The sequence below is a fragment of the Streptomyces sp. LX-29 genome (assembly GCF_029541745.1).
GTDB lineage: Bacteria > Actinomycetota > Actinomycetes > Streptomycetales > Streptomycetaceae > Streptomyces.
Genome location: NZ_CP089746.1, coordinates 4,475,304 through 4,530,788 on the forward strand (window position 1 = coordinate 4,475,304; position 55,485 = coordinate 4,530,788).

General features: G+C 72.2%; 51 protein-coding genes and 1 pseudogene (2 of these 52 running past the window's edge). 30 read left to right on the plus strand and 22 right to left on the minus strand.

Features of this window, described 5'->3' with window-relative positions; translation table 11 throughout:
• On the minus strand, positions 1-929 hold the 5' portion of the coding sequence (locus LRS74_RS19280; protein ID WP_277742159.1) for a DNA-directed RNA polymerase sigma-70 factor. Its footprint begins 472 nt before the window's first position; the window shows 929 of its 1,401 coding nt (coding positions 1-929); its start codon is at positions 927-929; its stop codon lies off the left edge, out of view.
• Between the two features lie 122 nt (positions 930-1,051).
• Here LRS74_RS19280 and LRS74_RS19285 point away from each other — a divergent pair, with 122 nt between their 5' ends.
• On the plus strand, positions 1,052-3,097 hold the full coding sequence (locus tag LRS74_RS19285) for a DUF6350 family protein (RefSeq protein WP_277744831.1): 2,046 nt from the start codon (positions 1,052-1,054) through the stop codon (positions 3,095-3,097).
• Positions 3,098-3,348: 251 nt separating this feature from the next.
• Here the strand turns inward: LRS74_RS19285 and LRS74_RS19290 are convergent, their stop codons facing one another.
• Entirely contained in the window at positions 3,349-4,389 is a 1,041-nt protein-coding gene (locus tag LRS74_RS19290) for a hypothetical protein (protein WP_277742160.1), read from the minus strand.
• Positions 4,390-4,713: 324 nt separating this feature from the next.
• Between LRS74_RS19290 and purN the strand changes: the two genes are divergently transcribed.
• The 5 genes from purN (at position 4,714) to LRS74_RS19315 (ending at position 9,958) form a co-directional block, all read left to right on the plus strand.
• Positions 4,714-5,358: a phosphoribosylglycinamide formyltransferase gene (gene purN / locus LRS74_RS19295; RefSeq protein ID WP_277742161.1), complete on the plus strand. Its 645-nt coding sequence runs from the start codon at positions 4,714-4,716 to the stop codon at positions 5,356-5,358.
• Complete coding sequence (gene purH / locus LRS74_RS19300; RefSeq protein WP_277742162.1) at positions 5,355-6,953, plus strand: bifunctional phosphoribosylaminoimidazolecarboxamide formyltransferase/IMP cyclohydrolase; 1,599 nt, start codon at positions 5,355-5,357, stop codon at positions 6,951-6,953. The genes purN and purH overlap by 4 nt, the downstream gene beginning before the upstream one ends.
• 124 nt (positions 6,954-7,077) lie before the next feature.
• Complete coding sequence (locus LRS74_RS19305) at positions 7,078-7,944, plus strand: bifunctional methylenetetrahydrofolate dehydrogenase/methenyltetrahydrofolate cyclohydrolase (RefSeq protein WP_277742163.1); 867 nt, start codon at positions 7,078-7,080, stop codon at positions 7,942-7,944.
• Positions 7,945-7,962: 18 nt separating this feature from the next.
• The gene (locus tag LRS74_RS19310) at positions 7,963-8,562 is read left to right on the plus strand and encodes a DUF3017 domain-containing protein (RefSeq protein WP_277742164.1); all 600 of its coding nucleotides are present in this window, start codon (positions 7,963-7,965) and stop codon (positions 8,560-8,562) included.
• A gap of 178 nt (positions 8,563-8,740) precedes the next feature.
• The gene (locus LRS74_RS19315) at positions 8,741-9,958 is read left to right on the plus strand and encodes an NADP-dependent isocitrate dehydrogenase (protein WP_277742165.1); all 1,218 of its coding nucleotides are present in this window, start codon (positions 8,741-8,743) and stop codon (positions 9,956-9,958) included.
• Positions 9,959-10,160: 202 nt separating this feature from the next.
• Here LRS74_RS19315 and LRS74_RS19320 read toward each other — a convergent pair whose 3' ends face one another.
• On the minus strand, positions 10,161-10,598 hold the full coding sequence (locus tag LRS74_RS19320) for a peptidoglycan-binding domain-containing protein (RefSeq protein ID WP_277742167.1): 438 nt from the start codon (positions 10,596-10,598) through the stop codon (positions 10,161-10,163).
• A 299-nt stretch (positions 10,599-10,897) separates the two neighbouring features.
• On the opposite strand from LRS74_RS19320, the gene LRS74_RS19325 reads away from it, so the two are divergent.
• The 3 genes from LRS74_RS19325 to LRS74_RS19335 all read left to right on the plus strand — a co-directional run bounded on the left by LRS74_RS19325 (position 10,898) and on the right by LRS74_RS19335 (position 13,954).
• Positions 10,898-11,647 carry a peptidoglycan-binding protein gene (locus tag LRS74_RS19325; RefSeq protein ID WP_277742168.1) on the plus strand — a complete coding sequence of 250 codons (750 nt, stop codon included), beginning with the start codon at positions 10,898-10,900 and terminating at the stop codon, positions 11,645-11,647.
• Positions 11,644-12,543: an XRE family transcriptional regulator gene (locus tag LRS74_RS19330; protein ID WP_277742169.1), complete on the plus strand. Its 900-nt coding sequence runs from the start codon at positions 11,644-11,646 to the stop codon at positions 12,541-12,543. Before LRS74_RS19325 ends, LRS74_RS19330 begins: the two co-directional genes overlap by 4 nt.
• Before the next feature lie 277 nt (positions 12,544-12,820).
• Entirely contained in the window at positions 12,821-13,954 is a 1,134-nt protein-coding gene (locus tag LRS74_RS19335) for an XRE family transcriptional regulator (RefSeq protein ID WP_277742170.1), read from the plus strand.
• 90 nt (positions 13,955-14,044) lie between these two features.
• Here LRS74_RS19335 and LRS74_RS19340 read toward each other — a convergent pair whose 3' ends face one another.
• Positions 14,045-14,644 (minus strand): hypothetical protein, encoded by a 600-nt coding sequence (locus LRS74_RS19340; protein WP_277742171.1) that lies wholly within the window; start codon positions 14,642-14,644, stop codon positions 14,045-14,047.
• A 500-nt stretch (positions 14,645-15,144) separates the two neighbouring features.
• On the opposite strand from LRS74_RS19340, the gene LRS74_RS19345 reads away from it, so the two are divergent.
• Positions 15,145-16,134 (plus strand): malate dehydrogenase, encoded by a 990-nt coding sequence (locus LRS74_RS19345; protein ID WP_277742172.1) that lies wholly within the window; start codon positions 15,145-15,147, stop codon positions 16,132-16,134.
• 80 nt (positions 16,135-16,214) lie between these two features.
• Here LRS74_RS19345 and LRS74_RS19350 read toward each other — a convergent pair whose 3' ends face one another.
• The 3 genes from LRS74_RS19350 to LRS74_RS19360 form a co-directional block, all read right to left on the minus strand.
• On the minus strand, positions 16,215-16,532 hold the full coding sequence (locus LRS74_RS19350; RefSeq protein ID WP_277742173.1) for a DUF6247 family protein: 318 nt from the start codon (positions 16,530-16,532) through the stop codon (positions 16,215-16,217).
• A gap of 730 nt (positions 16,533-17,262) precedes the next feature.
• A complete protein-coding gene (locus LRS74_RS19355) occupies positions 17,263-17,454 on the minus strand; it encodes a DUF397 domain-containing protein (RefSeq protein ID WP_277742174.1) in 192 nt (63 codons plus the stop codon).
• A complete protein-coding gene (locus LRS74_RS19360; RefSeq protein WP_277742175.1) occupies positions 17,451-18,272 on the minus strand; it encodes a helix-turn-helix transcriptional regulator in 822 nt (273 codons plus the stop codon). Before LRS74_RS19360 ends, LRS74_RS19355 begins: the two co-directional genes overlap by 4 nt.
• Before the next feature lie 117 nt (positions 18,273-18,389).
• Here LRS74_RS19360 and LRS74_RS19365 point away from each other — a divergent pair, with 117 nt between their 5' ends.
• The 4 genes from LRS74_RS19365 (at position 18,390) to LRS74_RS19380 (ending at position 22,080) form a co-directional block, all read left to right on the plus strand.
• Positions 18,390-18,722 (plus strand): DUF6415 family natural product biosynthesis protein, encoded by a 333-nt coding sequence (locus tag LRS74_RS19365; RefSeq protein WP_277742176.1) that lies wholly within the window; start codon positions 18,390-18,392, stop codon positions 18,720-18,722.
• Between the two features lie 234 nt (positions 18,723-18,956).
• Positions 18,957-20,618, plus strand: coding sequence for a hypothetical protein (locus tag LRS74_RS19370; RefSeq protein WP_277742177.1), 1,662 nt, complete (start codon positions 18,957-18,959; stop codon positions 20,616-20,618).
• The gene (locus LRS74_RS19375) at positions 20,599-21,177 is read left to right on the plus strand and encodes a hypothetical protein (protein ID WP_277742178.1); all 579 of its coding nucleotides are present in this window, start codon (positions 20,599-20,601) and stop codon (positions 21,175-21,177) included. Before LRS74_RS19370 ends, LRS74_RS19375 begins: the two co-directional genes overlap by 20 nt.
• A 45-nt stretch (positions 21,178-21,222) precedes the next feature.
• Positions 21,223-22,080, plus strand: a complete 858-nt coding sequence (locus LRS74_RS19380; protein WP_277742179.1) for a hypothetical protein — start codon at positions 21,223-21,225, stop codon at positions 22,078-22,080.
• 84 nt (positions 22,081-22,164) lie between these two features.
• Here LRS74_RS19380 and LRS74_RS19385 read toward each other — a convergent pair whose 3' ends face one another.
• From LRS74_RS19385 to LRS74_RS19395, 3 genes are all read right to left on the minus strand, one after another.
• Positions 22,165-22,923: a hypothetical protein gene (locus LRS74_RS19385; protein WP_277742180.1), complete on the minus strand. Its 759-nt coding sequence runs from the start codon at positions 22,921-22,923 to the stop codon at positions 22,165-22,167.
• A gap of 141 nt (positions 22,924-23,064) precedes the next feature.
• The gene (locus tag LRS74_RS19390; protein WP_277742181.1) at positions 23,065-23,832 is read right to left on the minus strand and encodes a hypothetical protein; all 768 of its coding nucleotides are present in this window, start codon (positions 23,830-23,832) and stop codon (positions 23,065-23,067) included.
• A 97-nt stretch (positions 23,833-23,929) separates the two neighbouring features.
• Positions 23,930-24,739 carry a hypothetical protein gene (locus LRS74_RS19395; RefSeq protein WP_277742182.1) on the minus strand — a complete coding sequence of 270 codons (810 nt, stop codon included), beginning with the start codon at positions 24,737-24,739 and terminating at the stop codon, positions 23,930-23,932.
• 226 nt (positions 24,740-24,965) lie between these two features.
• Between LRS74_RS19395 and LRS74_RS19400 the strand changes: the two genes are divergently transcribed.
• Genes LRS74_RS19400 through LRS74_RS19420 form a run of 5 tightly spaced genes read left to right on the plus strand, consistent with a single transcriptional unit; the run spans position 24,966 to position 32,243 of the window.
• The gene (locus LRS74_RS19400; RefSeq protein ID WP_277742183.1) at positions 24,966-26,477 is read left to right on the plus strand and encodes an aldehyde dehydrogenase family protein; all 1,512 of its coding nucleotides are present in this window, start codon (positions 24,966-24,968) and stop codon (positions 26,475-26,477) included.
• Between the two features lie 52 nt (positions 26,478-26,529).
• On the plus strand, positions 26,530-28,140 hold the full coding sequence (locus LRS74_RS19405) for a GMC oxidoreductase (protein WP_277742184.1): 1,611 nt from the start codon (positions 26,530-26,532) through the stop codon (positions 28,138-28,140).
• A complete protein-coding gene (locus LRS74_RS19410; RefSeq protein WP_277742185.1) occupies positions 28,140-29,216 on the plus strand; it encodes a glycine betaine/L-proline ABC transporter ATP-binding protein in 1,077 nt (358 codons plus the stop codon). Before LRS74_RS19405 ends, LRS74_RS19410 begins: the two co-directional genes overlap by 1 nt.
• On the plus strand, positions 29,213-31,273 hold the full coding sequence (locus LRS74_RS19415; protein WP_277742186.1) for an ABC transporter permease subunit: 2,061 nt from the start codon (positions 29,213-29,215) through the stop codon (positions 31,271-31,273). Before LRS74_RS19410 ends, LRS74_RS19415 begins: the two co-directional genes overlap by 4 nt.
• A gap of 1 nt (position 31,274) precedes the next feature.
• Entirely contained in the window at positions 31,275-32,243 is a 969-nt protein-coding gene (locus tag LRS74_RS19420) for an ABC transporter substrate-binding protein (protein ID WP_277742187.1), read from the plus strand.
• 53 nt (positions 32,244-32,296) lie between these two features.
• Here LRS74_RS19420 and LRS74_RS19425 read toward each other — a convergent pair whose 3' ends face one another.
• The 5 genes from LRS74_RS19425 to LRS74_RS19445 all read right to left on the minus strand — a co-directional run bounded on the left by LRS74_RS19425 (position 32,297) and on the right by LRS74_RS19445 (position 37,437).
• Positions 32,297-32,887 (minus strand): Uma2 family endonuclease, encoded by a 591-nt coding sequence (locus tag LRS74_RS19425; RefSeq protein WP_144385374.1) that lies wholly within the window; start codon positions 32,885-32,887, stop codon positions 32,297-32,299.
• 178 nt (positions 32,888-33,065) lie between these two features.
• A complete protein-coding gene (locus tag LRS74_RS19430; protein ID WP_277742188.1) occupies positions 33,066-34,076 on the minus strand; it encodes a hypothetical protein in 1,011 nt (336 codons plus the stop codon).
• A 33-nt stretch (positions 34,077-34,109) separates the two neighbouring features.
• The gene (locus tag LRS74_RS19435) at positions 34,110-36,455 is read right to left on the minus strand and encodes a hypothetical protein (RefSeq protein WP_277742189.1); all 2,346 of its coding nucleotides are present in this window, start codon (positions 36,453-36,455) and stop codon (positions 34,110-34,112) included.
• A gap of 16 nt (positions 36,456-36,471) precedes the next feature.
• The gene (locus LRS74_RS19440) at positions 36,472-36,825 is read right to left on the minus strand and encodes a hypothetical protein (RefSeq protein ID WP_277742190.1); all 354 of its coding nucleotides are present in this window, start codon (positions 36,823-36,825) and stop codon (positions 36,472-36,474) included.
• Between the two features lie 123 nt (positions 36,826-36,948).
• Positions 36,949-37,437, minus strand: a complete 489-nt coding sequence (locus tag LRS74_RS19445) for a carboxymuconolactone decarboxylase family protein (RefSeq protein WP_277742191.1) — start codon at positions 37,435-37,437, stop codon at positions 36,949-36,951.
• A 46-nt stretch (positions 37,438-37,483) separates the two neighbouring features.
• Between LRS74_RS19445 and LRS74_RS19450 the strand changes: the two genes are divergently transcribed.
• Positions 37,484-38,920 (plus strand): PLP-dependent aminotransferase family protein, encoded by a 1,437-nt coding sequence (locus tag LRS74_RS19450; RefSeq protein ID WP_277742192.1) that lies wholly within the window; start codon positions 37,484-37,486, stop codon positions 38,918-38,920.
• Here the strand turns inward: LRS74_RS19450 and LRS74_RS19455 are convergent.
• Positions 38,917-39,462 carry a hypothetical protein gene (locus tag LRS74_RS19455; RefSeq protein WP_277742193.1) on the minus strand — a complete coding sequence of 182 codons (546 nt, stop codon included), beginning with the start codon at positions 39,460-39,462 and terminating at the stop codon, positions 38,917-38,919. The two genes, LRS74_RS19450 and LRS74_RS19455, sit on opposite strands and share 4 nt — an antisense overlap.
• Before the next feature lie 174 nt (positions 39,463-39,636).
• Here LRS74_RS19455 and LRS74_RS19460 point away from each other — a divergent pair, with 174 nt between their 5' ends.
• Complete coding sequence (locus tag LRS74_RS19460; RefSeq protein WP_277742194.1) at positions 39,637-40,368, plus strand: TetR/AcrR family transcriptional regulator; 732 nt, start codon at positions 39,637-39,639, stop codon at positions 40,366-40,368.
• A 66-nt stretch (positions 40,369-40,434) separates the two neighbouring features.
• Here the strand turns inward: LRS74_RS19460 and rocD are convergent, their stop codons facing one another.
• Positions 40,435-41,643 carry an ornithine--oxo-acid transaminase gene (gene rocD / locus LRS74_RS19465; protein WP_277742195.1) on the minus strand — a complete coding sequence of 403 codons (1,209 nt, stop codon included), beginning with the start codon at positions 41,641-41,643 and terminating at the stop codon, positions 40,435-40,437.
• A 397-nt stretch (positions 41,644-42,040) separates the two neighbouring features.
• Here rocD and glyA point away from each other — a divergent pair, with 397 nt between their 5' ends.
• The 3 genes from glyA (at position 42,041) to LRS74_RS19480 (ending at position 45,333) form a co-directional block, all read left to right on the plus strand.
• On the plus strand, positions 42,041-43,318 hold the full coding sequence (gene glyA / locus LRS74_RS19470; RefSeq protein ID WP_144385380.1) for a serine hydroxymethyltransferase: 1,278 nt from the start codon (positions 42,041-42,043) through the stop codon (positions 43,316-43,318).
• Between the two features lie 205 nt (positions 43,319-43,523).
• Entirely contained in the window at positions 43,524-44,537 is a 1,014-nt protein-coding gene (gene trpS, locus LRS74_RS19475) for a tryptophan--tRNA ligase (protein WP_277742196.1), read from the plus strand.
• Positions 44,538-44,736: 199 nt separating this feature from the next.
• Positions 44,737-45,333 carry a 2'-5' RNA ligase family protein gene (locus LRS74_RS19480; protein ID WP_277742197.1) on the plus strand — a complete coding sequence of 199 codons (597 nt, stop codon included), beginning with the start codon at positions 44,737-44,739 and terminating at the stop codon, positions 45,331-45,333.
• Positions 45,334-45,408: 75 nt separating this feature from the next.
• Here LRS74_RS19480 and LRS74_RS19485 read toward each other — a convergent pair whose 3' ends face one another.
• Positions 45,409-46,167, minus strand: coding sequence for a decaprenylphospho-beta-D-erythro-pentofuranosid-2-ulose 2-reductase (locus tag LRS74_RS19485; RefSeq protein WP_277742198.1), 759 nt, complete (start codon positions 46,165-46,167; stop codon positions 45,409-45,411).
• A gap of 37 nt (positions 46,168-46,204) precedes the next feature.
• Entirely contained in the window at positions 46,205-47,563 is a 1,359-nt protein-coding gene (locus LRS74_RS19490; protein ID WP_277742199.1) for an FAD-binding oxidoreductase, read from the minus strand.
• 1,100 nt (positions 47,564-48,663) lie between these two features.
• On the opposite strand from LRS74_RS19490, the pseudogene LRS74_RS19495 reads away from it, so the two are divergent.
• The 5 genes and pseudogenes from LRS74_RS19495 to LRS74_RS19515 all read left to right on the plus strand — a co-directional run.
• Positions 48,664-49,239 (plus strand): annotated as a pseudogene (locus LRS74_RS19495) (phosphatase PAP2 family protein); the annotation flags it as partial.
• A gap of 139 nt (positions 49,240-49,378) precedes the next feature.
• A complete protein-coding gene (locus LRS74_RS19500) occupies positions 49,379-50,362 on the plus strand; it encodes a decaprenyl-phosphate phosphoribosyltransferase (protein WP_277742200.1) in 984 nt (327 codons plus the stop codon).
• Positions 50,363-50,514: 152 nt separating this feature from the next.
• Positions 50,515-50,976 (plus strand): GtrA family protein, encoded by a 462-nt coding sequence (locus tag LRS74_RS19505; protein ID WP_277744832.1) that lies wholly within the window; start codon positions 50,515-50,517, stop codon positions 50,974-50,976.
• Positions 50,977-51,005: 29 nt separating this feature from the next.
• On the plus strand, positions 51,006-51,866 hold the full coding sequence (locus tag LRS74_RS19510; protein ID WP_277742201.1) for a YihY/virulence factor BrkB family protein: 861 nt from the start codon (positions 51,006-51,008) through the stop codon (positions 51,864-51,866).
• A gap of 42 nt (positions 51,867-51,908) precedes the next feature.
• Positions 51,909-52,115, plus strand: a complete 207-nt coding sequence (locus LRS74_RS19515) for a hypothetical protein (protein WP_144385390.1) — start codon at positions 51,909-51,911, stop codon at positions 52,113-52,115.
• A gap of 92 nt (positions 52,116-52,207) precedes the next feature.
• Here the strand turns inward: LRS74_RS19515 and LRS74_RS19520 are convergent, their stop codons facing one another.
• The 3 genes from LRS74_RS19520 to LRS74_RS19530 form a co-directional block, all read right to left on the minus strand.
• A complete protein-coding gene (locus LRS74_RS19520) occupies positions 52,208-53,374 on the minus strand; it encodes a hypothetical protein (RefSeq protein WP_277742202.1) in 1,167 nt (388 codons plus the stop codon).
• Entirely contained in the window at positions 53,374-53,982 is a 609-nt protein-coding gene (locus LRS74_RS19525) for a hypothetical protein (protein WP_277742203.1), read from the minus strand. Before LRS74_RS19525 ends, LRS74_RS19520 begins: the two co-directional genes overlap by 1 nt.
• Before the next feature lie 86 nt (positions 53,983-54,068).
• Positions 54,069-55,340, minus strand: a complete 1,272-nt coding sequence (locus LRS74_RS19530; protein WP_277744833.1) for a D-alanyl-D-alanine carboxypeptidase — start codon at positions 55,338-55,340, stop codon at positions 54,069-54,071.
• 106 nt (positions 55,341-55,446) lie between these two features.
• Between LRS74_RS19530 and LRS74_RS19535 the strand changes: the two genes are divergently transcribed.
• Positions 55,447-55,485: the start of a hypothetical protein gene (locus LRS74_RS19535; RefSeq protein ID WP_277742204.1), read on the plus strand. 213 nt of this gene lie beyond the right edge of the window; 39 of the gene's 252 nt are visible here — the first part of the coding sequence; it begins with the start codon at positions 55,447-55,449; its stop codon lies beyond the right edge, outside the window.

Below are 55,485 nucleotides of genomic sequence, written 5' to 3' on the forward strand. Positions count from 1 at the left end.
CGGCGGTAGGAGGCGGGCAGCGTGAGCAGTGTGCCGAACAGCGGTGGTGGGCCCGCGGCGCGGCGCCACCAGCGGCGGAGGAGCCACCGCCGGCGGGTGCGCGGCCGTCGGCGCCAGGGCGCCAGCGCGTAGTCGTGCGCGGCGGCCCGTATCCATCCGCCGGGGTCGCGGTCCACGGCCACCTCCGGCCAGCGCCGCCAGGCCAGCCGGAAGGCGTGCTCCACCGCCCGCCGCGCGGTGCGCGGGCAGCCGGTGAGCAGATACGCCTGCCGCGCGAGCGGCGCGGCATGCCGGTCGTAGAGCGCGTCGAAGGCGGCCGCGGGGGTGCCGGGGTGAGTGCCGGCGGGGCTGTCGGCGGAAGCGGGGGCGGGGGCGGGGGCCGGTGCCGGAGTCGGTGCCGCGGGAGCCGCCGCCGGTACGGCGGGGAGCGGCAGGGTGTCCTCCAACTCATCGTCCGGCGAATCATCGTCCGGCGACTCATCGTCCGGGAGCGGCTCGGAGGCGGTGCCGGGATCGACCGAGTGGGCGGCGGCGCGGGCGCGCGGTCTTGGGCCCGGTGCGTCGGTCGGTGCGTCCGTCGGTGCGTCGGCCGCCCAACGGGGTGTCGGGCGTCGGCGTCGGACCGTCCCCGCCTGCGCGTCGGACTGCGTCCCGGTGGCTTCGGCCGCCGGGTGGGGCTTCGCGGGTGCCCTGGTGGCCGCCCGGGGCGTCGTTCGGGTGCCGGTCGACGCCTTGGCGCCTCGGCCGATGCCCTCGTCGGCCCTGGAGTTCGCCCTGGCGTTCGCCCTTGGGCTCGCCCTCGGGTCGGACTCCCGGTGTGCGTGCGGGCCCAGGGTGGCCGTGGCGGTGGACAGACCGGTGCCGTTGCCGGTGTCGGCGGATATGCCCGCTTGGGCTCGCCGGCGGCGGCTCGCGTGCTTTCTGCTCATGCCGATGCACCACCGCAGAAGTAGTCCAAAACGTGCATAACCATATCTTGGGCGACACGTCGGATATTCGCCCGCTGCCGGGGCGAAACGGTGGTTATTGGCAGCATGGCCATGTGACCCAAATGTCCGACCACAGCCCTCCGTTGTCTCCGCCCTCCCCGTCTGAGCACCTCGTCTCCCGCGGCTCGTCCGCCGCCGGGCAGGCGTTCCTGGGCGGGGTGATCGCCGCCGGGCTGGGCCTCGGTGTGCTCGCCGTCGCCGTACTGCTGCTGTGGATCGTGTCCCCGTACCCCGACAACGGCCCCGGCAGGGCGCTGCACGTCGCGGCCGACCTGTGGCTGCTGGCGCACGGGGCGGAGCTGGTACGCGCCGAGACGTCGTCCGGCGCGGCCGCGCCCATCGGAGTGACGCCGCTGTTGATCAGTGTGTGGCCGTGCTGGCTGCTGTACCGGGCGGCGCGGGGCGCGCTGGAGCCGCCCCGGCTGGAGCCGCCCGCCGGGGCGGCGGACGTGGACGTGGCCGGGGCGGTCGATGCCGTCGCGGCCTGGCGCGGCCTGGCGCCGCGGGCCGCGCTCGGCTGGGTGACCGGCGGCTATCTGCTGGTCGGAATGGCCGCGGTGGCGTACGCGGCGGAGGCCGGGCCGCTACGGGTGGCGCCGCTCAGCGCCGTGCTGTGGCTGCCGTTGGTGTCCGTGTCCGTCGCGGCCGTCGGGGTGTGGGCGGGGGGACGGCGGTTGCGCGTGCCGCTGCCCGCCGTGGCGTACCGGCTGGTCGAGCCGGTACGGGAGCGGCTGCCGCGCCTCCGATCGCTGCTGCGCCGGGTGCCCGGGGCCGCACGGTGGGAGGTTCGACGGCTCCGGCGCCGGCCCGGCGCGGAGTGCTGGCCGTCGCGCGCCTGCCGGGCGGCGGCCCTACGGGCGGCGGCCGGGGCGACGCTCGCGCTGCTCGGCGGCGGTGCGGTGCTGGTGGTGGTCTCGCTGATCGGTCACGCGCACGCGGTGCAGCAGACCTTCGGCGAGCTCTCCGACGCCTGGACGGGGCGCTTCGCGGTGCTGCTGCTGGCGCTGGTCCTGCTGCCGAACGCGATGGTGTGGGCTGCGGCGTACGGGCTGGGGCCCGGCTTCACGGTGGGCGCGGGCAGCGTGGTGGGCCCCCTCGGTGTGTCGGCCCGGCCGCTGCTCCCCGACTTTCCGCTGCTCGCCGCGCTCCCGGAGCCGAGCGCCCGAGGCGGCCCGCTGGTGTGGTCTCTCGCGGGCCTGCTGCCGCTCGCCGCCGGGCTGTCGGTGGCGTGCTTCGTCGGCGCCGCGGCGACCCGCCGCAGGCCCGCCTGGCACTGGCACGAGACCGCCCTCGCGGCCGCCTTGGCGGCGCTGGGCTGCGGGATCGGCACGGCGCTGCTCGCGGCGTTCGCCGGCGGCCCGCTCGGCTCCCGGGCTCTCGCCCACTTCGGCCCCAGCTGGTGGCTGACCGGCGCCGCGGCGTTCGTCTGGGCGGCGCTCATCGGCGTGCCGGGCGCGTTGGTGTTGCGGGGGTGGCGCCTGTGGCGGCTCTGGCGACTCCTCCGGCGCGGCGCCCCGGAGTCCACCCCCGGAGGGGACGCCCCCGCCGCCCCCGCGCTCATCCCCTCCGCACCGGCCGTCGCGCGGCCCGCCGCTGTCCCGACCGCATTCGTCGCCGCCCCTCCGGGACCGGAGTGCGTCGACGTGCCCGAGGCCGACGAACCCTTCGCGGAGGCGGCGACGGCGGACACCGGGCGGCCCAGGTCCGCCCTCGACGCGCTGTTCGACGCCCAGCTCGAAATCGAGGCGGACGGGGAGATCGACGCCGGGCCCGAGGTCGGCGCCGATGTCGGCACGGTCACCCATGCCGGCGCTGTCCCCGATGTCGACACCGTCACCCATGTCGATGCCGCAGCGGATGCCGCAGCCGATGCCGACGGCGCGGCCGAGAGCGCTGCCGGTGCCGGTGCCGGTGCCGGTGCCGGTGGCGGTGGCGGGGTCGAGTCCGGTGCCGGGGTCGTGGAACCCGACGGTGCGCTGGGGAAGGGCGTTCTGGGCGACGGTGCGGCGCTGGCCGGCGAGGAGGACGACACCGAGGAGGGGCTTCCGCGCCGACGCCGCTGGTGGGAGCGGCGGCGTGACATCTACGGAGACGACGACGAGTTCTAGCGTCGAAGAGGCGCCGCCGGTCGTGCCGGGCCCGCTCCAGCGGGCCGCCGCGCGCCGCGCGGTGCCGGAGCGCAGCTCGCCGGGCCGTGTTCGGACAGCGGCCGCCGCCCCAGCCGGGGTGCGGTGCCTCGCGGGCCGGCCCGGCCCAGCGCGAAACGGGCCGGGCCGGCCCGGCCCGAAACGCCGCCGCCCCCGCCAACGGCCCGGCAGGGCGGTCGGCGGGGGCGGCGGGCAGGGCCGGCGGTGGGTGGTCAGTCGTCCGTGGAGAGCAGCGGGCGGAGCTGCTCGGGGAGGATCTGTTCGCAGGCCTGACGCGACTCATGGGTCAGGGCGTCGTCCACGCACGTGTAGTAGTCGCTGTAGACGAACTGGAAGGCGTACGTCGCCGCGACGATGGCCAGGGCGATGCCGCCGGCCACCAGGCCGCTGATGGCGGCGACGGACTGCGGCTTCGCTCCGTTGGCGCGAGGGGCCGGCAGGGGCGCGCGGGTCGCGTCGGGGGCGGGCGGCGGGGCGTCGACCGCCGGTCCGGCCGCCGTCGGCGCCGGCCGGGGCTTGGCCCGGAGCGAGCTGATCGCCCAGTACAGGGCGAGCGCGCCCAGCAGCAGGGCGATCTCCGTCAGGCTGAAGAGCGCGAAGAAGAACGCCCACATGCCCGCGAGCAGCGCATAGCGCGCCCGGCGCTGGACCGGGTCGGTCGGGTCCCAGCGGAGTCCGCCGGACCCGTTGCGCTGGCCGCCGTTCTGGCCGGGGGCGCGGTTGCCACCGGGGCCGCTCCCGAAGCCGCCGTTCTGGCGGCGCGGCTGGCGGCTGCTCCACTGGCTGCCCCACACCGGGGGCTGTTGCTGCGGGGGCTGCTGCGGCTGCGGCGGCACCTCGCCGGGCTGGCCACCCGGCCGGCCCTCCGCGTCACCACCGGAGCCACCGGAGCCGTTGCCCGACCCGTCACCGGAGCCGTTGCCCGACCCGCCGCCGTGCCCGTTGCCCGACCCGCCGCCGTGGCCGGCCCCGGCACCGCCGGACCCGCTGCCCGAGCCGGCCCCCGTACCTCTCTGTCCCGCGCCGGTGTCTCCCGCACCGGCACCCGTGCCGGCACCCTCTCCGCCGTTCCCCGGCGGGTACTGCGGGAACTGCGGGGACTGCCGTGGCTGCCACGGTCGGTCCGGGCTGCCCTCCGGCGGCGGGGCGAAGGGGTTGTCGTGATCCTGGCCCCCGGGAGACGCGGGGGAGGAGGGCGGGTGCTGCTCCCGCATCAGCGGCGAGTGAGCCGCGTGGCGGCGTCGGTCCGGCATGTGGAGTGTGTCTTCCCCTTGTGTCGTCGTCCCGCACACATCGTGTCGTCGCCCCGCACGGCCGGCGCTGTGCGTGAAACCGGCGTGCGCGCGTGACGCGAGTATGCGCCATACCACCAGTGTGCGGACGGGACGGCGTTATTCCACGACGTCATCGGATTTCGCAGACCAGACGCTACCTCCCTGGTCCGCCCCCGTCCCGTGGGGGCTGCTTGGTGTGCCGGTATCGTTGCTGACGGCCGACGGCTTCGTAGGGTCCCCTGGAAATGGACCCGCTGTCGCCTTGTACGACTACACAAACCCGTAGCGAGAAAGAGTCCCGCCGTGGCCTCCCCGCCCACCCCCGCCTCTCCGGCACCGGCCCGCCTCGTCGTCCTCGTCTCCGGCTCGGGTACGAACCTGCAGGCGCTGCTGGACGCCATCGCCGCCCAGGGGGCGGCCGCCTACGGTGCCGAGGTCGTCGCCGTCGGGGCGGACCGCTCCGGCATCGCCGGGCTCGAGCGTGCCGAGCGCGCCGGAATCCCCACGTTCGTGTGCCGGGTCCAGGACCACGCCACCCGTTCCGAGTGGGATCGCGCCCTCGCCGAGGCGACCGCCGCCCACGCACCCGACCTGGTCGTCTCGGCCGGGTTCATGAAGATCGTGGGGAGGGAGTTCCTGGCCCGCTTCGGCGGCCGCACCGTGAACACCCACCCCGCGCTGCTGCCGAGCTTCCCCGGCGCCCACGGCGTGCGCGACGCGCTCGCGTACGGGGCGAAGGTGACCGGCTGCACGGTCCACTTCGTCGACGACGGTGTCGACACCGGCCCGATCATCGCCCAGGGCGTGGTCGAGATCCGGGACGAGGACGACGAATCCGCCCTGCATGAGCGGATCAAGGAAGTCGAGCGACGGCTGCTCGTCGATGTCGTGGGACGGCTTGCCCGCGACGGCTATCGCATTGAGGGACGAAAGGTACTGATCCCGTGACCGCCACCGGCACCTCCACCTCCACCACCGCCACCGACGAGGGCACCAAGCGGACCCTCCGCCGCGCCCTGGTCAGCGTCTACGACAAGACCGGACTCGAGGAGCTGGCCCGCGGGCTGCACGCGGCGGGGGTCCAGCTCGTCTCGACGGGATCCACCGCCGCCAAGATCGCCGCCGCGGGCGTCCCGGTCACCAAGGTCGAGGAGCTCACCGGCTTCCCGGAGTGTCTCGACGGCCGGGTCAAGACCCTGCACCCGCGCGTGCACGCCGGCATCCTCGCCGACCAGCGCCTGGACGCGCACCGCGCGCAGCTCGCCGAGCTGGGCGTGGAGCCCTTCGAGCTGGTGATCGTCAACCTCTACCCCTTCGAGCAGACCGTCGCCTCCGGCGCCGCGCCCGACGAGTGCGTGGAGCAGATCGACATCGGCGGCCCCTCGATGGTCCGCGCCGCCGCCAAGAACCACCCGTCGGTGGCCGTGGTGGTCAACCCCGAGCGGTATGACGAGGTGCTCCAGGCCGCCGCGTCCGGCGGCTTCGACCTGGCCCGGCGCAAGCGGCTGGCCGCCGAGGCGTTCCAGCACACCGCCGCCTACGACCTGGCGGTGGCCTCCTGGTTCGCCGCGGACTACGCCGGCGACGGCGAGACCTTCGCGAACTTCATCGGCGTGGCCTACGAGCGCAAGAACGTGCTGCGGTACGGCGAGAACCCGCACCAGCCCGCGGCGCTCTACACCGGCGGTTGCGGCGGTCTGGCCGAGGCCGAGCAGCTGCACGGCAAGGAGATGTCGTACAACAACTACGTCGACACCGACGCCGCCCGCCGCGCCGCCTACGACCACGGCGCCGAGCAGCCGTGCGTCGCGATCATCAAGCACGCCAACCCGTGTGGCATCGCGGTGGGCGCGGACGTCGCCGAGGCACACCGCAAGGCGCACGCCTGTGACTCGCTCTCCGCCTTCGGCGGCGTGATCGCCGTCAACCGGCCGGTGTCGGTGGCCATGGCCGAGCAGGTCGCCGAGATCTTCACCGAGGTCATCGTGGCCCCGGACTACGAGGACGGCGCCGTGGAGGTGCTGGCCCGTAAGAAGAACATCCGGGTGCTGCGCTGCCCCGAGGGGCCGAGCACCCCGGCGGAGTTCCGTCCGATCGACGGTGGCGGCCTGGCCCAGGTCAAGGACGCCTTCCAGGCCGAGGGCGACGACCCGGCCAACTGGACCCTGGCCACCGGTGAGCCGCTGGACGCGGCGGGCCTGGCGGAGCTCTCCTTCGCCTGGCGCGCCTGCCGCGCGGTGAAGTCCAACGCCATCCTGCTGGCGAAGGACGGCGCGACCGTCGGCGTGGGCATGGGCCAGGTCAACCGCGTCGACTCCGCGAAGCTCGCCGTGCAGCGGGCGGGAGAGGAGCGGGCCCGCGGTTCGTACGCCGCGTCCGACGCCTTCTTCCCCTTCCCCGACGGGCTGGAGGTGCTGACCGCCGCCGGGATCAAGGCCGTGGTGCAGCCGGGCGGCTCGGTCCGCGACGAGCAGGTGATCGAGGCCGCGAAGAAGGCGGGCGTGACCATGTACTTCACGGCCACCCGGCACTTCTTCCACTGAGCCGCCGAGCCACCGAGCCACCGAGCCGTCCGACACGGGCCGTCGCCACCGCCGCGCGGCCCGTGTCGGCCGCTCCCACGCCCCTGCTGGACACCGACATCCCCGCATCCGGGAGGATGGAACCATGACCGCCCAGATTCTCGACGGCAAGGCCACCGCGGCCGCGATCAAGGCCGACCTCGTCTCCCGCGTGGAGGCGCTGAAGGCAGCCGGGCTCGCGCCCGGACTCGGCACCCTGCTGGTCGGCGAAGACCCCGGCAGCAAGTGGTACGTCGCGGGCAAGCACCGCGACTGCGCCGAGGTCGGCATCGCCTCCATCCGGCGCGAGCTGCCCGACACCGCCACCCAGGAGGAGATCGAGGCGGCCGTCCGGGAGCTCAACGAGAACCCGGAGTGCACCGGTTACATCGTCCAGCTGCCGCTGCCCAAGGGCATCGACACCAACCGGGTGCTGGAGCTGATCGACCCGGCCAAGGACGCCGACGGGCTGCACCCGATGAGCCTGGGCCGCCTCGTCCTCAACGAGACCGGCCCGCTGCCGTGCACCCCGTACGGCATCATCGAGCTGCTGCGCCGCCACGGCGTGGAGATCAACGGGGCGCATGTCGTGGTCGTCGGCCGCGGCATCACCGTGGGGCGCTCCATCGGGCTGCTGCTCACCCGTCGCTCGGAGAACGCCACGGTCACGCTCTGCCACACCGGCACCCGTGACCTCTCCGCGCACCTGCGCCAGGCCGACATCATCGTGGCCGCGGCGGGGGTGGGTCACCTGATCAAGCCGGAGGACGTCAAGCCGGGCGCCGCGGTGCTCGACGTCGGTGTCAGCCGGGACGGCGAGGGCAAGATCATGGGCGATGTGGACCCGGGCGTGGCCGAGGTCGCCGGCTGGCTGTCGCCGAACCCCGGCGGCGTCGGCCCGATGACCCGCGCCCAGCTGCTCGTCAACGTGGTGGAAGCCGCGGAGCGGCAGGCGGCCGCGAAGTCCGGCTGAGGAAAGGGAGCGTGCGCCATGGGCGCTGAGGTGCGGTCGCCGGGTGCGGACGCGGACGACGGCGTGGAGCCGGGTGCGGTGACGACGGAGACGGGCAGCGGCACGAACGAGGGCCCCGGTACCGGCACGGACCCGGGCGCGAGCACGGGCGCGAGCACCGGTACGGACCCGGGCGCGGGTGCCGGCACGGGCCCGCGCACGGCCGTGGGTGAGCCCGCGGCCGCGCCGCGCCGCCTCTCCCGCCGTTTCCCGTTGATCACCCGGGACACCGCCCGCCCCGAGGGCGGCGGCCGGGCCGCGTCCGGTGCCGCCCCGGCGCCGGTGCGGCAGTGGCCGCTGCTGGCGGTGATGGGCGGCGCCGGCCTCGGCCTGCTGGTCGTGGCCCTCGACGCCTTCCGGGCCGGCACGATCATCATCGGGCTGGCGCTGCTGCTCGGCGCGGTGCTGCGCTGGCTGCTGCCGGAGGTCGGGATGCTGGCGGTGCGCTCGCGCTTCACCGACCTGGCGACCTACGGCGGTCTGGGCGCGGCCATCGTGCTGCTGTCGATGATGGCGCAGCCGGACCCCTGGCTCGAGGTGCCGTTCCTGGAGGACCTGGTGCACTTCACGGTCCGCTGACCCCGCGGCGCACGGGCCGTGTGCGACTGACGCAGGTGAGGGCGCGCGCTTTTCACACCTTGGAGCGACCCGCTTCCGTTCATCGGAGGCGGGTCGCTTCATTTTCTCTAGATGTCGAGTATCTTGATGTCGAGATAAGTGCCTGACTCAGTGACCCCGCGTGAGAGGGACGTTGCCCATGGCCAAGATCAAGGTGGTCAACCCCGTCGTCGAGCTCGACGGCGACGAGATGACCCGCATCATCTGGCAGCTCATCAAGGACAAGCTGCTCCTGCCCCACCTCGACGTCGACCTGCGCTACTTCGACCTCGGCATCCAGCACCGCGACGCCACCAGCGACAAGGTCACGGTCGACGCGGCGCGCGCCATCAAGGAGCACGGGGTCGGGATCAAGTGCGCGACGATCAACCCGGACGAGGCGCGGGTCGAGGAGTTCGGCCTGAAGAAGATGTACCGCTCGCCCAACGGCACCATCCGCAACATCCTCGGCGGCGTCATCTTCCGCGAGCCGATCCTCATGGCCAACGTGCCCCGGCTGATCCCCGGCTGGACCAAGCCGATCGTGGTCGGCCGCCACGCCTTCGGCGACCAGTACCGGGCGACCGATGTGAAGATCCCCGGCGAGGGCACGCTCACCATGACCTTCCAACCCAAGGACGGCTCCGAGCCGATGGAGTTGGATGTCTACGACTTCCCGGGTCCCGGCGTCGCGCTCTCCATGTACAACCTGGACCAGTCGATCCGGGACTTCGCTCGGGCGTCCTTCAGCTACGGCCTGAGCCGGGACTTCCCGGTCTACCTGTCCACGAAGAACACCATCCTGAAGGCGTACGACGGCCGCTTCAAGGATCTCTTCCAGGAGGTCTTCGACTCCGAGTTCAAGACCGAGTTCGACGCCCGGGGCCTCACCTACGAGCACCGCCTGATCGACGACATGGTCGCCTCGGCGCTCAAGTGGGAGGGCGGCTACGTCTGGGCCTGCAAGAACTACGACGGGGATGTGCAGTCCGACGTCGTCGCCCAGGGCTTCGGCTCGCTCGGGCTGATGACCTCGGTGCTGATGTCCCCCGACGGCCGGACGGTGGAGACCGAGGCCGCGCACGGCACGGTCACCCGCCACTACCGCCAGCACCAGCAGGGCAAGGAGACCTCGACCAACCCGCTCGCCTCGATCTACGCGTGGACGCGCGGCCTGGCGCACCGCGGCACGCTGGACGGCACCCCCGAGGTGGTCGACTTCGCGCGGAAGCTGGAGGAGGTCTGCGTCGAGACCGTCGAGGGTGGCCAGATGACCAAGGACCTGGCGCTGCTGATCGGCCCCGAGCAGCCGTGGCTGACGACGGAGCAGTTCCTGGACGCGCTCGACACCGGGCTGCAGAAGCGGCTGCTGGACTGAGTGCGGGCCGGGTGCCGGCCGGCCGTCCCCCTCCCGCCCCCAGCCCCGCGCCCGCCGCCCACCGTGGGCACCGCGCGGGCACCGGCCGGCCGTCCAGCTCCTGCCCCACCGCGCCGCGTCGCCGGCCGCCGCGGGGCACCGGACGGCGGCCGGTCCCCTCCCCCGGGAGGACCGGCCGCCGTCAGGTCGCCGTCGTGCCGGATCAGCCGCTGCGCAGGTACTTCCAGGTCTTCTTGCCGACGACGCCGTCCTTCTTGATGTTGTGGGCACCCTGGAACTTCTTCACCGCGTTCGCGGTCCTGGTGCCGAACTTGCCGTCAATCGCACCGGGGTTGTAGCCCCAGCCCTTGAGCATGCACTGGGCCTCCGTCACGTGCTTGCCCGAGTTGCCCTTGCCGATCACGGCGGACATGGTGTTGCTGTAGTTGGCGGTCCAGCCCCACGTGCCCCCCTCCAGCTTCTTCCACTGGTAGCTGCCGCCCTTGGGGCAAGCGGCCTTCGCGTCGACGTCCTGCGGTGCCACGGTGGCGTGGCTCTTCTCCGTGGACGCGGCGAAGGCACCCGTGGACGGGCCGGCGAGCGCCAGTCCGCCGAAGGCGGCGACACTGGCGGCGAGCACGAGGTGCTTGCGACGGTTCATGGTCGGGTTCCTCCCCTGTGAACTGCCGGTCGGCGTATGCCGGTTGGCGCTACCGAGATTGCAGGCCATTTCGGGACGCCGGCCAGCGCCCCGACGACCCTGGGACGCCGTGGGACGTCCCACGCGCCGACCTGCTGGGACGCCGGTCGGGGTGCGGACGCCGTGGGACGCCGGGGCGGGCGCGCGGCTGACCGAAACCCGCCGCCGCCGGCCCGCGCGGGGAACTCGTACCGCCCCCGCGCCGCTCTATTCGGCACAGAGGCAGACATCGGGGGATGTCGAACGCGAATGGGGGGATCATGTCGCGTTGGAAAGAGCTGCCGGAAAGACTGGACCCACGGGTCCGGCAACTCGTCGTGCAGTTACGGCGCCTGAAGGACCGGGGCGGGCTCAGCCTCTCCTCTCTGGCGACGCGCACGGGCTACAGCCGCTCCTCCTGGGAGCGGTACCTCAACGGAAAGGCGCTGCCGCCGCGGGACGCGGTGGAGGGGCTGGCGCGGGCCGCCGGGGCCGACCCGACCCGGCTGCTGGTGCTGCACGAGCTCGCCGAGGAGGCGTGGGGCAGGGACAGGGACGAGGCCGGCGGCACGGGCACGGACGAGGACGAAGGCCGCCGCCGGCGCCGACCCGTGGCACTCCTCGCGGCCCTCGTCGTGGTGCTCGCCACGGCGGCCGTGGCGCTGCCGGCCGTGGCGCCCTGGAGGGACGACGGCGCGCGCGGCGCCGGGGAGCCGACGCGGGGGCCGCACGGGAGCGCCTCCTTCGCGCCCACCCCCGGCAGGACGTACAGCTGCGAGATCCGCCGTGAGGACGGCCTGTTGCAGGCGGGCCACAGCACCACCCGGGACGCCATCCTCCAGATGAGCACGGCCGGGTGGGACGTGGCCGAGGCGCAGTGCCTGCTGCGCCGCCACGGCTTCGACCCCGGCGGTGTCGACGGCGTCTTCGGCGACCGCACCGAGCGGGCCGTCAAGCGCTTCCAGAAGAGGTCCGAGCTGGTCGTGGACGGCAAGGTCGGTCCGCACACCTGGAAGGCGTTGCGCGGGTGAGCCGGGGGACGCGCACGGCAGGAGGCGATCCGGCGGCCCGCGCGCCGGAGTGCGTACGGCTGGCCGAGGGGCTGCGCGAGCTGCGGTCGCGCACGGGGCTGAGCCTGGCCGCGCTCGCCGCCCGCACCGCCTACAGCAAGTCGTCCTGGGAGCGTTATCTCAACGCCAAGAAGCTGCCTCCCCGGCAGGCCGTGGAGGCGCTGTGCGCGCTGGCGGACGAGCCCGCGGGACGGATGGTGGCGCTGTGGGAGCTGGCGGAGGCGGAGTGGAGCGGGCGCGCACAGAGCGCGCCGGCGGCCGGTGGCGGGGACGGGACCCCGCCGCCGCGCGGGGACGCGCCGGACCCGCCGCCCGGCCCCTCTCCGGAGGGCCGCCGCCGCTCCCGCCGCCGGTGGGCCGCCGTCCTCGCGGCCCTGTGCGCGCTGGCGGCCGTCGTGGTCCTCGCGGTGGCGGCGCCGTTCGGCGAGGGTTCCGCCGCGGGCGCGGGCGCCCGGCACCCCGCCCACGGCACCTCTCCGCCGCCGGCCGGCTGCTCCGGCGCGGGGTGCGCCGGCAAGGACCCGGAGGCGATGGCCTGTGGCACCCAGGAGCGGGTGCGGACGCTCGGCCCGACCCGGCGGACTCCCACCGGGGCCCGGATGGAGATCAGGTACAGCGCCGAGTGCCGCGCCGCCTGGGGCCGGATCTGGAACGCCCGGCCCGGGGACGCCGTCGGCGTCTCGGCGCCCGGCCGGCCCGCGCAGTGGGCGACGGTACGGGACGACTACGACGCGGCGGGCTATCTCTACACCCTCATGGTCGGGGTCGAAGAGCGCCCGCGCGGGCTGTCGGTGTGCTTCCGGCCGAAGGGCGCCAAGGCGACGGATGGCGCGGATGATATGTGCTTCGGCCCTTGAGGCGCAGGGAGTTCGGACCTACGTTCCTCGAAAGTCTCCACCGCGCGCGACCGCTCCCTGGCCTGTGGTCGTTCTGGGATACTGCTCGCCCAAGGGGCGCAAAAGGGGTACGAGCGGGGGGCGGCAACCCCCCGATGCGCCCCGGGGTGGGGGAACTGCCGCCTCGAGCGGACGCATCTCCTGGGGTATCCGATACGGGTCGCCAGGGAGCGTCGCCCGGCGCGGGGCCGAAGGAGAAACCGCAGGGCACCGACACGGGGGGACAGGGGGAGGCACCATGCCTCGTTGGAGGGAGTTGCCGGAGGAACTCGACCCGCAGGTGCGGGAGTTCACGGGGCAGCTGCGGCGGCTCGTGGAGCGCGGCGGCATGAGCGTCGCGACGGTCGCGGACCGCACCGGGTACAGCAAGACATCGTGGGACCGCTATCTCAACGGCCGGCTGCTGCCCCCGCGCGGGGCGGTCGAGGCGCTGGCCGAGGCGACGGGGACCGACGTCGCCCATCTGACCACGCTGTGGGAGCTGGCGGAGCGGGCCTGGAGCCGCTCCGAGATGCGCCACGACGTGACCATGGAGGCCATACGGGTGGCCCAGGCGCGGGCGGCGCTGGGGGAGTTCGGCCCACCCGCGCAGGCGAGGCGGACGAGTTCGAACGGCCACCCGAGCGAGCGGGTGGACGGGATGGCGGCGGCGGGCGCGGCCGGGCCCGTCGCCCCCGCCCCGGCGGTCCGCCCTGCCCCGCCGCCTCTCGAACGCTTAGTGGTCACGCCGCCCTCGGCGGTGGTCCCGTCCTCCCCGCCGCCGGCCTCCGCCGCCCCGTCGCGGCCGCCGGCACCGCCGGCCGGCGACCCGGAGCGGCCCGCCCCACCCCAGCCGCCCGAGGGGCAGCGCCGGCGCACGGCCGCGATGTTCGTGGCGGGCGTGGTGGGGGCGATCCTGGTGGTGGCCTCCGGGGTGCTGCTCTTCGGCGCCGACGAGGAACCCGCAGAGAACCGGGGACAGCCCTCCGCCACGCCCAGCACCGCCGGCGCGGCGCTCCCCAGCGGGGTCAGGTGCGCCGGGAAGGACTGCACCGGCAAGAACCCGGAGACCATGGGCTGTGGCGGCCAACAGGCCCGGACGACGGCCAACGCGACCGTCGGCGACACCTACGTCGAGGTCCGCTACAGCGAGGTGTGCGGCGCCGCCTGGGCCCGGATCACCCGGGCCGCCCCCGGCGACTCGGTGCAGGTCTCGGCGGCCGGGAAGAACGGCGGCGGGGCCCGTACCCAGAGCGCGGACGTCAACGCCGACGGGGATGCCTACACCCAGATGCTCGCGGCCGCGTCGGCGGCGGAGGTCAAGGCGTGCGCGACGCTCGCCGACAGCACGACGGGCTGCACCCGCCCGGTCGAGGCGAGCGCGTCCCCCTGACCCTCACGGGTGAATTTCCGCGCGGACGGCCGAACGGGCGAGCCCCCGAGGGGAGCTCGCCCGTGGTGTGACGCCCGACCGGTCGCCGGATCAGCCGATGTGGGAGCTGAACGTGCCGTCCGCCGTGAGCACGACGGCCATCCCGTGGCCGCTGAGGAGCCCGGTGGCCCAGGAGTCGTCGTTCGTCTGCAGCGTGCCGATCACATAGCCCTCGGAGATGATCTGCATCCGGTAGTGGTCGCCCACCTTGGTGACCTTGGCGGTGGAGCCGTCCACCAGCTTGAATGTGCCGGGGCCGTACTGCGCGCCGCCCAGCCACGAGCGCACCTGGCCGTCGGCGGTGAGCACCGCGAACATCCCCTGGGCGCTCTGGACACCGGTGTCCTTCCCGTTCGCGTCGAGCGTGGCCACCACATGGCCGCCGGAGAAGACCTGCATGGAGTAGTGGAGGTCTCCCCGCTTGGTGATCTTGCCGGTGGTGCCGTCGGCCAGCTTGACGGTCCGGGTCGCCGCGGCGAACGAGCCCTTGCCCTTGCCCTTCGCCGCGGAGGCGGACACCGAGGCGACGGGGGCCGTCTTCCCGTGGTCGGCGGCGACGGCCGCGCCCGCCGGGCCCAGCAGTGCGGCGGCCAGGGCGGCGGTGCCCAGGGCGCGGACGGCGGTACGGCGGCGGATCTTCAGAATCGACATGCGGATCTCCTGGTCAGGGAGGGGGGACAGTGGTCGTCGCATGCCGCGTGCGCTTCCCGTGTGGGGCGGTGAGGCGAGGCGGCCGTGCAGCAACGAAGTTAGAGATCGTCTCCGGCGGAATGATCTCTTCTGTGTAACGGCCACCCGTCGGCGGGATCGCGGTTTCCCCACGTTCATCACGGTGGGCCTTGCCGGGCCCGGATTCGCCCGCACTTTTCCGTCCACGGCCACGCATACGCCCGCCGATTCCGGGCAGGCGCTTCGCAAGCCCCCCACGGGTGAGCCGCCGCCAGGCGGCCGTCTGCGCACCCCTCCCATCCATGCCGGCAGACGGCCGTCTCGCGGTGCCCGAGGCCGTCACGCCGGCGCCCGTGGCCCGCGCGGGACGCGGTGAGGAGTGACACAGAGGGGTGGGGGGCCGGGCGTGGTCCGGTCGGATAGCCTGACGCCGGTATCTCGACACCAAGAGATCGATCAAAAACCCAGCGCAGGAGACCGCCATGACCCGCACTCCCGTTACCGTCACCGTCACCGGCGCGGCAGGCCAGATCGGCTACGCGCTGCTCTTCCGCATCGCCTCCGGTCAGCTTCTCGGCGCGGACGTGCCGGTCAAGCTGCGCCTCCTGGAGATCCCGCAGGGTCTCAAGGCCGCCGAGGGCACCGCCATGGAGCTCGACGACTGCGCGTTCCCGCTGCTGCGCGGCATCGACATCACCGACGACCCGAACGTCGGCTTCGAGGGTGCCAACGTCGCCCTGCTGGTCGGCGCCCGCCCGCGCACCAAGGGCATGGAGCGCGGTGACCTGCTGGAGGCCAACGGCGGCATCTTCAAGCCGCAGGGCAAGGCCATCAACGACCACGCCGCGGACGACATCAAGGTCCTCGTCGTGGGCAACCCGGCCAACACCAACGCGCTGATCGCCCAGGCCGCCGCCCCGGACGTACCGGCCGAGCGCTTCACCGCGATGACCCGCCTGGACCACAACCGCGCCGTCTCCCAGCTCGCGCGGAAGACCGGCTCCGCCGTCTCCGAGATCCGCAAGCTGACGATCTGGGGCAACCACTCCGCCACCCAGTACCCGGACATCTTCCACGCGGAGATCGCGGGCAAGAACGCCGCCGAGCTCGTCAACGACGAGCAGTGGCTGGCCGACACCTTCATCCCGACCGTCGCCAAGCGCGGTGCGGCGATCATCGAGGCCCGTGGCGCCTCCTCGGCCGCCTCCGCCGCCAACGCCGCCATCGACCACGTTCACACCTGGGTCAACGGCACCGCCGAGGGCGACTGGGCCTCCATGGGCATCCCGTCGGACGGCTCCTACGGCGTCCCGGAGGGCCTGATCTCCTCCTTCCCGGTCACCTGCAAGGACGGCAAGTACGAGATCGTCCAGGGCCTGGAGATCAACGAGTTCTCCCGCGCCCGCATCGACGCCTCCGTCCAGGAGCTCGTCGAGGAGCGCGACGCGGTGCGCGGCCTGGGCCTCATCTAAGGCCGGCCCACACCCGAGCCCATACGCGGCCCCGCCCCGGAAGTGCTTTCCGGGGCGGGGCCATTGTGCGTGACCGATGCCTATCGCCGGGCGGCGACCTCTTCCAGCGCGGCCCGCAGGAGCTGACCGATTCGCGTCGCCGCGTCGCGACCACCTTCCTCGCCGGACCCGTGTTCGACCAGGCGTTCGAGTTTGCGAAGGAGTGCCGCGCGGTCGGGCCGGCGTTGGATGGCGATGTGTACCGCCCACCGCTGGGCGAACGTCTTGAGCGGGCCCAGGCTGCCGCTCCCCTGCGCCTGGGTGGCTGCCCGGCAAAGCGTGGAGTCGAATTCGTCGAGCTGGTCCGGGGTGAGACGAGCGACGGCGGCACGCAGATCGTCCGGGGTGAGCGGCGGCATGGGGATGAGTAGGCCGTTCCGTCCTTCTGGCTGAGCGTTCAGGTGAAGGCCCCTTCTCGGGAGGGCGCCGCATGTGGTCGCTGACGGTCGCTTGCCTCCTCCGCAGGATAACGCGACCGGGACGAGCTTCAAGTGCCCTGCCTAGGCGGCGAGTTGCCCATCGCCAGATGGGGCAGATTGGTTAAGCCCCGCTGGTAGGGGCAAGGGCAGCAGGCGCAGCACAGCACGTCGAAGCACTCTCCTTGGAGGCGCGATGGCGAACTGTACGAACTGCAGCGGTGCCGGTCGGCACATCTACCAGGATTCGGACGGAGCGATGAAGGACGTTCCCTGCTCCGCGTGCCAGGGATCGGGCCAGACTCAGGACCCGCCCGATGACGGCCCTTCGTCGAACTAACTCCGCGACGCTACGGTGGGGTTGACACTCCCAGCCGACAGAGGGGGCACGGAATGAGTGGCTCGAACGGCTCATCGGGGCGGTCCGAGTGGACTGACCCTCGGTATGCGGATCTGGTCCGCTTCTACGATCAGAAGAAGCGGGAGGCGTTCCGCAAGGGTGCGCAGCCGTGCTCTGTGTGTGCTGGTCTCGGTGAGATCGTCATGCAGCGCGAGGGTAAGCCGTTAAGCATCCCGTGCACCTCATGCGGCCCCCGCCGATCGTCGTAGCCGTATTGCCTGTACGAGGCCCCGTCCATGACGCTATCAGCAGCTCGTGAGCGGGGCCTCTACATCAGCCCCGGTGTCGGGCGTCCCGCGCGTACGCGACGAACGCCGCCCACTGGGCGGGGGAGACGGTCAGGGTGGGGCCGGTGCGGTTCTTGGAGTCGCGTATGTGGACGGCGGCGGGCTCTGTGGCGACCTCTATGCAGTCTTGCCCCCCGCCGCTGTGGCTTGACTTGAACCATGCGAGTTCGACGCTCATCTCTCTCCTGCCAACTCGTGGATGAACTTCATCGAGTCCTCCGGCGTGAGGGCCTGGCTCTGCAGGATTCCATACCGCCGGATGAGCTTATGGACCGTCCGGCGGTCGGTGATCAGCTTTCCGAAGTGCTGCACTTCGACATAGGCGCACATCTCCCGATCTTGTGGCTCGATCAGCGTGAACGGGCCGTGGAGGCCCGCGTGGTCTGTCCGCTCTGTCGGCATCACCTGGATGTGCACGTGCCGTGACTGGGCAACCTTCAGCAGATGGTGCAGCTGCTCACGCATCACGTCATGGCCGCCGATGGGGCGGCGCAGCACGACCTCTTCGAGGAGGAAGCTGAGTGATGGGGACGGTTTGCGAGCGAGCAGCTGTTGTCGTGCGAGCCGCACGGCTACCAAACCGTTGATCTCATCGTCGTCGAGGGCTGGCTGCTGGGCGGCATCCGCCGCGTAGGCGTACGCCTCGGTCTGAAGCAACCCGTTGATGAGCAGGTTGCCGTACACCGACAGCGAGGCCGCCTCGGCCTCCACATCCACATACGGCTGGAACCAGGTCGGGTGTGCCTCCTTCAGGAGTTGCTCGCCGATGGCCGCGAAGACGCCCGGCACCTGGAAAGCCTCTTCCATGCGTAGCAGCATCGCTGGCTGCGGCCTGCGCCGCCCCCGCTCGACACTGCGGATCAGCGACTCCGAGTAGCCCACTGCTGCCCCGAGTTCGGCCCGCGTGAGACCGTCTCTTTCCCGTAGGGCCCTGATCTGAGCCCCGATGATTCGCAGACTCACTGGGGTGTTGTCGTCCTCGAAGCTCGTGCCCATGGTGCTACTCCGCCCGTCCCGGCTGTCACAGCGTGGGCGTACCACGCCCGTCACTAGAGAACGTAGATACCCCTAGGCCACCGTCGAGGGGTGAATCCAGCAAATCCACTCCATCGAATGCCCGTAGCCACAAAGGAAGTTCGTGCGACCGTCGCCGCCGTGCTCGGTGAGCGCGCCGCGCTCCCCCGCTTCGAGGAGGTGGAGGAGGCGGTCCTCTTCCTCCGCGGTCACATGATGTTGCTCATCCCCGAGATCGAGGATCTGTCGCGGCTCCGGCCGAAGGACGATCTGGTCGTGATCCTCGCGCTGGCGGGCGTGGGGGAGGCGCGGCGGAAGCTGCGGATGAGTCCGGGGCCGGGGCTGGTCTCCGCCGTGGAGCACGCGAAGCACCTCGCGCGCTCCTGTGACGCGCTGTTGCGCCACTACGAGCTGCTGGTGGAGGAGGCATGAGCTCCCCCTGGTTCCTGGTGAAGCCGGTGCGCCGCCCGAGGCGGCAGGGGGGTGCGGGGCCGGCCGACCGCCGGGAGGCGTACGCGTGTCTCCTGGTAGCCCTGAGGCGGTTGGAGCAGCGAGCGGACTCCCGTCGCCCTTTGTGAAAATTCTTTCGGCAAGTGTGGTCACACCCGGAGGGAATTCCCGCATACTGAGACTGCGGTTATTTCGGTTAACTCCTCTCACGTGGAGATGAGTTCGAATTCCTGGGGTGTGCCGATGACCCTGCCCGGACAGCCGATCGCGCCACCGCTTCCCCCACAGCGGCTTTTCCACTCCGAGGCCACTCGACTGCTGTGCGCGGGTGTGTATTTCGACGCCGAGTTCCGCCGCCGGGTGGTGGAGGAGCTGGTGGAGCACGAGGAGCGCCCGGTGGCGCCGTCGCTCGGGATCGACGCCGTGCCCGTGCTGGCGCACGCGGTGCGGGCGCGGCGGCAGGAGCTGGAGGCGGCGCTGCTGTTGCTGGGGGTCTGGGCGGCCTTCCTGGGGATGACCGTCTCGGACTACGGCTGGTTGGGCGTCCTGCGGCCGACCTGGTTCACGCTCTACGCGGTGGTGTGCGTCGCGTTGTGGATGAGCCGGACGGCGACCGGGCTGGGCGCCTCCGTCTACACGCTGGACCGGGCGATGGTGCGTCAGGCCACCAGTGGGCGCATGAAGATGCTGCTGCCGTTCGGACCGCGGCTGCTGGCCCTGGGCTACTGGGTGTTCGTGATCTACGTGCTGGTGAACGGCGGCGACGCCTGGGCCGGGCTGGTCTTCCCGCTGCTGCTCGTACTGCCGGTGTGGGTGCACCGCTCGCGGGTGGCCGCGGTGATGTGCAGGGAGCTGTCCCCGCTCGCCTATCCGCGACGGCCGCGCGCAGCGCTGCCGAGGCTCGACCGCTACCGGCGGATCGGGGCCGCGATCGACCGCGAGCAGCACGCGCCGCTCACCATCTACGACCCGTTTCGGCCCTTCATCGGCGCCGGGAAGCCGTACGAGCCGTGGTCGTTCGCGCTGGAGCTCAAGCGGGCGGCCACGGCCGGACCGGCGTCCGAGCCGCTGACCAGCCATGACGTGGTGAGCCTGATCAAGCCGCGGCTGCAGGCGCTGCGGACCGCGGCCGCAGCCACCAGCCGCGACCGGCTGCGGGCACTGGAGACCGAGGAGTTCGTCTATCTGCCGGTGGGGGCGCCCCGCTCGCACGTCGGCTACGAGCGGCAGGCCGTCTCGCGACATCTGCGCGACGCGGTGGACGAGGGCGGCGAGGCGCGACGGCACTTCCTGCGGGTCCGGGTCGGGGCGTGGGACGAGCAGGTGGTGGTGTCCGTCCTGGTCCGGGTGCACACCCAGGGGGAGATGCTGGTGCTGGAGGTGGCGCCGCACGTGCTGACCCCGGTGCGGCCCGAGTTCAAGGCGGCCGACGTGATCGCGGCGCGGGGCGAGGCCGATGTGCTGAGGGACGGGGTGCGGGCGCTGTTCGCCGCGCCGGGGGCCACCTTCGCGGCGGGGGTCTCGGCCGTTCGTACGGTGATCTCGGAGTTCCGGGTCTGGCTGGCCGACCCGCGGCGGGCGCTGCCGGACGGGCCCGCCACCTCGGTGCGCGAGCTGGGCAGCACCAAGGACGTGTCGCTCTTTCAGGAGATGGACGTCAGCCGCTATGTGAAGACGATTCAGGACCGGATCGCGAGCGGCGTGCGGGAGGCGCTGCGGGCCAAGGGCTATCAGACCGGTGAGTTCGAGCAGCAGATCATCAACGTCAGCGGCGGCGGTGTGTTCATCGGCTCCATGAGCGGCGGCGCGGTCGCCACCGGTGAGCGGGCCACCGCCAAGCACGGGGAGGGCGGACGCGGTGAGCGGAAGGGACGCTGAGGACGGGCTGGCGGAGGAAGGCCGTACGGGGCGTACGGGGGAGGAGTTCCCGGCGCCCCGGCCGGCGGGCGGCATCGTCATCGGCACCATGACGGGCGGCGCGGCCGCGGTCGGAGACCGGGCCACGGCCGAGGACCGCGCCGGGCGGGCCGGTCCGCCTTCGGCTGGTCCGCCCCCGGCCGGTTGGCCCCCGACCGCGGTGCCGCCGGTCGTCCCGGGCGGGATCGGCGTCGGCGCGATGACGGGCGGGGCGGTCGCCGCCGGGGCCGGGGCGCGCGCCGTGCACGGCACGGAGGGGGCGGCCGAGGTGCCGCCCGAACTGCTCGCGGCCGTGCGCGCGCTGCGCGAGGAGCTGGCGCCGCTCCCCCCGTCGACGGCGACGGAGGAGGTGGCCGCCGCGCTCGGCGAGGTGGAGGAGGAGCTCGCCGACGGCGCCGGCGCGGCCGACCGCGAACGGCTGGGGCGGCTGCGCGGGCGACTGGAGGCGGCTGCCACGGCGGTCGGCGGGCTGGCCTCCGCGGTGGCGCTGGCGCAGGCGATCGGACAGTTCCTGGCCTGAGGCCGTGGGGAGATCGTGGGGTGACGGGGAGAGGGGTGCGTGGGGATGAGCTACTGGGACCCGGAGCGGCAGCAGTGGGTGCACGGCGACCTGCCGCCCCCGCCGCCGTTCGCCCCCGGAGAGGGCGGGTTCGCGGAGGGGGCCGGCGATCCGGGCGGCACCGGCGGGCGCGACACCACGCGCGCCCTGGTGCTGGCCCTCGTGACGCTCCTGGTCTTCGCCGGGATCGGGGTCGGCATGTGGCTGCTGGTGCGCGACGACGACGAGGAGGACCGGAGCGGTCCGGGGCCGGTCGTGCCCTCGGCGACCGAGTCCGGTTGGCCGTCCACCACCCCCGAGACCACGTCACCGCCCACGGCGCCGCCGACGACGGACTGGTCGCTCCCCTCGACGGACTGGCCGACGCCGACGACGGACGAGCCGACTCCGGAGCTGGGCGCCGAGAGCGAGGCGCCGTCCGGCTACACGCGTGTCGAGGACCCGGCGGGCTTCACCGTCGATGTGCCGGTCGGCTGGCAGCGCACGTCCAGGTCCGACGGCATCTTCTACACCTCGCCGGACGAGCGCCGGCTGGTGCAGATCTTCACCCTGGAGGAGCCGGAGGGAACGCCGTACGAGTCCCTGGAGGCGACGGAGTCCCACCTCGCCCAGACGATGGCCGACTCCGGCTACCGGCGCCTCGGCCTGCGGATGCTCGGCGCCGGGGACGCGGCGGAGCTCCAGTACGCGTACGACCACGCCAGGTTCGGCGCGCGTCGCGTCATCGACCGGGCGTTCACCGGTCCTGACGGGGTGCAGTACGCGGTGCTGGTGGCGGGACCGGCCTCGTCCTGGCCGGAGCAGGAGACGATCCAGGAGACGGCCCTGAACGCGTTCTGCCCCACGGGGTACTGCGGGTCCTGAAGAGTGCGGGGGCGCCGCCCAGGGTGTCCCTGGGCGGCGCCCCCAGCTCGCGGAACGACGGCCCGCGATCGGCGAGATCTCGGGTCAGGAAGCCTTCTTGGCTTCCTGCTCGACCTGGCTCAGCTCCACCGTCTCGGCCGCCGACGGCTTCTTCGGGGTGAAGTCCTCGTCCCAGCCGGTGTACAGGATGGTGGCCTTGTCCTTGCCCTTCAGCTCGACCTTGAGCGGGTAGGGCTTGCCCTCGGCGGCGACGTACAGCGTCATGGGGTCACCCTCGCTGTTCTTGCCCTCGATGGCGACGGCCTTCTTGCCGTCGACCTCGGCGGTCCCACCCTTGGTCCACTTCTGGTCCTGGGACTCGGTGGTGTCCTTCTGCATCCGCTTGATGTCGCACAGCCCGGCCATGGCCTTCATCGCGGGGTTGGTCGCGGTGTCGTGGATGTACTTGCCCTTGAACTTCTTCTCCACGACGTCACCACCCGTCGGAACCATGGCCTGGCCCATCATGCCGGTCGGCTTCATCCAGATGTCGTCGCCGACCTTGATCAGGCTGTAGCCGCCGGACTTGCCCGCGTCCATCGAGGAGTCGCAGTTGCCCGCCTTGTTCAGCGTGAACTCGGCCGTGGTCTTCTCGCCCTCGGACACGCCCTCGAGCTTGGCCTTCAGCGCCGTCGCGGACTTCATCGCCTCGCGCGCCTTGTCGGCGATCTCGTTGGCCGAGAGCTTCTCGACGCCGGAGTCGCCGCCCTTGCCGCTGTCCTTGTCGTCGCCGCCGCAGCCGGTCACGGCGAGCGCCAGTGCCGCACACGCGGCCACGGCCCAAGCCCGGTTCTTGCTCGTCATCAGGAGTACTTCGCCCTTTATCTCATGATCTTGCTTGACGGTAGGAACCTACCGGGGCCCCTCCCGGCGGTGGCCAGGTGAGGGGCGATACATGACCGGGCCCCCATCCCCGCGGATGAGGGCCCGGTCATGTCGGCTTGCTTACTTGGCGGCCTCGACCGCGGTGATCTCGACCGTCTCGGTGGCGGCCGGCTTCTGCGGGGTGACCTTCTCGTCCCAGCCCGAGTACAGGATGGTGGCCTTGTCCTTGCCCTGCTGCTCGGCCTTGAGCGGGTAGGGCTTGCCCTCGGTGGCGATGTAGAGGGTCATCGGCTCACCGTCGTTGTCGGTGCCCTTGATGGCGATGGCCTTCTTGCCGTCGACCTCGGTGACGTCACCCTTGGTCCACTTCTTGTCCTTGGAGTCGGTGGCCTCCTTCTGGATGGCCTTGATGTCGCAGGCCTCACCGATGTCCTTGAACTTCTCGTGGTCCGTGGTGCCGTGGACGTACTTGTCCTTGAACTTGCCGGCGCCCGACTCCAGCATCATCTGGGCCATCATGCCGGTCGGCTTGACCCAGGCCTCGTTGCCGATCTTGACCAGGCTGTAGCCGCCCATGGTGCCCATGGTCATGTCGGTCTGGCAGTTGCCCTCGGAGTCCATGGCCAGCTCGGCCGTGGTCTTCTGGCCCTCGGAGACGCCGTCGACCTTGGCGGTCATGGACTTCGCGGAGACCATCGCGTCCTTCGCCTTCTGGGCGATCTCGTTGGCCTCGAGCTTCTCCACGCCGTTGGCGCCGCTCTCGACGGAGGAGCCGCCGTTGGAGCCGCCCTTCGCGTCGTCCTTCTTGTCGTCGCCGCCACAGCCGGTCACGGCCAGCGCCAGCGCCGCACACGCGGCCACGGCCCAGACCCGGTTCTTGCTCGTCATCACGGGAGTTTTGCCCTTATCTGATCGTCTTGCTTGCCTATGAGCGCCATACCCTAAGGCCCGGGTGGGCGTCTGGCGCCGCCGCCCACCCCGTCGATCAGACGCCGCCCAACTGCTCCTGCAGCTTGGCCATGTCGACCACCTGGTCCGCCGGCGGGGTCGTCGCCGGCACCGGCTTGTCCCAGTCGGTGAGCTCGATGGAGCCGCTCTCGGCGCCCTTCTGCACGATCTTCAGCGGGTAGGGCTTGCCCTCCGCGGCGACGTAGAGGGTCATCGGGTCGCCGTCCGACGACTTGCCGTTGACGGGGATGACCTTGTTGCCGTCGACGGTGACCAGCGTGCCCTTGGTCATCTTGTCGTCGCTGTCGTCGGTGTCCAGCGACTGCTGGAAGCCGGCGAGGTCGCACACGTCCGTCATGTCCTTGAACATCTCGTCGGACGTGGAGCCGTGGACCCACTTGCCCTTGAAGAGCTCGGCGGCGGCCGCGCCGTCCGAGCCGGCCTGGGTCTTCCAGAAGGTCTCGTCCGGCTTCATCCAGACCTTGTCGCTGAGCTTGATGAGCTCGAAGGAGCCCTCGGTGCCCATCTCCATGGAGCCGGCGCAGTTGCCCGAGCTGTCGAGGGCGAGGTCCATCTTCTGCCGGGTGCCGGCGGAGGTGAGGTCCATCTTCATGCGGAGCGACTTCGCCGACTCCAGCTCGGTCTCCGCCTTCTTGGAGATCTCCTTGGCGGAGAGCTTGGCGAGTTCCGAGTCGGCGTCCGAGCCCTTGTCCGGCTTGGTTCCGAGGATGCTCCCGTCCTTGTCGGACTTTCCGCCCTTGTCGGACTTGTCGCTGCCGCAGCCGGTGACGGCCAGCGCCAGCGCCGCACACGCGGCCACGGCCCAAGCCCGGTTCATCCTCGTCATCGCGCCCGCCCTGCCCCTTGCATCTTGTCGTGCCTTCTTACCTGCGTTTTACCTTACGAGCAGGGACGTGCGCAGATGCAATCCGGTTCGCCTTTTGTGGTCACTATTCAGTGACGCCGGCCACTTTCACTGAGCAATCAGGCATACATATGAACGTTTCGGTTAGGGGTCCCAGCTGCTGGCGTGGCCAGTGGGAAAACCTGGAAGACCGGAAGGCAGAAGAAACGTGTCGGCAGTCGAGACCATTCATGTGGACGGGGTGTGGCGGGGTGCCTCGTCCGGCGCTCAGCGGGAGGTCCTCGACCCCGCCGACGCCACCGTGCTGACCGTCGTCGCCGAAGGCGGCGCCGAGGACACCGACGCGGCGGTGGCCGCCGCCCGGCGCGCCTTCGACGCCGGACCCTGGCCGCGGACGCCCGTCGCCGAGCGCGCCGACCTGCTGCGCCGTGTCGCCGGGCTGCTCCAGCGCGACCGGGAGGCGATCGCGCTCACCGAGAGCCGCGACACCGGCAAGACCCTCGAAGAGGGCCGTATCGACGTCGACGACGTCACCAACGCCTTCCGCTACTTCGCCGACCTCGTGGTCAACGAGGCGGGCGGACGCGTGGTGGACGCCGGCAGCCCCGATGTGCACAGCGTGGTCGTGTACGAGCCGGTGGGCGTCTGCGCCCTGATCACCCCCTGGAACTACCCTCTGCTCCAGGCGAGTTGGAAGATCGCTCCGGCGCTCGCGGCCGGCAACACCTTCGTCATCAAGCCCAGCGAGATCACCCCGCTCTCCACCGTCCATCTGCTGCGACTACTGGTGGAGGCCGGACTCCCGGCCGGCGTGGCCAACCTGGTCACCGGCGCCGGCGACCCGGTCGGCGCCCGACTCGCCGACCACCCCGACGTGGACCTGGTCTCCTTCACCGGCGGCCTGGCCAGCGGCACCAAGGTGATGGCGGCCGCCGCCCCGAGCGTGAAGAAGGTGGCGCTGGAGCTGGGCGGCAAGAACCCCAACGTCGTCTTCGCCGACGCCTGCGCCACCCCCGAGGGCTTCGACACCGCCGTGGACCAGGCGCTCAACGCCGCCTTCATCCACAGCGGACAGGTCTGCTCGGCCGGCTCCCGGCTCATCGTCGAGGAGTCCGTGCGCGAGCGCTTCGTCGCCGAACTCGCCCGCCGCGCCGAGCGGATCACCCTCGGCCGCGGCACCGAGAGCGGCGTGGAGTGCGGCCCGCTGGTCTCCGCCCAGCAGCTGGCCAAGACCGCGGCGTATGTGGAGTCCGCGCTCGCCGAAGGCGCCCTGCTGCGCTGCGGCGGCGCCCGGCCCGAGCCCTCCGAGGCGAACCCCGAGCGGCCCGCCTCCGGGTACTTCTACCTGCCGACCGTGCTCGACGGCTGCCACCGCGAGATGCGGGTGGTGCGCGAGGAGACCTTCGGCCCGATCCTCACCGTGGAGACCTTCCGCACCGAGGACGAGGCCGTGGCGCTCGCCAACGACACCGAGTACGGGCTGGCCGGAGCCGTGTGGTCCGCGGACACCGCCCGCGCCCGACGGGTCGCCGGCCGGTTGCGGCACGGCACGGTCTGGATCAACGACTACCACCCCTACCTGCCGCAGGCGGAGTGGGGCGGCTTCGGCAAGTCCGGCGTCGGCCGCGAGCTGGGCCCCTCCGGCCTGGCCGAGTACCGCGAGGCCAAGCACGTCTACGAGAACCTCCGGCCCCGGCCGGTCCGCTGGTTCGCCGGCTGAGCGACCACCGCCCACCGACGCCCACCAGCCTGCGCAGCAGAGGAGTACCCGAATGCCCCCCCAGCCCTCCCACGTCTACGACTACGTCGTCGTCGGTGGCGGCACCGCCGGCTCGGTGATCGCCTCCCGGCTCACCGAGGACCCGTCCGTGCGCGTCGCCGTCATCGAAGGCGGCCCCTCCGACGTCGACCGCCCCGAGGTGCTCACCCTGCGCCGCTGGCTCGGACTGCTCGGTGGCGAACTCGACTACGACTACCCGACGGTGGAACAGCCGCGCGGCAACTCCCACATCAGACACAGCCGCGCCCGCGTCCTCGGCGGCTGCTCCTCGCACAACACCCTGATCTCCTTCAAGCCGCTCCCCGGTGACTGGGACGAGTGGGCCGAGGCCGGCGCCGAGGGCTGGGACGCGGCCTCCATGGACCCGTACTTCCACCGGCTGCGCAACAACATCGTCCCCGTGGACGAGAAGGACCGGAACGCCATCGCCCGCGACTTCGTCGAGGCGGCCCGCGTCGCCGCCGACGTGCCGCGCGTCGAGGGCTTCAACCAGCGGCCCTTCCACGAGGGCGTCGGCTTCTTCGACCTCGCGTACCACCCGGAGAACAACAAGCGCTCCTCCGCCTCCGTCGCCTACCTCCACCCCCACCTGGAGGCCGGCGACCGCCCCAACCTGACGCTGCTGCTGGAGACCTGGGCGCACAAGCTGGAGTTCGACGCCACGCTCCGCGCCACCGGGGTGCGGGTGCGCACCAAGGACGGCGAGGAACTGCTGATCGAGGCCGAGCGCGAGGTGCTGGTCTGCGCCGGCGCCGTCGACACCCCGCGGCTGCTGCTGCACTCCGGCATCGGCCCCAGGGCCGACCTGGAGGCGCTGGGCATCCCCGTCCTGCACGACCTGCCGGGCGTCGGCGAGAACCTGCTGGACCACCCCGAGTCGGTGATCGTCTGGGAGACGGACGGGCCGATCCCGGAGAACTCCGCGATGGACTCCGACGCCGGACTCTTCGTCCGCCGCGACCCCGAATCCTGCGGTCCGGACCTGATGTTCCACTTCTACCAGATCCCCTTCACCGACAACCCGGAGCGGCTCGGCTACGAGAAGCCCGAGCACGGCGTGTCGATGACGCCCAACATCCCCAAGCCGCGCAGCCGCGGCCGGCTCTACCTCACCAGCGCCGACCCGGCCGTCAAACCCGCCCTCGACTTCCGCTACTTCACCGACGAGGACGACTACGACGCGAAGACGCTGGTCGACGGCATCCGCCTGGCCCGCGAGATCGCCCGCACCGAGCCGCTGGCCGGCTGGCTCAGGCGCGAGGTCTGCCCCGGCCCCGAGCTCACCACCGACGAGGAGCTCAGCGAATACGCGCGCAAGGTCGCGCACACCGTCTACCACCCCGCCGGCACCTGCAAGATGGGCGCGCCGACCGATGAACAGGCCGTCGTCGACCCGCAGTTGCGGGTGCGGGGGCTCTCCGGCATCCGGATCGCCGACGCGTCGGTCTTCCCGACCATGACCGCCGTCAACCCGATGATCGGTGTGCTGATGGTGGGGGAGAAGTGCGCGGAACTCATCGCGCGGGGGGAAGCGGCAGCGCCCGGGGCAGCGGGGGCGATCGCACAGGGGGACAGCAAACAGACCCCGGGAGGTCATGCGTGATGAACGCCGTCGAGCCCGTCTTCTCCGTACGCAACCTGTGGAAGGTCTTCGGACCCAAGGCCGACCGGATCCCCGGCAGCCCCGAGGCCGCCCTCTCCGCCGCCGAACTGCGCGAGCGCACCGGCTGCACCGCCGCCGTCCGGGACGTCTCCTTCGACGTCCGCAAGGGCGAGGTCTTCGTCGTCATGGGCCTCTCCGGCTCCGGCAAGTCCACCCTCGTCCGCTGCCTGACCCGCCTCATCGAGCCCACGTCGGGCACGCTGGAGATCGACGGCGAGGACGTCCTCGCCATGGACCGCACCCGGCTGCGCGAGCTGCGCCGACACCGCGCCGCCATGGTCTTCCAGCACTTCGGCCTGCTGCCGCACCGCACCGTGCTCGACAACGTCGCCTACGGGCTGGAGATCCAGGGCGTCGGCAAGGCCGAACGCCGCGAGCGGGCCGCGAAGATGGTGGAGAAGGTCGGCCTCGCCGGCCTGGAGCGGCGCCGCCCCGGCCAGCTCTCCGGCGGCCAGCAGCAGCGCGTCGGTCTCGCCCGCGCGCTCGCCGTCGACCCCGAGGTCCTCCTCTTCGACGAGCCGTTCAGCGCCCTGGACCCGCTGATCCGACGGGACATGCAGGAAGAGGTGGTCCGGCTCCACCGCGACGAGGGCCGCACCATGGTCTTCATCACCCACGACCTCAGCGAGGCGCTGCGGCTCGGCGACCGGATCGCCCTGATGCGCGACGGCAGGGTCGTCCAGCTCGGCACCCCCGAGGAGATCGTCGGCTCCCCGGCCGACGACTACGTACGGGACTTCGTCCGCGACGTCCCCCGCGAGCAGGTGCTGACCGTGCGCGGTGCGCTGCGCCCGGCGGTCGGCGACGAGAGCACCTGCGGCCCGGTCCTCACCCCCGACACCACCGTGTCGCGGGCGATCGAGGCGGTCGCCCGCAGCGGCTCCGCGGCCCGCGTGGTCGAGGACGGCCGCTGCCTCGGCGTGGTCGACCACCGGCGCCTGCTGGCGGTGGTCGCCGGGCTGAAGCCGGACGGCACACCCGAAACCGCGACCGCCGAGGAAGTGGCGGCGGCATGAGCGCAGTGACCACCACCTCCGCGCCCGGCACCGGTAAGGCCAAGAGCAGGACCGGCGCCGCGGGCGCCGCCGGTTCCACCGGGCGGAAGACGGCCGACTCCGCGACCTCTCACGCCCACAGACGCGGCCCGGCGGCCGCCCTGGCCCGCCACCGCACCCTGGCCAAGCTGCTGACGCTCGCCGCCCTGGCCGCCGTGCTGGTGCCGCTGGCGCACGCCCGCTGGGCCAGCGGCAGCTGGCCGGAGGCGCTGACCGTCGACCTGGCCCAGCCGCTCGGCGACGCCAACACCTGGATCATCGACAACCGGGACAGCCACCCGGTCTTCCTCTACTTCTTCGGGCACATCAGCAACGGGATCATCATCTCGGTGCGCGCCGTCTACGTGACGCTCCTCGCCCTCGGCTGGGCCGGGGTCACCGCCGCCGCCACCCTGCTGTCCTGGCGCGTGGCCGGGCCGCGGGTGGCGGCCACCGCCGGGGTGTCGTTCGCCGTCTGCGGGCTGCTCGGCATGTGGGTGCCGACCATGCAGACGCTCGCCCTGATGGCGGTCGCGGTCACCGTGTCCGTGGTCATCGGCGCGCTGCTGGGCCTGGCCGCCGGGCTGTCCGACCGCACCCACCGCGCGCTGCGCCCCGTGCTCGACACCATGCAGGTGCTGCCGGCCTTCGCCTATCTGCTGCCGGTGGTGCTGGTCTTCGGCATCGGCGTGCCCGGCGCGGTGCTGGCCACCGTGGTCTACGCGGCCCCGCCGATGGCCCGGCTCACCGCGCTGGGCCTGCGCGGCGCCGACGCCGGGGTGCTGGAGGCCGTCTCCTCGCTCGGCGCCACCGGCCGGCAGCGGCTGCTGTCCGCGCGGCTGCCGCTGGCCCGCCGTGAGCTGCTGCTGGGCCTCAACCAGACCATCATGATGGCGCTGTCGATGGCCGTCATCGCCTCGATGATCGGCGGCGGTGGCCTCGGTGACCGCGTCTACCAGGCGCTCTCCACCGTCGACGTCGGCAAGGCGCTGGCCGCCGGCATCCCGATCGTGCTGCTCGCCGTCGTCCTGGACCGCACCACCGCGGCCGCCGGCGAGCGCGCCGGCGCCGAGCGCGGCGGCCCGACCTGGGCCCGCGGCTGGCGGGCCTGGACGGGAGTCGCGGCGCTCACGGCGGCCGCGGCGCTCGCGGCCCGTGCGCTCTCCTCCCTCACCTGGCCCGAGGGCTGGACCCTGGCCATCGCCGAACCCGTCAACGACGCCAAGGAGTGGATGGTGGACCACCTCTACTCCGGCGTGCCGGTCGTCGGCGGCACCGCCGACTGGGCGGCCGCGTACGTGCGGTGGGTGCTGGACCCGCTGCGCGACGGCCTCCAGGGGCTGCCCTGGTGGGCGGTGCTGCTCGCGGTCGCCACCCTGGCCTGGCTGATCGGCACCTGGGGCACCGCCCTGACCGCCACCCTCGCCATGGCCGCGATCGGCGTGCTCGGCGTGTGGGAGCCGTCCATGGACACGCTCTCCCAGGTCCTGGCCGCGCTGGCGGTCACGCTGGTGCTGGGCTTCACGATCGGCGTCGCCGCCGCGCGCAGCCCCCGGCTGGAGCGGTTGCTGCGCCCGGTGCTGGACGTGTGCCAGACCATGCCGCAGTTCGTCTACCTGATCCCGGTGGTCGCGCTCTTCGGCGTCGGCCGGGCCCCGGCCGCGGCCGCCGCCATCGTCTACGCGCTGCCCGCCGTCATCCGCATCACCACCCAGGGCCTGCGCCAGGTCGACCCGGCCGCCCTGGAGTCCGCCCGGTCCCTGGGCGCCACCCGCAACCAGCAGCTGTGGCAGGTCCAGCTCCCGCTGGCCCGCCCGGCCCTGCTGCTCGCCGTCAACCAGGCGGTCGTCCTGGTCCTCGCCGTTGTCATCATCGGCGGCCTGGTCGGCTCCGGGGCGCTCGGCTACGACGTCGTCTTCGGCCTCGCCCAGGGCGACCTGGCCACCGGCCTGGTCGCCGGCACCGCCATCGTCTGCCTCGGACTGATGCTGGACCGGGTGACGCAGCCGACCGCCCGCCGCGACCGGAAGGGAGCCTGACATGACCACTCGTACGAAGCTGGCCGCCGCGGCCGCGGGTGTCCTGGCGGTCACCCTCACCGGCTGCGGCGCGGCCGACATGACCCAGCAGACCTCGCCGTACGCCAACGTCGACGGGGCGAAGACGGTCACCCTGTCCGTCCAGTCCTGGGTCGGCGCGCAGGCCAACGTGGCCGTCGCCCAGTACCTGCTGGAGCACGAGCTGGACTACCGCGTCGACACCGTCCAGGTCGACGAGGTCCCCGCCTGGGACGCCCTCAGCCAGGGCCGGGTCGACGCCCTCCTGGAGGACTGGGGCCACCCCGAGCAGGAACAGCGCTACGTCCAGGACAAGAAGACCATCGCCCGCGGCGGCGACCTCGGCGTCACCGGCCACATCGGCTGGTACGTCCCCAAGTACTTCGCCGACGCCCACCCCGACGTCACCGACTGGAAGAACCTCAACAAGTACGCCGACGAGTTCCGCACCCCGGAGAGCGGCGGCAAGGGCCAACTCCTCGACGGCTCCCCCTCCTACATCACCAACGACAAGGCCCTGGTGAACAACCTCGACCTGGACCTCCAGGTCGTCTTCGCCGGCTCCGAGGCCGCCCAGATCACCCAGATCAAGCAGTTCGCCAAGGAGAAGAAGCCCTTCCTCACCTACTGGTACGAACCCCAGTGGCTCTTCAACGAGGTCCCCATGGTCGAGGTGAAGCTGCCGAAGTACACCGACGCCTGCGCCGAGAAGGGCGCCGCCGACCCGAAGACCGTCGACTGCGCCTACCCCACCACCCCGCTGCAGAAGTACCTCAACGCCGACTTCGCGAAGGAGGGCGGCAAGGCGGCGGAGTTCCTGAAGAGGTTCCGCTGGACCAAGGAGATGCAGAACGAGGTGTCGGAGCTCATCGCTTCTAAGGGCCTCACTCCCGAGGAGGCGGCCGAGCGGTGGGTGAAGGACAACCGGGAGGTGTGGCGGGCGTGGCTCTGACGTGAGCCGACGAGCGCCCCACCCGCGCTGAGAGCGAGGCCCCGGCGCAAGGGCTACTTCGGAAAGAGAGAGGTGTCGAGTTCGAAGCCGAAAGGCTCGGGCAGCGGCACCCGTTCCCCGAACGGAACGGTCTTCTCGTCCCGGAACCGGCCCTTGCCGTCGGGGTTCGCGTACACGGTCGTGCTCCCGCCGCCGTCATGCGGATCCACGAGCAGGTAGACGGGGACCTGCGAGTGGGCGTAGCCCCAGAGCTTGGAGGTGCGGTCGCGACGTGCCGTGGACGGTGAGGTGATCTCGCACGCGAGGAGTACGTCGTCGGCGGGAAGCTGCCACTCCTTGCGGTTGTCGGTCAGCGCGGCCGCCTCGCAGACGAGGAGATCGGGGATGAACCGCTCACCGGTCGCCGGGAGGACGACGGTTTCCGTGTTGGTGATCATCCACTCGTCCGGGGTCGCCTTGATGAGCATGCGCATCAGCCGGCCGAAGATCCAGTTGTGCTGACTCGTGGGCGTGGGTGAAATGACGATCTCCCCCCCGATGAGCTCCGCGCGCTGCCCCTCGGGCAGGTCAAGGTGCTCATAGGTGTGCATGAGCTCTTCCAGCGTCTGGTCGGGCAGCGGCGCCGTCATCACGAGACCTCCCATGTCCGGGCCCTTCCTCCGTGACTCCGAGCCGACGAGCCGTACCGCCGCCGTCGGAGCCTGTGACCATCATGGGCCCATGGCGCGGCCCACGACACGACGATCGCCCTCGCCTGTCACAGCGACGGCGAGGGCGATCGGTTACGCCATGTGTTCGATAAGCGACAGTGGGGCAGGTCCTTCATGGTGCGGTGGTGCAGCCGCGGTCCTTCGCCACAGCGGTGGCGAAGGACCGGAGAACCCGGTCCAAGTCGTCGTCGGCCGGGCTGTTGTCCAGCCACAGGTCCTGGTACGCGCTGTTGTGCTCCACTCCGACGTACGCCTCTTCCGGGCCGCACTTCACCATCGTGTGCGTGCCCAACGTGCCCTTGGAGCCGTTGAAACGTGCGGCTTCCGCGAGCACCGGATCCTGGCTGAAGGAGAAGGTGAGCTGTGGTGTGGACCGCCCCTGGAGGTAGACGTCGCAGGCCCAGGTTCGCGTACCGGATCCGGTGTACAGCTCGGTGCCAGGGGCCGCCTTCCCCCTGATGAAGGCTCGCTCGGGCAGCCGGAAGCCCTTGATGCCGCAGACCTTGTTCGTGTCGCTCCTGCGGACGTGGCCCGAGTCGACCGGGCCGCGCAGACGGACCGGGCTCCGCAGCGCCTTGTCCGGGCATCCGGCCTTCTCTGTGACATGCCGGGCCGCGTCCACCGCCACCCGCGCCACGGCCTGCCGTGTCGAGTCGCCGTCGGTCACGTTCACCTCGATGACGGGAACGGTGCCGGTCTTCCCGAAGTCGACGCCCAGCTTGCTCCGGCAGGCCGCCGGGAGCATCACCCAGCCACGCGTATCGGACACGGCGCCCGTTGCTCCGCCGACGAGGTAGGACATACCCGAAGGGTTCTTCCATACGACTGTCTGGAAGGCGAAGTCGGCTCTCTCGTTGCTGAGACCGACCGTCAGACGGGGCTGCTCGGCGCCGAGCAGCCTGCTGGTGCGCCGCACCTCGCACGAGGGGGCGGTCGCGTCGGGTGTCAGCCCGTCCGACGCCTGCGTCAGCCGCCCCGTGCCGTCCAGCACGGCACCCACCTCAGCGGAGGACAGCGCCCCGTCGCAGAAGTCGTCCCGCCCGAAGGCGTCGGTGTTCCACCAGACGTGGAGCCCTGCACCGGTGAGCACGGTGACGACGCCCACCAGCACGAGGATTCTCACTCTCAGGCTTGCGCCCTCGCCCCTGAACACGTGCTACTTCCGTTCCCGCAAGGCGTCGTAGGCGTTCTCCCGACCGCTTGTGTAAGCCTCCTTGGCCTCACGCTGCGCGGCGCCGATCTCGTCCGTGGAGCGGTGGTCTTCCTTCCCCCAGCTCGCGAAGTAGGCGTCGAGGGCGTCCTCTGCCGCGTCGTTGCCGGCGCTGAGCTTGTCGCGGGCGAGCAGGCCCTGCTCTGAGGAGACGCCCTTGAGCCATTCGTTCGCGATGCCGTCGACGGTCCGCTGGGCCATGTCGCCGACGACCGGGATGCCGGTGACCATGCCACCCACCAGGTGATAGCCGTACACCCTCTTGTCGCCCGCCTCCGCGAGCTTGGTGTCGCGCTCGCTGAGGTCGATGTCGCCGCCGATCGCGTTGAGCGCGCCGAACACCTCGCCGACCTTCGCGGAGCGGTTCTCAACGGACGAGATGGTGTGCAGGTCTCCCGTCGCGAGCTGTTCGGCCATGTAGCCCTGTGCCGACCGACGCAGCAGGAGATAGTTCTCGTCGTCCTCGGAGACTCCCCGCATCATGCGGAGAACGCTGCTCCTGCTGTTCTGGATCTGCGAGTCATCACCCGCCGAGTGGGAATCGTTCTTGCCCACCCGGTCGCCAGGGCCGTCGCCCTGGAGGATGTCCACCGTATCGGGGGTGTAGTCCGAGAGCGCCCGGGCGAACGAGCCTCTGAAGCCGGCGTAGTCATCGCCCTTGAGGACGTTGTCGCCGTTGGCGACGCGGTCGTCCTTGCCGTCCTTGCCGTCCGGGTGGCCGTAGTCGAGCAGGTTGATCGCGTCGTGCATGATCCGGGCCTGCGCCTCGGAGTGACGGCCTGCGTCCCCGCCGGGCGTGTGGGGCTCGCGCCCGGTGGTGCCCGCCTCGATCGCCAAGCCCAGCCCCGTGCGGGCGTCCTTCTCGTGGGTGTCGCTGCCGGTGTACTCGAAGTTGCCGCGCCAGTCGGTGGTGTTGCTCAGGTTCCAGTCGCGGTCCTTCATCAGGTAGGTCAGCCGGTCCTTGGCCCCGTCCGTCGCGGGGTCGAGATACGCGGTGGACAGCTGCGGGTCGCGGCTCATGATCTCCAGGGAGCCGTCCACGGGGTCGTTGGCGAACCAGCCGTCCTTCTTGCCCTCGAACTCCCCGTAGAGGTCCCAGATGTTCTGGTCCTTCTTCTCCGCCGCGATCATGTCGTCGGTGACGTCGGAGAGGAACTGCGGCGAGTAGCCGTCGCCCTGCTTCATCAGGGTGATCAGGCTCTGGTAGCCGCGGACCTGCTGGTCACGGCCCTTGAACCCGGGGCCCCTCTCCTCGCCGGCGACCTTCAGGTCGTACGCGTCGACGCCGGCCTTCTTCAGGCCCTCGCGCCAGTCGTTGTAGAACTTCGCGTCGCCCGACGCGGACCACTTCTCGAAGGCGTCCTGGTACGCCTTGGTGCCGTAGGCGAGCTTCTTGCCGTCGGCGCCCGCGAAGTCCGGTACGCGGGTGGCGCCCGCGATGGTGGTCGCCAGGCCCTTCTCCAGGGCGAGGTAGTCCTTCTTGTGGCCGGTGTCGTCGTAGTAGGCGAGATCGTTGAACTTGTTGCCGAGCTTGAGGGTGTCCTCGGGGCCGAGAGAGGTCAGGAAGGTCTGGCTGAAGACCTTGTCGTCGGCGTTGTCGCGGTTGAGCCGCTCCCACTCGGCGCGTTCGGTGTCGCTGAGCTTGTCGCCGTCGAGGACCTTGTCGGCGTACTCCTTGGCCTTCCGGGCCTCGTAGATCTCGATGTCGCCCTTGGCCTGCCCGTTGAAGTCGTGCCCGCCCAGGGTGATGTCGTCCAGGGCCCGGATGCCGGCGGACTCGCGCAGGGCCAGCTTGGCGCCCTGGTCGGCGTCGTCGACGTGCTGGACGGCCTTCTTGATGGCGTCGGTCCACTTGGTCTCGGCCGCCACGGTCTTCTGGCGCCAGCTCTCGTAGTCGGTGTCCTTCTTGTCGCTCTCGTCGATCAGGCTCCAGTCATAGGTGACCTTGCCCTGGGAGTCGACGAGGAAGTGCTCCTTCTTGGCGTCGGCGACCAGGTCCTTGACCGCCTTGACCAGGGTGGTGAACTGCGTGTGCGCGTCCCGGAGCAGGGAGGCGATCGCCTTGGCCTGGGTCTGGGCGGCGGCGAGCTGGCCCTGGGTGGCCCTGAACTGGGCGGAGGCGCCGCCGGCGGCGACGCCGAGCCAGCCGCCGTCGTCGGAGACCGTCTGGACCTTCTGCTTGTAGAGGTCCTCGACGGACTTGAACTTCCCGGCCATCTCGTCCCACTTGCCGGCTGCCGTGGTGAGCGGGTCCAGCTTGACGGTGACGACGTCCTGGTAGGTGAGCGTCATGGTCGGCCCCGCCCCCTCAGTTGCCGTTTTGGCTGGTCGGGGGCAGCAGGAACCGGTTGAGGGTGGAGCCGGTCCGGATGTCGTAGCTCTGGAAGCCGTACCGGGTGCCCTGCAGCGCGGTCCTGTCGGCGGCGAGCCGGCCCTGGAGGGCCTTGACCTGCTTGTCCCACTCGGTCGCCACGTCCTTGAGCCCGGAGCCGGTGGCCCAGTCGGTGAAGGCGGTCACGGCCTTGGTGGTCGCCTCGTCCGCCACGGTGCCGGCCGTCCCGGTGTCCGGCTGGATGTCCTCCGTGAGCGCCTTGACCGCTGCCGCCTTCCCCGGGTTGTTCGTCTTGAGTACGCCCAGACCCTGTGGTCCCCCGTCGGACATGTGACCCGCCTTCCCCCGTCTCCCGGCCTTGGTGATCAAGCCGGCGGCCACGCTAACTCGCCCGGCTGGCACCGCAGATGAGAGGAGGGCGGTCTTAACGGATCCTCTACGTCACGGCGTCGCTCACGCGTGGGTGCCCGGCTGGTAGGCGCCCGGCACCGAGCGGCAGGTGACGGCGATGCGGTTCCAGGAGTTGATGGCGATGATGAGCGAGATCAGCTGGGACAGCTCCTTCTCGTCGAAGTGCCCGGCCGCCCGCTGGAAGACCTCGTCCGGCACGAAGCCGTCGGTCAGCACCGTGACGGCCTCGGTCAGGGCGAGCGCCGCCTGCTCCTTCTCCGTGTAGTAACCCGGCGCCTCCTCCCACGCGTTGAGGAGGTAGATGCGCGCCTCGCTCTCGCCCATGTGCCGCGCGTCCTTGGTGTGCATGTCCAGGCAGAAGGCACAGTGGTTGATCTGCGAGGCTCGGATCTTCACCAGCTCGATCAGAACCGGGTCCAGGCCCTTGCGGGCGGCCATCTCCAGGCCGAGCATGGCCTTGTAGACCTCGGGGGCGTGCTTCGCGAGGTTGAGTCGGGGCTCGTGTGCGTGGGTGTTCTCCTGAGTGGTCATGCCTCCACGCTAAGCCGGGATTAACCCACGGGTATGGTCCAATTCCATGGAGGATTCCTGGGCCACTCTCGGCAGTGATCTGCACCTGGACCTGGCCGGCGCGCCGGGCTCCGGCGACCGCGGCCGGGGCGGGACGGGGGTGCGCGCCGCGCTCACCGCGGCCCTGCGGGAGGCCGTCCGCGGCGGACGACTGGCCCCCGGCACCCGGCTGCCGTCCTCCCGTTCGCTCGCGGCCGACCTCGGCATCGCCCGCAACACCGTCGCCGACGCCTACGGCGACCTGGTCGCGGAGGGTTGGCTCACCGCCCGTCAGGGCTCCGGCACCCGCGTCGCCCAGCGCGTCATTCCGCCCGAGCCCGCCCCGCCGCGCTCTCCCGCGGTCCGGCTCAGCCCGCGCCCCGTCTACAACCTCCGGCCCGGCAGCCCGGACGTCTCCGCCTTCCCCCGCGCGGCCTGGCTCGCCGCCTCCCGCCGCGCCCTGACCCGTGCCCCGAACGACGCCTTCGGCCACGTCGACCGGCGCGGCCGCGCGGAGTTGCGCCAGGTGCTGGCCGGATACCTGGCGCGCGCCCGCGGGGTGCGGGCGGATCCCGAGCGCATCGTCGTCTTCTCGGGCTTCGTCCAGGGACTCAGCCTGCTCGGCCGGGTGCTCGCCGCGCGCGGGTGGGAGGAGGTGGCGGTCGAGTCGTACGGGCTGCACTTCCACCGCGACGTCTTCCCCCGCGTGGGGCTGCGCACCCGCCCGCTGACCGTTGACGAGCACGGCGCGCGCATCGGCGAGCTGACGACGGCACCCGAGCTGCGCGACGCACGGGCGGTGCTGCTCACCCCGGCGCACCAGTTCCCGACCGGCGTCTCGCTCCACCCCGACCGGCGGGCCGCGGTGGTCGACTGGGCGCGGGCGGTCGACGGGCTGGTCCTGGAGGACGACTACGACGGCGAGTTCCGCTACGACAGGCAGTCGGTGGGCGCCCTTCAGGGTCTGGATCCGGAGCGCGTCGTCTATCTCGGCACCACCAGCAAGAGCCTCGCCCCGGCCCTCCGGCTCGCCTGGATGGTGCTGCCCGACCGACTCGTGGACGAGGTGCTGACGCTGAAGGCGACCGGCGAGTGGCCGCAGGGCGCGCTGGACCAGCTCACGCTTGCGGAGTTCATCGACTCGGGCGCGTACGACCGCCATGTGCGCGGCATGCGACTGCGCTACCGGCGCCGGCGCGACCAGCTCGTCGCCGCGCTCGCCGAACGCGCCCCGCACATCCGGGTCAGCGGCATCGCCGCCGGACTCCACGCCGTCCTCGAACTGCCCCCGGGCACGGAGCGGTCCGTCATCCAGGGCGCGGCCTGGCACGGCCTGGCGCTGGACGGCCTGTCGGCCTTCCGCTACGGGGACGAGGGCGGCCGCGACGCCCTGGTCTTCGCCTACGGCACCCCGCCCGACCACGCCTTCGCGGGCGCGCTGGACGCGCTGTGCCGCGTGCTCTAGCGGCTCGTCCCGCCCGTGGCCCCGGCCGGCCGCGATGGGCTCGCCCCGGTCTTCCCGGTCGACCCCCCTCGCGCCTCGTCGGGGACGATCTCCCCGTCCCGGAGGTGGTACCGGTGCGTCGGCGAACACCCGATCGACGGCGTGATCAGCAGGCTGACCGCGATGGGCTGCGGCGGGGCGCTCGCCGTGGAGAACTGGCACACCGCCTGCGACCCGGTCAGCGGGAACCAGAACCAGCCGTCGGCCGCGCCGACCGTCTCCTGGTCCCGGAGCTTCCAGCGGCCGTCGGCCTGGGTGTAGGTGGCCAGTCTCACCGTCGCCGCGTACGGGTCGGAGGTGGAGCGGACGGCGGTGAGGGTGATCTGGAGGTCCGTCCCGAGCGTGCTGGACGCGATCTGCCGGGTCTGGGCCCGGGAGGGGGTGTCGCCACGGTCCTGCGGTCCGACGGCGGTGGCCTGCGGCCCGGTGGCCGCCGCCGAGGCCAGGGCCAGGGCGCCGGCGGTCAGTGCGGTGTGCCGGATCCGGCGGATGCTGGTCTTCATGCTGATCTCCTGAGGGGGAGCGCGTGGTGGACCCTGCTGTCGAAATGACGCCCGAGTGTCTCCGACGGTTGTACGGAGATGGCCCGGTATCACCCGTTTGGCGGAGCGGCGATTTGCTCCACGCTGTGCAGTTTCTCCACCGTGGCCGGAAGCTCAACGCTGTAGAGTGACGGCGTGGCAGAGCGGACACCGGGGCCGGAGCGGCGCAAGGCCCCCAGCAGGCGGGAGCGACTCCGCGCGGAGACCTCGCGCGAGATCAAGACCATCGCGCTCAAGCTCATGGCCGAGGGCGGCCCGGACGCCATCACCCTGCGCGCCATCGCCCGCGAGATGGGCATGACGGCCGGCGCGATCTACGGCTACTACGCCACCCGCGACGACCTCGTCTCGACCCTCATCGCCGACGTCTACACCTCGCTGGTCCAGGCGGTCGAGTCCGCGCGCGACGCGCTGCCGCCGGACGACGCCGCGGGCCGGCTGCTGGCCTGGGCGACGGCCTTCCGGGCCTGGTCGCTCGCCAACCCCGAGGGCTTCCGACTCATCTACGGCGACCCCGTCCCCGGCTACCAACGGCCCGAGGGCGGCGCCGCCGCCGAGGCCGCGCACCGGGCCTGCCTCGGCCTCACCGGACTGGTCGCCGGCGCCTGGCCGCACGCCCGGTCCCGGCACGCCGACACCGACTTCGACTGGGACGACTTCGACCCCGACCTGGTCGCCGTGGTCCGCGCCGCCCACCCCGAACTGCCCCCCGCCGCCGTCGCCCTGGCGCTCCGCGTGTGGGGCCGCATGCACGGCCTGGTCGCCCTGGAGGTCTACGGCCACCTCCGCCCCCAGACCCCCCGCACCGCCACCCTCTACGAGGCCGAACTCCGCGACCTCACCCACTCCCTGGGGCTGGCGACCTGAGCCGCTCCTCGGTCTGAGGGGGTGATCGAAGGGGCGGTGCGGCCCCTTCGATCCATCCGACCCTTGTCAGTCCCCGGCCAGAACCCCACGCAACCGGCCCAGCCCCCAGTCCAGATCCTCCTTGCTGATCACCAGCGGCGGGGCGATGCGGATCGTGGAGCCGTGGGTGTCCTTCACCAGCACGCCGCGGTCCATGAGCTTCTCGGAGATCTCGCGACCGGTGCCGTGCGCCGGGTCGATGTCGATGCCGGCCCACAGACCGCGGCCGCGCACCTCGCGCACCGGGCCGCCACCGGCCAACAGACCCAGCTCGCTGTGGAGGTGGTCGCCCAGCTCGGTGGCTCGCTGCTGGTACTCGCCGGTGCGCAGCATCGCGATCACCTCCAGGGCGACCGCGCAGGCGAGCGGGTTGCCGCCGAAGGTGGATCCGTGCTCGCCTGGGCGGTAGACGCCCAACACCTCCGCGGAGGAGACCACCGCGGAGACCGGGACCACGCCGCCGCCCAGCGCCTTGCCCAGGACGTAGACGTCGGGCACCACGCCCTCGTGCTCGCAGGCGAAGGTGGTCCCGGTGCGGCCGAGTCCGGACTGGATCTCGTCGGCGATGAAGAGCGTGCCGCGGGCCCGGGTCAGCTCCCGTACGCCGGCGAGGTAGCCCGGCGGCGGCACCAGCACGCCCGCCTCGCCCTGGATCGGCTCCAGCAGCACGGCCACCGTGTGCTCGTCGACGGCCGCGTCCAGCGCCGCCAGATCGCCGTACGGGACGATCTCGAAGCCGGGGGTGTACGGCCCGTAGTCCGCGCGGGCCTCGGGGTCGGTGGAGAAGCTGACGATGGTGGTGGTGCGGCCGTGGAAGTTGTTCTCGGCCACGACGATCTTCGCCTTGCCGTCCGGCACGCCCTTGACGCGGTAGCCCCACTTGCGCGCGGTCTTGACGGCCGTCTCGATGGCCTCCGCGCCGGTGTTCATGGGCAGCACCATCTCCATGCCGCACAGGTCGGCCAGTTCGGTGCAGAACTCCGCGAAGCGGTCGTGGTGGAACGCGCGCGAGGTGAGGGTGACCCGGTCCAGCTGGGCCTTGGCGGCGTCGAGCAGCCGGCGGTTGCGATGGCCGAAGTTCAGCGCCGAGTAGCCGGCGAGCATGTCGAGGTAGCGGCGGCCCTCGACGTCGGTCATCCACGCGCCCTCCGCGGACGCGACGACGACGGGCAGCGGGTGGTAGTTGTGCGCGCTGTGGGCCTCGGCGGCTGCGATCGCGCGTTCCGTGGACGTCAACGTGTGCTCCGTTCGGTGTCGGGGCCGGTTGATGTCTCATTTCTATCGTCGCTCGGTTGAAATGCGAAGGGAACTTTCGGGGATGGCCGATCACCGCTTGTTGACCTTCCGGGGTAGCGGGGCGGCCGTCCACCGCCGATCGTGGCGCGATCCGCCCGCCGTAGACTGAAGCCGCGCGCCGTGACTGGCGAACGTGGAACCGACCACGAGGAAGCGGCGCGCGGCCTGACCCGTCACGAGGTGCCCGGCCCGCCCCCAGACTCCGTCCGGGGGTAGCCCCGGACACCCGAGGATCACGACCGCCACGAGGTGCCGCCCGCCTGGGCACCCCGGGAACACGACCGGAAACGCACACGCAAGCGCACGCCGCACCGATCGATCGCCCCGGAGGACCGTCATGAGCCTGCCGCTGTCCCATCCCGCCCTGTCCGCCACGGATCCCGAACTCGCCGCCCTGGTGGGCGCGGAGGAGCAGTTGCAGGCGCGGACCCTGCGGCTGATCCCGAGCGAGAACTACGTCTCGACCGCGGTGCTGGAAGCCGCCGGGACCGTGCTCCAGAACAAGTACAGCGAGGGGTATTCCGGCCGCCGCTACTACGAGGGCCAGCAGGTCATCGACCAGGTCGAGACGCTCGCCGTGGAGCGCGCCAAGGCCCTCTTCGGCACCGGCCACGCCAATGTGCAGCCCTATTCGGGCTCGCCCGCCAACCTCGCCTGTTACCTGGCCTTCGCCCAGCCCGGCGAGACCGTGATGGGGATGTCGCTGCCGATGGGCGGCCATCTCACCCACGGCTGGGGGGTGTCCGCCACCGGCAAGTGGTTCCACGGCGTGCAGTACGGGGTGCGCAAGGACACCGGCGTCATCGACTTCGACGAGGTGCGGGAGCTGGCGCTCAAGGAGCGGCCCAAGCTGATCTTCTGCGGCGGCACCGCGGTCCCCCGCACCATCGACTTCGCCGCCTTCGGCGAGATCGCCCGCGAGGTGGACGCCGTCCTCGTCGCCGACATCGCGCACATCGCCGGCCTGATCGCGGGCGGCGCGCACCCCTCCCCGATGCCGCACGCCGATGTGATCTCCACGACCACCCACAAGACGCTGCGCGGGCCGCGCGGCGCGATGCTGCTGGCGCGCGAGCCCGAGCGGCTCGGAAAGGCCCTGGACAAGGCGGTCTTCCCCGGCCTCCAGGGCGGTCCGCACAACCAGACCACCGCCGCCATCGCCGTGGCCCTGCACGAGGCGGCGCAGCCCGCCTTCCGGGAGTACGCGCGGGCCGTGGTCCGTAACGCCGGGGCACTGGCCGAGGAGCTGCTGGCGCGCGGCTACGACCTGGTCTCCGGCGGCACCGACAACCACCTGATCCTGATCGACCTGACCTCCAAGGACGTCGCCGGCAAGGTCGCGGCCAAGGCGCTGGACCGGGCCGGGATCGTGGTGAACTACAACACCGTGCCGTTCGACCCGCGCAAGCCCTTCGACCCCTCGGGCATCCGCATCGGCACCCCCTCGTTGACCTCCCGCGGTCTCACCGTGGAGCACATGCGCACGGTCGCCGAGTGGATCGACCGCGGGGTGACGGCCGCGAAGTCGGGCGACGAGGCGGCGCTGGCCGCGATCCGCGCCGAGGTCGCCGAGCTGATGGCCGCCTACCCGGCCCCGGGGCTCCCCACCGACTGAGCGCCGGCAGGCCGCCGTCCGGAGCCCGTCGGCGGCCCGGCGAGGGCGCGGATCGGAAGCCGATCAGGACCGATCCCGAGTCGATCCGGAGCCGGTCAGGAGTCGATCCGACTCCTGACCGGCTCCGGCCAGCCGCCCGGCCGGTACCGGCCGTTCCGCGCGGGGTCGGTCCGAGCCGGCCGCGGCACCTGCGAGAATGGGTGCCATGGCCCTCGACCGTCCCCGTGCGCTCTCCGGTATCCAGCCCACCGCAGGCTCTTTCCACCTCGGGAATTACCTCGGTGCCATCCGGCAGTACGTCGCGCTCCAGGAGTCCCACGACGCGTTCTACATGGTCGTGGACCTGCACGCGATCACCGTGCCGCAGGACCCCGAGGAGCTGCGCGCCAACACCCGCGTGGCCGCGGCCCAGCTGCTGGCCGCCGGTCTCGACCCGGAGCGCTGCACCCTGTTCATCCAGAGCCATGTGCCCGAGCACGCGCAGCTCGGCTGGTTGATGAACTGCCTGGCCGGCTTCGGCGAGGCGTCGCGCATGACGCAGTTCAAGGACAAGTCCGCGAAGCAGGGCGCCGACCGCACCACGGTCGGGCTGTTCACCTACCCGATCCTCCAGGTCGCCGACATCCTGCTCTACCAGGCCAACCACGTGCCGGTGGGCGAGGACCAGCGGCAGCACATCGAGCTGACCCGGGACCTGGCCGAGCGCTTCAACACCCGCTTCGGCGACACCTTCACGATCCCGAACCCGTACATCGTGAAGGAGACGGGCAAGATCTACGACCTTCAGGACCCGGCGATCAAGATGAGCAAGTCGGCGTCCACGCCGAAGGGCATCATCAACCTCCTGGACGAGCCGAAGGTCTCCGCCAAGAAGGTCAAGAGCGCGGTCACCGACACCGAGACGGAGATCCGTTTCGACGAGGAGGCCAAGCCCGGGGTCAGCAACCTGCTGACGATCTACGCGACCCTCACCGGTACCACCATCGCCGACCTCGAGCGCACGTACGAGGGCAAGGGGTATGGCGCGCTCAAGACCGACCTGGCCGACGTCCTGGTCGAGTGGGTGACGCCGTTCCGGGCCCGCACCCAGGAATATCTGGACGACCCCGAGACGCTGGACGGAGTCCTGGCCAAGGGCGCGGAGAAGGCGCGCGCCGTGGCCGGCGAGACGCTGGCGCTGGCGTACGACAGGATGGGATTCCTGCCGGCGAAGCACTGACCGCGCCCGCCAGCCGGGAAGGCCGGCAAAGCTACCGAAGCTACCGCACGGAGGTGTCCCGCGTCAGGGGTCCTTGGACCCTGGTGCGCGGGACCGACGGAAGTAGCCGCGAGGGCGGCGCAGCCGCCACACTGGCACACGACTGGCATGCTGGACATGGCAGTGGCCGGGGCCCGGCAGGGCCAGGAGGGAGAACGCAGTGGGGACCGTAACGCTCGGCGTTTCGATCGCGGTCCCGGAGCCGTACGGCAGCTTCCTCCAGGAGCGGCGTGCCGGCTTCGGGGACCCGGCAGCCCTCGGCATTCCCACCCACGTCACCCTGCTGCCGCCGACCGAGGTCGACTCCGCGGCGCTGCCGGCGATCCAGGACCACCTGGCCGAGGTGGCGGCCGCGAGCCATGCCTTCCCGATGCGGCTGGAGGGCACCGACTCCTTCCGTCCGCTCTCGCCGGTGGTCTTCGTCAAGATCGTCGAGGGCGCGGACGGGTGCGCGGCGCTCCAGGAGCGGGTCCGCGCGCTGCACGGGCCGTGCGCCCGAGAGCTCCAGTTCCCGTACCACCCGCATGTGACCGTGGCGCACGGCATCGACGAGGAGTCGATGGACCGGGCGCAGGCGGAGCTGAAGGACTTCGAGGCGTCCTGGTCCATCGACGGCTTCGCGCTGTACGAGCAGGGCGCGGACGGCGTGTGGCGCCTGGAGCGCGAGTTTCCGTTCGGGGCGGTCGAGGGGCCGGCGACGCCGCCGGGCGTCCCCCGCCAGGTGAACCTGTCGCGTCCCCCCGCCCCGTCCCTCTAACGGGCGGGGCGGGGCCCGTCCGGCCCTCGGGAGCCGATCGGGCCGGCGCCCGTCCCACGGGCTCCGTGGCCGGGCTCAGCCCGGGATGCGGCGGAAGACCGAGCGCGGCACATGCCGCAGGGCCGTCATCAGCGGGCGCAGCGCGGCCGGCGCCCAGACCGTGTGCGCACGGCGGCGCAGCCCCAGCTCGATGGCGGCGGCGACCGCCTCCGGGGTGCTGGCCAACGGCGCGGCGGCGCGGCCGGCGGTCATCTTGGTGCGCACGAAGCCGGGGCGCACCACCATGACGTGGACCCCGCTGTCGTGCAGCGCGTCACCCAGCCCCTGGGCGAAGGCGTCCAGGCCGGCCTTGCTGGACCCGTAGATGAAGTTCGCCCGGCGGGCCCGCTCGGCGGCCACGGAGGACAGCACCACGAGCGAGCCGTGCCCCTGACGGCGCAGCGCCTGGGCGCAGACCAGCGCGGAGGAGACCCCGCCGGTGTAGTTGGTCTGGGCGACGCGGACCGCGGCCAGCGGGTCGTGCTCGTCGTGCTGCTGATCGCCGAGGACGCCGAAGGCCAGCAGCACCATGTCGATGTCGCCCTCGGTGAAGACCTTGCCCAGGGTGGCCTCGTGCGACTCGTGGTCGAGGGCGTCGAAGGGGATCGTGCGGGCGTCCGTGTCGCCGATCTGCCGCAGCGCCTCGGCCGCCTCGTCCAGCGCGGCCGAGGGGCGGCCCGCCAGCCACACCGTGCGGGTGCGGCGGGAGATCAGCCGGCGCGCGGTGGCCAGGGCGATCTCGGAGGTGCCGCCGAGGATCAGCAGCGACTGCGGGGCGCCGAAGGCGTCTTTCATGGCGGGGCTCCAGTTCGGGGGTGTTCGCGTTCGGGGGTCACAGCGCCAGTCGGCGGGCCAGGTCCGAGGTGAGGACCCCGTCCGGGTCGAGGGAGCGGCGCAGCGCGCGGAAGTCCGCGAGCCTCGGGTACATCGCGGCGAGCAGCTCGGGCCGCAGCCGCGCGTCCTTGGCCAGATAGACCCGGCCGCCGGCCGTCGCCACCTGCTCGTCGAGCTCGTCGAGGAAGCGGCCCAGGCCCGGCAGGGTCGCCGGGAGGTCCAGCGCCAGGGTCCAGCCGGCGGTCGGGAAGGAGAGCCAGCCCGGGTCGCCGGCGCCGAAGCGCTTGAGGACGGCCAGGAAGGAGGGGCAACGGCGGCAGGCGATGGCCGCGACGATGCGGCGCAGCGTCTCCTCCTGCCCGTAGCCGACGACGAACTGGTACTGGACGAAGCCCCCCGGCCCGTAGATCCGGTTCCAGTGCGGCAGGCCGTCCAGCGGGTGGAAGAAGGCCGGGATGGTCTGGAGCGCGCCGGTGTGCAGTGCGGGCGCCTTGCGGTACCAGACCTCGTTGAAGAGGCCGACCGTGGTGCGGGTGAGCAGCCCGCCCGGCAGATGCCGGGGCGCGGCCGGCAGCCGCACCGGCCGGAACGCCAGCGGCCGCCCGGGGCGGCGGACGCGTGGCGGCAGCGCGTCCAGCGGGGCGTGGTCGCCCCGGGTGAGCACCGCGCGCCCGGTGGCGGCGCCGCGCGCCAGCAGGTCGATCCAGGCCACGGAGTAGCGGTAGCGGTGGTCGGTGGCGGCGAGCCGGGCCATCAGGTCGTCCAGGTCGGTCGCCCGCTCGGTGTCCACCGTCATCAGCGAGGTCTCCACCGGCAGCAGTCCGATGGTGGCGCGGAGCACCACCCCGGTGAGCCCCATGCCGCCGGCCGTGGCGTGGAACAGCTCGTCCTCGGGGGTGAGGGTGCGGGTGGTGCCGTCGGCGGTGAGGAGCTCCATGGCCCGTACGTGCCGGGTGAAGGAGCCCGAGACGTGGTGGTTCTTGCCGTGGATGTCGGCGGCGATCGCGCCGCCCACCGTCACCTGGCGGGTGCCGGGGGAGACCGGCACGAACCAGCCCAGCGGCAGCAGCACCTCCATCAGCCGGTGCAGGCTCGTCCCCGCGTCGCACACCACCTCGCCGCGCTCGGCGTCGATCGAGCGGATCCGGTCCAGCCCGGTCATGTCCAGCACGGTGCCGCCCGCGTTCTGCGCCGCGTCGCCGTACGAGCGGCCGAGCCCGCGCGCGATCCCGCCGCGCCGTCCGGCCGCCTCGCGCACCGCCCGGGCGACCTCCTCGTACGAGCGGGGGCGCACGACGTGCGCGGCGGCGGTGGGGGCGGTGCGGCCCCAGCCGGTGACCGCGGTGACAGGTGGCATGCCGGTGACCGTAGCGCCCGAAAGATGCTGTGTGTGGTGAAACGCACCTGTCTCGGCGAAAAGGGTGATAAACGGAGTGTCGGATAAGAATCTCGCGATGTACCGACGTCCGGCGGGGAGAGTCGAGGAGGACGCGTCCGTGACTCCGCGACGGAGAGGTGAGCCGGGTGTCACCCATCGCATCGCACGAGCCCGAGCGCCCACCGCCGCCGGTGCCGCCGGTGCCGCCGGACGACGGCCCCGAGCCCAACCGGGAGCGCCGCCCGCCTGAGGGCGGGCCGCACGGCAGCGGTCCGCCTGGCGGCGGGGCGTCGGGGGGCGACCTGCGCGGTAGCGGTCTGCCTGGCGGCGGGCTGTCGGGGGACGGCCTGCGCGGCAACGGTCCGCCCCGCGGCGGGCCGACGGGGGGCGGCCCGGCTTGGGGTGATCTGCCTGAGGGTGGCTCGGGTGGTCCGTCCGGGGACGGCTCGCGCGGGGGCGGTCTGCGCGGGGGTGATCCGGCGGAGAGCGGTTCGGCTGGGGACGATTCGCGCGGTCTGCCCGGCGGCGGTCCGGTGGTAGGCGGCCCGGCTTGGGGTGATCTGCCTGAGGGTGGCTCGGGTGGTCCCTCCGGGGACGGCTCGCGCGGGGGCGGTCTGCCTGGCGGTGGTCCGGCGGAGGGTGGCCTGCGCGGCAGCGGTCTGCCTGGCGGCGGGCCGTCAGGGGGTGGGCCGGCCTGGGGTGATCTGCCTGAGGGTGGCTCGGGTGGTCCGTCCGGGGACAGCTCGTGCGGGGGCGGTCTGCACGGCGGTGGTCAAGCGGAGGGCGGTCCGTCCGGGGACGGCTCGCCCGGTAGCGGTCTGCCCGGCGGCGATCCGGCGGAGTGCGGTCCGTCCGGGGGCGGCTCGCGCGGGGGCGGTCTGCCCGGCGGCGGCCTGCCCGAGGACGGTGCGACCAGGGATGGCTCGTCCGGAAGCAGTCTGCCCGAGGGCGGCCTGGCCGGGGGCGGCGTGACCGGGGATGGAGGGCCCGGTGGGGATCCGTCAGAGAGTGGACTGACCGGGCGTGGCCTCGCCGCGCGGCGTGCCACGCCTCGGTGGCGTGCCGTGGGCGGGGCCGCGCTGGCCGATCGGCGTCGGCGGGCCGACCGTCGGTTGCTGCTGGCGCTGCGGGACCGGGGCGCGGACCCGCGGGTGGCCGCGGCCACCCGCGTGCTGTCCTGGGCCGGCGAGCACGCGGCGCTCTGGCTGGTCACCGGGGTGATCGGCGCCGCCCGGGCGCACGCGGCCGGCGACGCCCGGCTGCGCGCCCGCTGGCTGCGCGGCACGGCGCTGGTGGCCACCGCCCACCTGACGAGCATGGCGGCCAAGCGGGTGGTGCGCCGCCCCCGCCCCGACCTTCCCGGCCGCCCCCCGCTCGTCCGCACCGCCGCCGCGCACTCCTTCCCCAGCTCCCACGCGGCCTCCGCGACCGCGGCGGCGATCGCCTTCGCCCCGCTCTCCGGATCCCCCGCGGACCCGCTCCCCGACTCGGTCGCCGGCCGGCCCGTCGCCCCGCTCTCCGGCCGGTTCTCCGGGGCGCGGTGGCTCCCGGCCGTCGCGGCCGCCATGTGCGCCTCCCGCCTGGTCGCGGGGGTGCACTACCCGACCGACGTCGCCGCGGGCGCCCTCCTGGGCGCCCTGACCGTGCGGCTGGGTCGGACCCCGCCACGCCCGGGGGCTCGGGACGTCCGCCCCCGAACGCCCGCGGTGGGCCGCGCGGCGGCCCGGGGGCGGGGGGCCTCCGGCGCGTCGCGCGCGGTGGTGCGGCGTATGACGGGTCGGGGGAGGGGGCGTCATGGCTGATCGGGGGCGTGGGCGGGGCACGTTGCTGGAGGAGCCGCCGGAGCCGCCCTCCTCGCTCGGGGTGGACGCAGGGGTCGGGCGGCCGGGGCGTCTGCTGGGCCTGCTCCGGACCGCCCGCCCCCGCCAGTGGGTCAAGAACGTGCTGGTCGTGGCCGCGCCGGCGGCGGCCGGAGAGCTGATCTCGGCGCATGTGGCGCTCCGGCTCGCGCTGGTGTTCGCGCTGTTCACGGCCGCCGCTTCCGCCGTCTATCTGATCAATGACGCGCTGGACGCCGAGGCCGACCGGGCGCACCCCGAGAAGTGCCGCCGCCCGGTCGCCGCCGGTCAGGTGCCGGTGTCGCTGGCGTACGCCGTGGGCGGGGCGTTGGCGCTGGCGGTGCCCGTCGTCGCGGCCGTGACCTGCAACGCGGCCACGGCGGGGCTGCTGCTCGCGTACGTCGTCATGCAGTTGGCCTACTGCGTGTCGCTCAAGCACGTCCTCGTCGTGGACCTGGTCGTCGTCACCACCGGGTTCCTGATGCGGGCCATGGTGGGAGGGGTGGCGCTCGGCATCCCGCTCTCCCGCTGGTTCCTGATCACCACCGGCTTCGGCGCGCTGTTCATGGTGGCCGCCAAGCGCTACAGCGAGGCGCTGCTGATGGCCCGGAAGGTGTCCCCGGGCGGCCGCGGCGCCTCGCGGGCGCTGCTGCGCGAGTACACCACCGGCTATCTGTGCTTCGTGTGGCAGCTCGCGGCCGGCGTCGCCGTCCTCGCGTACTGCCTGTGGGCGCTGGAGGCCGGCGCCGGCGCTGAGGACCTGCTGCCCTGGCGCCAGTTGTCCATGATCCCGTTCATTCTCGCGGTGTTGCGCTACGCGGTCTTCGCGGATCGCGGCACCGCCGGGGCCCCGGAGGACGTGGTGCTGCGCGACCGCCCGCTGGCCGTGATCGCGTTGGCGTGGCTGGGGCTGTACGGCCTGGCGGTGACCGGGCTATGACAGTGCCGCCCCCGCCCCCACCACCGTCGTCCCTGCCGCCATCGCCGCCACCGCCGCCATCGCCGCTGTCTCCGGCAGCGGAGCAGCCGGTGCCGCCACCGTCGTCGTCCCTGCCACCGCCGTCGTCGCCGCCTTCGACGGGGCCGAGGTCGCTGGCGCGGGCGCGTGCCCTGCTGCCGGAGCTGGTGGGGTTCGCGGCCGCCGGGGCGGCGGCCTATGTGGTCGACGTGGTGCTCTTCGTCTGGTTGCGTGGGCCGGGTGGGCTGGGCCCGCTCCCGGCCAAGGCGCTGTCCTTCGTGGCGGCGTGCTCGGTGGCGTACGCCGGGAACGCGGCGGGCACCTACCGCCGGCGCGCCCCGGCCGGCGCCCACGCCACCCGTCGGGCGGCGCGGTTCGCGGTCTTCTGCGGCATCAACGCGGCGGGCGCCGCGGTGCAACTGCTGTGCCTGGTGGTGTCCCACTACGGGCTGGGGCTGACCTCCGCCCGCGCGGACGCCGTGTCAGGGGCGGGCGTGGGCATGGCGCTCGCCACCTGTCTGCGCTTCTGGGGGACTCGGACGTTGGTCTTCCGGGTGCGCCCGGGGCCGGGCGAGGTCGGTCGGCGGGACACATGAACGCCGAAGCGGCGGTAAGGGGCTGACTCATGGACTGGCTGAAGAGAGTCCCCGGGATCGGCCCGGCCGTCACCCGGGTGATGCGCACCCACGCGTGGCGTTCGTACGAGGTCCTGGACCGGGTGCACTGGACCCGGCTGGCGGCCGCGATCACCTTCATCAGCTTCCTGGCGCTGTTCCCGCTGATCACCGTGGGCGCGGCGATCGGCGCGGCGGTGCTCAGCGAGGAGCGCATGCACCGGCTGGAGGCCGAGCTCGCCGAGCAGGTCCCCGGCATCTCGGGCCAACTGGACCTGAGCGGGTTGGTGGACAACGCCGCGACGGTCGGCATCGTCGCGGGCGCCCTGCTGCTGCTCGCCGGCATCAGCTGGGTCGGCTCGCTGCGCGAGTGCCTACGGGCCGTGTGGGAGCTGGACGAGGACGACGAGAACCCCGTGCTGCGCAGGCTCAAGGACGCCGGCATCCTGGTCGGCCTCGGCGGGGTCGCCCTCGCCTCCTTCACGGTGTCCGCCTTCACCGTCACCGCCGTCGACTGGTCCGCCGAACAGATGGGCGTCGACAAGGGCGGCTGGGGCGCCTGGCTGCTCCGGCTGGCCGCCTTCGTGGCGGCGGTGGCAGCCGACTTCCTGATGATGCTCTACGCCCTCACCCTGCTCCCCGGCGTCCAGCCGCCCCGCCGCGACCTCCTCCAGGCCGCCCTGATCGGCGCCGTCGGCTTCGAACTGCTCAAGCTGCTGCTCAGCGGCTATCTGCGCGACGTCGCCGCCAAGAGCATGTACGGCGCCTTCGGCGTCCCCATCGCCCTCCTCCTTTGGATCAACTTCACGGCGAAGCTCACCCTCTACTGCGCGGCGTGGACCACGGTGCGACGCAAGTACGACGTACGGTGATAAAGGTGACGCAAGGGACGTCTCAAGCCTCGGGTGGTGCACATGAGTGACATCCTCACGCGATTCCTGGCCTCGCTGTCCGACGACAGCCGCGAGAAGGTGCTCCAGCAGTCCGCCGAGCGCCAGGAGGAGCTGGCGGAGAGCTGGGAGAACCGGGCGGAGGAGCAGGGCGAGGACATCCTCGACGAACTCGACCCCGCGTTGGCCGCCCACCAGGCGGCCGAGGAGATCGTCCGTGAGGCGCTGTGACGCCTCACGGACGATGAGCAGGGCGGGTCAGTCGCCCGCGCGGCGGAACGCGGCGTCGGCGTGGCGGAACGTGGCGTCGGCGCGGCCGCCGTTCACTTGGGCGCCTGCCGCCAGTCGTTGGGGTCGATGCGCTCGGTCCACACCATACGTTCCTTGATGTCCCGGGCCGGCCCGTTCTCGTGGTTCAGCGCCTCCTGGCTCTTGCTGTAGCCGGGGAGGAACGACTCCATGTCGGTGTCGTTCTTCAGCTCGTACTGGACGACGATGGAGCCGTCGGGCTCCTGGCTCTTGACCGAGTAGTACACGTCGTAGGAGCCGAGCAGCGACTCCGCCTCGTTGGTCTTGCCGCCCCACAGGTTGTCGACGCCCGAGAGGCCCGTCATGTCCTTGACGTACTTCAAGCCGAGCGCGGGCTTCGACAGCTCGGACAGCGAGTGCTTCACGTGGCCCTCGCCCTCCCCCTTGTACCAGGCGGTGAGGGTGTCGTCCCGGATCTTCGCCATGCTCGGGCTCTGGCGCAGCTGCTCGATGAACTTGTCGTGCTGCGAGAAGTGCAGCACCTTGTCGCCGCTGCCGGTGAGCCAGTCGCCCGCCAGGCCGCGCGGGGTCTGCTTGTTGGGGGACGGATAGGGGTCCAGCCCCTTCATGTCCCGCCCCAGCGCGTCATAGCGGTCGACGTCGATGTCGGCCGTGCTGTTGATGTCCGTGCGGAGCTTGTCGGTGTTGAACCACTGGTCGAGCCCGATGTTCTGCATCAGGGTGATCGACAGGTTCTGGTCGGCCTGGAACGCCACGCGGAGCAGGTCGCCCAGCTCGTCCGACGCGTCCTTGATCTTCTTGTTCAGTTCCTGGAGGGACTTCTCGTCCTTGGCCTTCTCGGAGGTCGTCACCTCCAGCGTCCCGTCGTCCTTCTCCTTGACGGTCAGCCCCTGAGTGGCGAATCGTTTCACCGCCTCGTTGAGGTTCTTCTGGGCGGCCTTCAGCTCACCGACCCCGTCCACCATGGCCTTCTTGACCGCCTCGACCACCTTGGCGGCCGCCGTGATCTGCCGTTGGATGTCGTCGATCTGCGCCCAGGCGTACGGGGCGGCCGCGCCCTCCCAGTACCCCTTGTCCTTCAGCGGCTTGAGCACGTCGTCGCGGACGTCGTCGTCCAGGTTCTTGATCCCGTCGTACACCTCCTGCCACTTGGTGGCGAGGGTGTCCAGCGGGCCGAAGTCCGCTTCCCGGAAGCGGGTGTAGAAGCTGTCCTTCGCCATCAACGGCTCCAGCGCTCGTCGAGGAAGGGGGACTGCGGCTGTTGTGCCAGCGGCGGGTTCTGGTACTGCGGCAGCAGCGGGCTGTACGGCTGCTTGAGGCGGTTGAAGACGTCCTTGGTGCTCTGGTTCCGCTGGTGGTAGCTGTTGGCCGCCGCGATCAGACTCTCGGAGATGTAGGCGAGCCAGGCGGTCACCGTGCCCGCCTGGCGCTCCCAGTTCTTGTTGGAGGCCGTCAGCGCGGAGGCGATCTGGAGGCCCTCCACGCCCCGGGCGGCCTTCTTCGTCGGCTCCTCCAACGCGGCCGCCTGCTTGCTGAGCTTGTCGAACACCCCGTCAGCCTTGAGGGCGGCGCCCCGGAGCACCCCTTCCTCGATCTTGAGGTTGGGTGCCACCGGGCCGTGGACGCCCGGCGGCAGGCTGCGCGGGGGCAGCGGTGGGGCGCCGGGCAGGTAGGCGTTCGGCTGGTACGGCTGCGCCGCGCCCGGCGCCGGCACCGACCACTCGTTCAGCGTCGGCTTGCGCTCGGGCGGCAGCGGCAGCCCGCCGTAGCCGATCGGGTTGTCCGGCTTGGGCAGGTCGTCGCTGGTTCGCGGATTGTTGGTACTCACTCGTGCCGTCCCCCGTGTGCTCTGCGGATCCCTGGCGGATCTTTAACGCCACGAGGTTAGTCCAGGCCCGACGCGCCTCTCCAACCTCAGCCGCGCCGCGGCCAGCGCCGCCGCACCCCGTACGCGACCGCGCCCAGCGCCACCAGCGAGCCGCCCGCGATGCCGGCCGCCGTCCACTTGCCGGAGGAGCCGGAGCCGGTCGCGGCGACCGAGGCCTCGGCGGGCTTGCTGCCGCCGGGGTGCTTGGCGGTGGCCAGGCCCTCGGGGCCGGGGGCGACGAGGGTGCCCACCGGCTCGACCTTGCCGGACGCCTTGAACCCCCAGTCGAAGAGGCGGGCGGTCTCCCGGTAGACCTCGTTGTGCTCCTTCTTCCCGGGGTTCATCACGGTGACGAGGAGGACGCGGTCGCCGCGCTGGGCGACCCCGGTGAAGGTGGTGCCGGCATGGGTGGTGGAGCCGTTCTTGACGCCGGCGATGCCCTTGTAGGGCTTCATGTCGTAGTCGCCGGTCAGCAGGCGATTGGTGTTCTGTATCTCGAAGGAGTCGCGGATCGGCTTCCCGGACTTGTCCTTCTTGACCTTCTTGGTCTTCTCGTCCTTCTTGAACTCGCCGGGGAACTTCGCCGTCGCCGTCCCGCAGTACTCCCGGAAGTCCGCCTTCTGGAGGCCCGAGCGGGCGAACAGCGTCAGGTCGTAGGCGCTGCTGAGCTGGCCCTTCTCGTCGTAGCCATCGGGGCTGACGACATGGGTGTCGAGGGCGTTGAGCTCCTTGGCGTGGGCCTGCATGTCGCGGACGGTCTTCTGCTTGCCGCCGTTCATGGCGGACAGCACGTGCACGGCGTCGTTGCCGGACTTCAGGAAGACGCCCAGCCACAGGTCGTGCACCGAGTAGGTGTGGTTCTCCTTGATCCCGACCATGCTGCTGCCCTCGCCTATGCCCTCCAGGTCGGACAGCGCCACCTTGTGGTTCTTGTCCTTGGGGAGCCGGGGCAGGACGGTGTCGGCGAAGAGCATCTTCAGGGTGGAGGCCGGGGCCAGCCGCCAGTGGGCGTTGTGGGCGGCCAGGACCTCACCCGACTCGGCGTCCGCGACCAGCCAGGAGCGACCGGTGAGGCCCTTGGGCAGGGCCGGGGCACCCGGCTTCAGGGCGACCTGGGTGCCGGGCCGGCCCAGCCGCTCGCCGCCCACCGTGGACATCTCGGCCGGGGGCTTCGGCTCCGGCGTCCTGGTGTTCCGGGAACCCCCGGGGCCCTCGTCGGCATGGGCGGGGACGGCGGCCAGCAGCACCGAGGCGGAGAGCGTCAGAGCCGCGGCGGCGGCGCGGGCCGAGGCGACCCGGCGGGGGGTGGGGGAAGTCATGGACACGCGGGTGAACGTATCGTTCGCGCTCCGTGAGCCGGCCGGCGGCTCCGGGTTGTCCGACCCACGCGCGGGTGTGCCCCGCCCGATGCCCATACTGGAAGCCATGAAGCTCAGCCGCCCCGTCTCCTGGTTCCTGCTGTCC

Bases quoted from the DNA above. Each gene is read 5' to 3' on its own strand.
- LRS74_RS19405 (WP_277742184.1), top strand. From the start codon at position 26,530: ATGCCCCCCCAGCCCTCCCACGTCTACGACTACGTCGTCGTCGGTGGC.
- LRS74_RS19370 (WP_277742177.1), top strand. From the start codon at position 18,957: ATGAGTTCGAATTCCTGGGGTGTGCCGATGACCCTGCCCGGACAGCCG.
- LRS74_RS19355 (WP_277742174.1), bottom strand. From the start codon at position 17,454: ATGAGCGTCGAACTCGCATGGTTCAAGTCAAGCCACAGCGGCGGGGGG.
- LRS74_RS19410 (WP_277742185.1), top strand. From the start codon at position 28,140: ATGAACGCCGTCGAGCCCGTCTTCTCCGTACGCAACCTGTGGAAGGTC.
- LRS74_RS19440 (WP_277742190.1), bottom strand. From the start codon at position 36,825: ATGTCCGACGGGGGACCACAGGGTCTGGGCGTACTCAAGACGAACAAC.
- LRS74_RS19395 (WP_277742182.1), bottom strand. From the start codon at position 24,739: ATGACGAGGATGAACCGGGCTTGGGCCGTGGCCGCGTGTGCGGCGCTG.
- LRS74_RS19510 (WP_277742201.1), top strand. From the start codon at position 51,006: ATGGACTGGCTGAAGAGAGTCCCCGGGATCGGCCCGGCCGTCACCCGG.
- LRS74_RS19325 (WP_277742168.1), top strand. From the start codon at position 10,898: ATGTCGCGTTGGAAAGAGCTGCCGGAAAGACTGGACCCACGGGTCCGG.
- LRS74_RS19435 (WP_277742189.1), bottom strand. From the start codon at position 36,455: ATGACGCTCACCTACCAGGACGTCGTCACCGTCAAGCTGGACCCGCTC.
- trpS (WP_277742196.1), top strand. From the start codon at position 43,524: ATGGCCCTCGACCGTCCCCGTGCGCTCTCCGGTATCCAGCCCACCGCA.
- LRS74_RS19425 (WP_144385374.1), bottom strand. From the start codon at position 32,887: ATGGGAGGTCTCGTGATGACGGCGCCGCTGCCCGACCAGACGCTGGAA.
- LRS74_RS19530 (WP_277744833.1), bottom strand. From the start codon at position 55,340: ATGACTTCCCCCACCCCCCGCCGGGTCGCCTCGGCCCGCGCCGCCGCC.
- LRS74_RS19360 (WP_277742175.1), bottom strand. From the start codon at position 18,272: ATGGGCACGAGCTTCGAGGACGACAACACCCCAGTGAGTCTGCGAATC.
- LRS74_RS19305 (WP_277742163.1), top strand. From the start codon at position 7,078: ATGACCGCCCAGATTCTCGACGGCAAGGCCACCGCGGCCGCGATCAAG.
- LRS74_RS19390 (WP_277742181.1), bottom strand. From the start codon at position 23,832: ATGACGAGCAAGAACCGGGTCTGGGCCGTGGCCGCGTGTGCGGCGCTG.
- LRS74_RS19415 (WP_277742186.1), top strand. From the start codon at position 29,213: ATGAGCGCAGTGACCACCACCTCCGCGCCCGGCACCGGTAAGGCCAAG.
- LRS74_RS19365 (WP_277742176.1), top strand. From the start codon at position 18,390: ATGCCCGTAGCCACAAAGGAAGTTCGTGCGACCGTCGCCGCCGTGCTC.
- LRS74_RS19515 (WP_144385390.1), top strand. From the start codon at position 51,909: ATGAGTGACATCCTCACGCGATTCCTGGCCTCGCTGTCCGACGACAGC.
- LRS74_RS19320 (WP_277742167.1), bottom strand. From the start codon at position 10,598: ATGAACCGTCGCAAGCACCTCGTGCTCGCCGCCAGTGTCGCCGCCTTC.
- glyA (WP_144385380.1), top strand. From the start codon at position 42,041: ATGAGCCTGCCGCTGTCCCATCCCGCCCTGTCCGCCACGGATCCCGAA.
- LRS74_RS19385 (WP_277742180.1), bottom strand. From the start codon at position 22,923: ATGACGAGCAAGAACCGGGCTTGGGCCGTGGCCGCGTGTGCGGCACTG.
- LRS74_RS19490 (WP_277742199.1), bottom strand. From the start codon at position 47,563: ATGCCACCTGTCACCGCGGTCACCGGCTGGGGCCGCACCGCCCCCACC.
- LRS74_RS19335 (WP_277742170.1), top strand. From the start codon at position 12,821: ATGCCTCGTTGGAGGGAGTTGCCGGAGGAACTCGACCCGCAGGTGCGG.
- LRS74_RS19500 (WP_277742200.1), top strand. From the start codon at position 49,379: ATGGCTGATCGGGGGCGTGGGCGGGGCACGTTGCTGGAGGAGCCGCCG.
- LRS74_RS19350 (WP_277742173.1), bottom strand. From the start codon at position 16,532: ATGCCGCCGCTCACCCCGGACGATCTGCGTGCCGCCGTCGCTCGTCTC.
- LRS74_RS19285 (WP_277744831.1), top strand. From the start codon at position 1,052: ATGTCCGACCACAGCCCTCCGTTGTCTCCGCCCTCCCCGTCTGAGCAC.
- LRS74_RS19315 (WP_277742165.1), top strand. From the start codon at position 8,741: ATGGCCAAGATCAAGGTGGTCAACCCCGTCGTCGAGCTCGACGGCGAC.
- LRS74_RS19380 (WP_277742179.1), top strand. From the start codon at position 21,223: ATGAGCTACTGGGACCCGGAGCGGCAGCAGTGGGTGCACGGCGACCTG.
- LRS74_RS19485 (WP_277742198.1), bottom strand. From the start codon at position 46,167: ATGAAAGACGCCTTCGGCGCCCCGCAGTCGCTGCTGATCCTCGGCGGC.
- LRS74_RS19445 (WP_277742191.1), bottom strand. From the start codon at position 37,437: ATGACCACTCAGGAGAACACCCACGCACACGAGCCCCGACTCAACCTC.
- LRS74_RS19450 (WP_277742192.1), top strand. From the start codon at position 37,484: ATGGAGGATTCCTGGGCCACTCTCGGCAGTGATCTGCACCTGGACCTG.
- LRS74_RS19290 (WP_277742160.1), bottom strand. From the start codon at position 4,389: ATGCCGGACCGACGCCGCCACGCGGCTCACTCGCCGCTGATGCGGGAG.
- LRS74_RS19345 (WP_277742172.1), top strand. From the start codon at position 15,145: ATGACCCGCACTCCCGTTACCGTCACCGTCACCGGCGCGGCAGGCCAG.
- LRS74_RS19455 (WP_277742193.1), bottom strand. From the start codon at position 39,462: ATGAAGACCAGCATCCGCCGGATCCGGCACACCGCACTGACCGCCGGC.
- LRS74_RS19310 (WP_277742164.1), top strand. From the start codon at position 7,963: ATGGGCGCTGAGGTGCGGTCGCCGGGTGCGGACGCGGACGACGGCGTG.
- LRS74_RS19520 (WP_277742202.1), bottom strand. From the start codon at position 53,374: ATGGCGAAGGACAGCTTCTACACCCGCTTCCGGGAAGCGGACTTCGGC.
- LRS74_RS19420 (WP_277742187.1), top strand. From the start codon at position 31,275: ATGACCACTCGTACGAAGCTGGCCGCCGCGGCCGCGGGTGTCCTGGCG.
- LRS74_RS19340 (WP_277742171.1), bottom strand. From the start codon at position 14,644: ATGTCGATTCTGAAGATCCGCCGCCGTACCGCCGTCCGCGCCCTGGGC.